Here is a 57,671-nt window from a genome sequence, read left to right as displayed (position 1 = left end):
TTTTAGGCGAATCGGATTTTTCATAGAAAATTTCTAAGTTTTTCTGCAAATCCTCTTCGTTGTTAACCATAATATGTTGAAAACCGAATTGCGCACCTAAATGGGCAGCGTTCATGTGATGGGAGGTCTCAAAAAATGTCTCAAAATTACCGGTTTCTTCCTTCCCGGGTAAGATTCTGAATATTCCCCCTCCACTATTGTTGACAAGGATTACCCTAAAATCCGGTTTAATATAATTGTTCCAAAGTCCATTACTGTCATAGAAAAAACTTAAGTCCCCTGTAATCAACAATGTGGGGTCTTGTTCACAAATGGACCCTCCTACGGCAGTAGAAGTACTTCCATCTATACCACTTGTTCCTCTATTACAATACACTTTCAAGGAAGGGTGCAACGGAAAAAGTTGTGCATACCTTACAGTAGAGCTATTGGAGAGGTGTACTTGACTTCCCCTTGGAATTGTTTCAATAATCTGTTTAAAGGCCGAAAAATCTGAAAAAGGTATTTGATTCAAATACTCCAATCTTTTTACTTCAAATCTGACTTTTCTTGTATTCCAGAACCCAAAATAATCACTATTCACGTTTTTTGATTCCGAAATAAAATTTCTAAGAAATTCATTTGCAGAAGCTCTAATGTGCTTGGTTAAAGCGAAAAAAGTATCGAAGGCCTTTACCTCGTCTACGTGCCAATGATGTTGGGGTTTATAGTCCCTTAGAAAGGCCTTAATTTTCTTGGAAACAACCAAGCCCCCAAACGTTAACAAAATATCAGGTTGTAATTTTTGAAATAATTCCGTTTTGTTGGCCGATTTCTCAATAGGTGCCAAAATACTATCGATACTTGAAAAAAACCTTGGGTGATGTAAATTACTGGTGGTTTCCGTTAATACAATAACCGATGGGTCCGCTGCAAGTTTGTCCAATAGTTGCTGTTCAACTGCATTGGGCGGATGAACGCCCACCAAAACCATTTTTCTCGAAGCTGCGTTCCAAGTATCCAACAAATCACCTGAAAGGAAATTTTCATCCTCTTTCGCTTCCGGTAACACTATTAGGGCGGTGGTTGAAGGACCCTCCAAACGGTCATACAGCGGTTCCTCAAAGGGCACGTTAATATGCACTGGCACCTTTACTTGAAGCGCTACATTTAAAGCCTTGTTCAATTCAGAATCGTTATACGCCTTTACCTTATCCTGATTTTCTTCAACCGTGCCATTCTCCAACCACTGAGGGGCATATTTCTCAACCCGAGAAACACAATGCGAAACATCTTGTTTCAGATTGGCAGAATAACCAATATGCCTATGAAAAACATGGTCTTGCCGTATGGTCTGTCCATCACCTACGTCTATTTTATACGGCGGCCTATCCGCAGAAATAATTACTAAGGGAATTCCGCTATAGTATGCTTCGGCAATGGCCGGATAATAATTAAGAAGGGCGCTACCGGAAGAACACAAAGTAGCAACAGGCACCTGTAATTGTTGCGCCATGCCCAGGGCAAAAAAAGCGGCACTTCTTTCGTCAACAATACTAAAACATTTAAAATAAGGGTCTTCGGTAAAACCTATAATCAAAGGAGCATTTCTAGAACCGGGAGAAATGACAATATTCTTAATTTTTTTGGCCTTGAAGTGTTGTACTACCAATTGTGCCGCGGGTATGCTGGAGTGTATCATCTTTTACAAAAATACAACACGTCTACCTAGCTTACCAACGTCCTCATAAAATACTTAAAATGGTTTTGCTTTTAGCTACGGTTTCTTCCCATTCCCTTTCCGGAACGGAATTTTTAGTAATTCCACCCCCTACATAAATCAAGGCTTTGGAATCTTTTAGCTGCATACACCTTAAATTAACAAAAAGGTTATTTTTTTTGGTAATGCAGCGGTATGCTTGGTTCTCTTGATTATTAGTTCTTGCACTACGCTGCCTAGAGGTTCTAAGATTAAGCTCACCCAAATATCCGGTGTAAAACTCCCGGTTGTAATTCTCTTGTTCCTGAATAAACCTAACGGCCGGTTCTTTTGGCAATCCCCCTACCGCAGGTGTGGGGTGCAATGCCTTCAAAACCTCCTTAAGATTATCTTTCAGCTTTCCTGTTATCTTGGTGCGCAAATGCATTAAATTACCTGCCTTAATTGTCTCCAAGTTTCCTTCCTCTAAGTAACCTACCTTTTCTTTTAGCGCTTCCAATATAAACTTTGTGACCAATTTTTGCTCATCAATCTCTTTATGGCCCCATTTGGGATTTAAATCACCTTTGAAGGTCTGTGTACCCGCTAAAGACATTGTGGTAAACCTATCGTTAATGGTCGAGAGCAAAATTTCTGGAGTGGCGCCCAACCATAAACCCACCTGAGGATGATACCACAAATAACAAAAAGCATTGGTGTAGGTTTTTAACAAACGTTTGAACCATTCTATAGGTGATGTACCAATTTCAATTTCTATGCTCCTGGAAAGTACTACTTTATGAAAACGATCATTGTCAATTTCTTTGATGGCCTTTCTTACCGACTGGAGATAGTTTTCTTTTACAGAAGGCATTTGAGGAACAGTAGAAGTACTTTCTCCTTTAAAAACTACTTGGTCCAAATCAAAATCAGGCAGATGAAAAAAGTCACCCGAAGGGATTAAAACTACCTCACCTTTGCTGGAAAAGGGGGCAAAAACAAAACCACTTTCCGTAAAATCACGAACCAAATGCAATTGATCATCATTCTGAGTTATGCAATTTACAATGGTCTCCTTTGGCTTACGATATGCCACCAAAGGTAATTTCCTTTCTAGGTGTTCTTCAATTTTAGAAAAAAAATTGGTAGTCGTCATTACTTCTTTTCCAAAGCTATGGTAGTCAATTTGCAAATGGAAACAAGATTACCTTCAGCATTGGTAATTCTAATATCCCAAACTTGCGTGGTCCTACCCTTGTGAAGTATGGTGGCTTTGGCAAATACCTCGCCGTCCCTCACACTTTTTACATGATTAGCGGATATCTCTATCCCCCTTATTGCAAATTTTTGGGCATCCAAGAATATATAAGAGGCCATGCTACCCACACTCTCGGCAAGTGCTACCATAGCTCCTCCATGCAAAACCCCATCTGGTTGATGCACCTCTGGAGTTACCGGCATTTTCGCAATAAGAAAATCCGCCCCTACATCCGTATACTCAATTTTCAAGGTCTCCATCAAGGTGTTTTTTGAAGAGTTATTACAAACTTTGAGGATTTTTTCTTTGTAGCCTTCCATAAATCATATTTTTGGTAAAATTAAGCAATAGGCTAGTTTTAGCATTCACCTAATCACACAGTTTTTAACTATGTCCCAAAAAGAACGCTTGGTTTCCTATACGAGCACCAATTCATATCTAACACTTAACGAACTTACTTCTGAAACCCAAAATATTTGGATCGTATTCCACGGATTGGGTTTTTTAAGCCGGTATTTCATCACGTATTTTAATGGACTGCCACCGGAGAAAAATTACATCATAGCGCCACAGGCACCGTCAAAATATTATCTCAACAATCAATATAAGCATGTGGGGGCTAGTTGGCTTACCAAAGAGGAAACTGTAAGGGAAACCCAAAATGTGTTACGTTATATAGACGCCGTTATGGAAGAAGAACATTTGCCCAGTAACAAAAATCTTATTGTTTTGGGCTTTTCCCAGGGGGTTTCCATCGCTACTAGATGGGTAGCGAGCAGAAAAATTAAATGCGAACAATTAATTTTATATGCTGGCGGCATACCCAATGAACTCACACCCACTAATTTTCATTTTCTTAAAAAGCATAAAACAAAAATAACGGCCCTCATTGGCAATGAGGACGAGTATTTAGATGAAGACCGACTTCAAAAGGAAAATGAAAAACTAAAAATGCTTTTTGGAGAACAGGCCCAGCAAATTATCTTTGACGGAAAGCACGAAGTAAAAAAAGAACTCATAAACAATCTGGTGATATGATAGCATCTTTTACCTTAGAGGATAGCCGTGTAAGACTTTCTCCCCTCACCTTGGAAAATTACCAAAAGCTCATTCCCATTGCCTCACAAGAAAAATTGGTACAATATTCTCCATCGGATATTGAACAACCAAGTTCCCTTAAAAAATATGTAGAAATAGCCCTGGAACAACAAAAGAACAAAACCAGTATCCCATTTATCGTTTTTGACAAAGAAACCAAAGAATTCGCCGGTGCAACAAGGTTTATGAACATAGACTGGAAAAATAAGGTACTGCACATTGGCTCTACTTGGATTGGCAGGGAGTATCAAGGAAAAGGATTGAACTCCCATATGAAATTCTTGATGATGAACCATGCGTACGATGAGATGGGTTTTGAAAAGGTGGAATACCGCATAGATGAACGAAATATGCGCTCTCGTAAAGCAGTTGAAAAATTAGGAGGTGTGCTTGAAGGTATTTTACGTGAAAATGTATATTTATTAGATGGATTTAAGCGAAACACTTGCTGTTATGGTATTTTGAAAGCCGAATGGGAGGAAGTAAAAAAAACACATTTTAAAGACTTTTAAATGTCCATTTTTCAAGTTACAGTTCTGGTAAAGGAATACGAAGAAGCAATTCATTTCTTTGTTGAAAAGCTAGGTTTTAGGCTGATGGAAGACATTGCTTTAGGCGAGTATAAACGATGGATAACCGTTGCTCCGGAAGCAAATAACGGTTTTAAACTTGTTTTGGCCAAGGCCGAAGGAGAAGAGCAATTGAAAACCATTGGAAAACAAGCCGGAAACAGGGTTTTCCTATTTCTGCAGAGCAAAGAATTTTGGAAGGACTACAATAGAATGACTAGCCAAGGCATAGAATTTACCGAAAATCCACGAACGGAAGATTATGGAACTGTCGTAGTTTTTAAAGACCTATACGGAAACCTCTGGGATTTAATACAACCGGCCTAAAATTTGCGGTCTGGGGAAAATGCGCCAATTTTCATAGCCGTTTTTTTTCCATCAATGATTTCTGAAACCAATTTTCCTGTAGCCGGCCCTAGACTCCAGCCCATCATAGCATGACCGGTAGCAAATACAACATTATCAACTTTTGAGGAGCGACCAATATAGGGTAATCCGTCAGGAGTTACTGGTCGCAATCCTGTGGTAGCAGAAGCGGTTTCCTCCTGTGATATTTTTAAATCAGGATAAAATTTTTGGGCCCCATTGGCTATCGCTCTCACCCTTTCTTTTCTTACCAAACTATTATTCCCGGAAAATTCCATAGTACCTGCAAACCTTGTAAAGCCAACCATTGGGGTTACCGCCATTTTTGCCTCCATAAGAATGGCCGGCATACCAATTCCCGTAGACCGCTCCACATTTATTCGGTATCCTTTACCGCCTTGCATGAGCAATTTAATCCCCATTTTTTTAGCAACCAAGCCGCTCCAAGCTCCTGCCGCCATTACTAATTCATCTGGTTCATAGCTGAACTTATTTGTGCGAACATGGCTTATTTTAGTTCCTAAAATTTCTAGGTCCTGTACGGTTTCTTTGGTCCTAATTTCAACTCCAACACTCTTTAAAAAAGAGACCAGCTTGGGCATAATTTGAGTAGGGGTTGTATGTCCGTCACATTCATAATTAATAGCTCCTTTTGCATCGATTTGTACGTTGGGTTCTATTTTTGAAAGTCCGCTTTTATCCAATTCAGATACCTCAAGACCTAAATCTGCCGCTCTCTTGGCCACTTTACGCTCCTTCTCATACGCTTCTGCGCTTTGATACAACATTAAGAGCCCTTTTCGCTCCAATTGAAATTCCCCCAAATCACCCGAGGATTTTATATCCTGGAATAGTTCCCTACTGATGATATTTATGTCTTTAATTACGGGAATAGCTTTTTCGACCTTTTTAGCAGTAGAAGATTTATGAAAACTCCATGCCCATTTAAAAAAGTCTATATCCCACCTAGGTTTCATATAAAAGGGACTAGCGGAATTGAACATCATTTTAATACCAGTTGCAATCATACCGGGGCTTGCCAAGGGAATTATGTGGCTTGGCGTTATGAAACCGGCATTAACAAAGGAAGCTCCGGAAGTAATATCGGACGCATCTATAACCGTAACCTGATGACCTTCCTTTTGTAAAAAATAAGCAGAACACAATCCGGATATTCCGCCACCAATAATTAAAATGTTCTTACTCAAACGCTTTTCTTTCTAAATTACCTGAAACCCAAACGCGTATGGGTCATCATCATCAATACTAATTTCATTGTAGCCATACACTCTTGCCCACCCCTGTATACTTGGGATTATGGCAGGTTGGCCCGCTATTGTTGTTTCCTCTTCTACCCTACCCACAAATTGAGACCCAATAAAACTCTCATGCACAAAATCTTCGCCCATTTTAAGGAGACCTTTGGCATGCCATTGCGCCATTCTTGCAGAAGTTCCGGTACCACAGGGCGACCTATCAATGGCCTTATCCCCGTAAAAAACGGCATTACGGGCTGTGGCATCTGGAGAAAGGGTTGTCCCCGTCCATAGCATATGGCTTACCCCATTTATAGTCTTATCTTCTGGATGAATGAACTTGTCGGGGTATTTTCGGTTGATTTTCTCCCGTATTTCTTGACTAAACCGTATCAATTCACTGGCGGAATATTGCTGAATACCTTCAAAATTCTCCTGTGGGTCTACAATAGCGTAAAAATTACCACCATAGGATACATCAAATTTTAAGCTTCCCAAAGCTTCGCAATCAATTTCCAGATTGGAAGCAGCCAAAAAGGATTTTACGTTTTTCAATCGGACCCAATCCACTTTATTTCCGGTCTGTTGGTATTCAATTTCCACCAATCCCGCCGGAGCTTCCATTTTAATAACCCCTGGAATTTTGGGTGTTATTAGTCCCTCTTCCAAGCCTATAGTTATGGAGCCTATGGTTCCGTGACCACACATAGGCAAGCAGCCACTGGTTTCCACAAATAAGATGGCCATATCATTTTTGGGATCGCTCGGTGGATAGAAAATACTACCGCTCATCATGTCATGACCTCGAGGCTCGAACATAAGACCCTTACGGATCCAATCAAATTCACGCAAAAAGTGCTGCCTTTTTTCGCTCATGTTACGCCCTTTTAGCTCAGGGCCACCTTTTGCAATAACTCTCACTGGATTACCGCAAGTATGGGCATCTATACAAGAAAAAACAGATTTGGCCATAGGCGTAACCTGATATCAGAATTTATGAAACTGTAGCATTGGTATGTTCTCCATTCAAAATTCGCATGATTTTTAGCGGATTATCGTCTTTTAAAGCTTCCGGTAAGAAATCTTGTGGCCAATTTTGGAAGGATACGGGCCGTACCCACCTTTTAATGGCAGAAGTACCTACGGAAGTAAACCTACTGTCACTGGTTGCCGGAAAAGGACCTCCATGATGCATGGATGGACAGACCTCCACGCCCGTTGGCACCCCGTTAAAAATGAGTCGGCCAACTTTAGATTGTAAGGTCGCTAGGGTTCTGGAAAAAGCTTCGAATTCCGAGGCACTACCCAAAATTGTACCGGTCAATTGTCCTTCCAAACGACCGATTACCGCAGTAAGTTCATTTTCATCCGTACATCTTACCACAATACTAAACGGCCCAAAAACTTCTTCATGTAGCTTGGGGTTATCCAAAAAATTGGAACCTGCAATAGTCAAAACCTTTTGCTTTCCAAAATTAGGATTCGTTTCCTTGGTAAACTCCGCTACGAGATCTACACCTCCTTGGTTGGAAAGTTCCTCTTTACCTTTTTCGTAATTTCTGTGAATGTTGGGGTGCAGCATACACGTAGGGTCCAACTTTTCAATAGAACTACCTAGCTCTTTGATAAAATAATTTAACTCTTCGCCTTCTATACCTAAAATAAGCCCTGGATTGGTACAAAATTGACCAGCACCCAAAGTAATGGAACCGGCGTACTTTTGGGCCCAATCACTACCATTTTCTTTCAAAGCGGACGGTAGTACTACCACTGGGTTAACACTCCCCATTTCTGCAAAAACCGGAATAGACTCATCACGTTGCTGAGCCAGATCGTAAAGTGCCATTCCCCCTTTGATGCTTCCGGTAAAACCTACACCCTTAATGGCGGGATGCAAAACCAATTTTTTTCCGACCTCTATACCGCTACTGTTCAAATTAGAAAAAACACCGTCTGGCATCCCTGTCGCCCGTGCCGCCTTAATAATGGCACTCGCCACTAATTCTCCTGTAGCTGCATGCATGGGGTGACTTTTAACGATTACGGGACAACCTGCAGCCAAGGCACTTGCGGTATCACCACCTGCTGTAGAAAATGCCAACGGAAAATTACTGGAACCAAAAACGGCAATAGGCCCCATAGGAACCAACATTTTACGAATATCCACCTTAGGAAGTGGCTGCCTATCCGGTTGGGCCGTATCTACCGTTGCCTCAACCCATGAACCTTCTTCCAAAAGTGTAGCGAATGCTCTTAATTGCCCCATGGTCCTTCCTCGTTCTCCTTTGGCCCTGCCCGCAGGCAAACCGGACTCCTTACAATAGGTATCTATAAGCTCATCTCCCAATGCTTCAATTTCATTGGCAATCGCTTTCAAAAACTCGGCTTTTTTGGCTCCAGAGAAGTTTTTGTACTCCAAAAAAGCATCGCTTGCTTTTTTGGCCGCATTATCAATCTCTTCTCCCGTGGCCTCCAGTAGCTCCCACTCCGTATCTATATTTTCCGCAGGATTAAAGGTCTTATAAGTAGATGTTCCTTGGCCCGAAAGCTCATTTCCCACATAGTTTTTTCCGGTGATCATGTTCTTTGTTTTGTAGTTCTAAGTAAAAGATTGAAAGCTACCATTAAAACATTAAGTTGTCAAGACCTGGCTCTATTAATATTTTATCAATTAACACCTTACTGTCGCTTTAAGCCATAGTGGTTAAGTTTTTATAATCCGGTAATTCAGGACGTGTTTTTAAACTATCCTCAATCACCTTTAAGACACGTTGTCTTTCATTTCCCTGCAATGGCAATCTGGGCTTTCTAACGTACTCCGTACCTATACCCGTAGCAACTTCGGCCAATTTTATATTCTGAACCAATTGCGGGCTAATATCCAATTCCAACAAAGGAAGGAACCATCGATAAATTTCCAGGGCCTCTTGCGCTCTTCCTGCTTTGGCCAATTTATAAATAGCGACCGTTTCCCTTGGGAAAGCGCAAACCAAGCCTGCAACCCATCCATCGACTCCTGCCAAAAGACTTTCCAAAGCCAAGGGATCTACACCGGTTAAAATTTTCAAATCATTACCAAATTGGTTTCGCAACCTTCCAATATTTATTATATCCCGTGTAGACTCCTTCACAGCACCAATATTCTCCATTTCCATGAGCTCTTGAAACATTTTTACCGTAACTTCAATTTTATAATCTACAGGGTTATTGTAAATCATAATTGGCAAATCTGTTTGGGAAGCTATGTCCTTAAAATAAGTGACCGTTTCCAAATCGGTTGATTTATATCTCATTGGAGGCAACACCATTAAACCATCTGCACCGGCCTCTTGTGATTCCCTCGCAACTTCAATAGCAGTAGCGGTTGTTTGTTCTGCAATGGTCATCACTACAGGAATCTTACCATTGGCAGCTCCTAAGGTTTCCCTGATCAACACCTTTTTTTCTTCCCTGGTAAGCGTACTGGCCTCTCCCAATGAACCTCCTAGAACAATACCACTTACACCTGCTTCTATCTGAGCCTCAATATTTTTTAGGAACATGGGCATGTCCAACGTATCCTTCTCGGTAAATTTGGTGGTAATTGCTGGCATTACACCTTTCCATTCAAATTTCATACAGCTTGTTTTTAGTTGTTATCCCACAAAATTAGACCATCCAAAAGAGGATACTTCTACTAAAGTTAGCCCAAATTGATACTATATTATCAACTTAATATCAATTTATCCAGTTTTTGAATAATCTAAGACACTTTCTAGAAACTCCTTCGCTAGATTTTTTACTCCACTCCAAATTTATACACGCAAGTAGATGTATAGGTCCTTCCCGGGTCTAGTCTTGTACTTGGAAAATTGGGTTGGTTGGGTGAGTCAGGAAAATGTTGTGTCTCCAAACAAAAAGAACCTCTAAAAACGTAGGGCTTTCCACTCTTACCAATATCGGCACCGGTTAAAAAGTTGCCTCCATAAAACTGAACCCCGGGTTCATCTGTATAAACCTCCATGGTACGCCCACTTTCCGGCTCCACTACCTTTGCAGCCAAAACCAATCCTTCAGAATTTTTTGGTTCCTCGTTCAACACAAAATTATGATCATAGCCGTTGGCAAATTTCAACTGTTCATGTTCCTCTTCAATATCCTTACCAATGGGCTTCGGCTGTGTAAAGTCAAAAGGTGTTCCTTCAACTTTTACAACTTCCCCGGTGGGAATAAGTCCGCTATTCACAGGCGTAAATCCATCAGCATTGATCATCATTATATGGTCTGTCACATTTCCGTTACCCTCTCCCTTTAAATTAAAAAATGAATGATGGGTAAGATTTATAAAGGTTGGTTTATCTGTCTCGGCCTTATAAAAGATTTTTAATTCGTTATCATTGGTAAGATCGTACCGTACGCTTACTTTCAAGTTACCGGGATATCCCTCTTCCATATCAGGCGATGTTCTGGAGAAAACAATATAGTCCTCCTTTGCCTCATCTACATTCCAAACAACACTTTCAAAACCTTTGATTCCTCCATGCAGGTGATTTTCATTATTGTTAATGGCCAAGTCGTAGGTGGTACCATCTATAGTAAATTTACCTTTGGCTATCCGGTTACCGTACCTCCCTATAGTTGCACCGTAATAATTTTTTTTAGCCCTGTAGTTATCCAAATGCGGAAAGCCCAATACCACATCTTTAAAATTTCCATTCTTGTCGGGTGCATGGAGTGAAATAAGTCTTTGACCATAGTTGGTAATGGTCACTTCCATTCCGTTATTATTTTTTAACGTGTACAACTTGACGGAATCCCCCTCTATGACCGTTTCAAAATTTTTGACGTTTAATTCATGTGATAATTTACTTTCTTCCATTTCTTCTTTTAGGGTTTCAATTGATTGTTCCTTTTTGGTTTCCTTACAGCTTAAAAGACAGATTCCCGAGATAAAAGTGGCGATTAATAACTTAGTAGCTTTCATGAAAATTTAAGGATTAGGTTGAATTTTTTGAACGAGGCTGAAGTTACCAAAAATTGTTAAAGAGCCTACATTTAAATTGAACGATGTACGAATAAAATCTAAAGGATTTACCTATTTTTGTGAAATTTTAGTTTGCTCTTATTTTATAGATAAACTAAGAAACAGGTAGGCTATCTAATGGAATTATTACCCAATCCTGCCCTATTTAACGGTAAACATTAAACCATGAAAAAATTGACTACGCTGGCCTTCGGACTCGTTATGGCCTGCAACTCTTCACAAACGACAATTTCAAGTACCACGGAAAACAAGACGGCAAATGCTGCTAAAGATGTTGAAGCATACGCTACAACCATTACCGAGGCAGAGCTAAAGGAAGATTTGTATATCTATGCCTCCGATGAGTTTGAAGGGCGCGAAACTGGAAAGGAAGGGCAAAAAAAGGCCATTGAATTTCTTAAGGAGAGATATGAAAGGTTAGGGATTCCAGCAGCTAAAGGTGATGGCGATTATTTTCAAAAAGTACCTTTAGAAGTTAGTCAATTACCAGTGGGTACCATTACTGCTAACGGAAAGGAATTTCACTTAGGCGAAGAATTCCTGACTTTTTCCAAAGCCCAAGGGGAGTTCAATAAGGTGGTTTATGCAGGTTTTGGTATTGAAACCGAGAACTATTCGGATTATAAAGATTTAGATATCAAGGGAAAGATCGTACTTATCAAATCTGGGGAACCCGTTGATTCCCAAGGAAATTATTTGGTAACGGGTACTTCTCAAAAATCTATATGGAGCAACATGTCAGAATCCATGGGAAAACGTATGGAACTGGCCACAAGTAAGGGAGCTAAAGGAGTTCTTTATTATGATCCGTTGAATTACCCTCGCTTTAAAAGTAGGTATGAATGGATGAAAGGCAATGAAAGCGGGCGGATGGATTTGGTAAGCAATGAAGCCGAACCTTTCTTCACTTTTCTTATAAATACGGGTCTAGCCAAAGCACTATTGCCCAAGATTGGTTCGGACAACAAACAGAGACAACTATCCATTCCCTTAGTACTAGACGTTGCCAGCAACAATGATTTAGTGGATTCTGAAAACGTAGTAGCAGTTCTTAAAGGTTCTGAAAAACCTAATGAATATGTAGTTATTTCATCTCATTTGGACCATATAGGGGTCACACCGGATGGGGAGATTAATAATGGAGCAGATGATGACGGCTCGGGCACTGTTTCATTACTTGAAATAGCCCAAGCTTTTAAAACTGCTGCGGATGAGGGTAATGGCCCAAAACGTTCCATTGTTTTCCTACATGTTACCGGTGAAGAAAAAGGATTGTTGGGATCAAGGTTTTATACGGATGAAGAACCTTTATTTCCCTTGGAACAAACCGTGGCCAACCTTAATATTGATATGATCGGAAGAATAGACCCAAAAAGGGTGGGTGAAAGAAATTATATCTATCTAATTGGTTCCGATAAATTGAGTACGGAACTTCACGAACTTTCCGAAGAAGTAAACAAAAAATATACACAGATAGAATTGGATTATACTTTTAATGATGAGAACGACCCCAATCGTTTTTACTATAGAAGCGACCATTACAATTTTGCCAAAAACAATATCCCAATCATCTTCTATTTTAATGGCACCCATGATGATTATCATAGGCCAAGTGATACTCCAGACAAAATCAATTATGATTTATTGGAAAATAGAACAAGGTTAATATTTCACACAGCTTGGGAAATAGCCAATAGGGAACAAAGGATAGTTGTGGACAAAGCAACCAAGTAAAAAATTAGCGCCTTAACAGAAAGCCTTGCCAAATTATGGCAGGGCTTTTTTAGTAACTAAAACCAAAAAAGTCCTGTTCTTCAACAGGACTTTTATAATGGGTGGAAGACCGGGTTCGAACCGGCGACCTCTTGAACCACAATCAAGCGCTCTAACCAGCTGAGCTACAACCACCATGTAATCTCAAGTGCTCCAAATATATCTTAAAGACTTGTGATTAAATATCAGAAGCCATCCATTATTTGCAAGCGGTGGCAAAGGTAATTTTTTTTAAACAATCTTTCAAAATAAAATCTATGTTATTTTATGGTAATCTCCATTACGTCCATTTTAACTTCTAACATGTTCATTTGGATTACATTAGTCTTACAAGACAATCAAAATGATCGATGAAATACACTTCCCAACCGACCAAACACACATTTTTTGACATTTCACAACATAAATTTAAAACCAGGTGCTTTCTAATACTACTTTAGTGATGAATTTAAGGCCAAATCATGCATCGTCAAAAGACGCTAAAAGAAAACAGCTTACTTCTGCGCAGAATAAAGGAATTTATTCTTGTGGTATTCTTGCTTTTTGGCGTATTGGGTACGGCACAGAATAACTCCATAGACAGTTTAGAAGACAAATTAAGCGAACTAAAACTCAAGCCTAATTTCTCCAAAACGGATACCATTTATATCAATTTGCTGAACAATTTGGCCAGTGCTCAACGTTTCTACAAATCAGATAGCTTACTTCTATTAGCGAACCAAGCCCTAAAGCTTAGTAAGGAAAGTAATTTTAAGTCGGGGGAAAGCAACGCACTCTTAGGTTTAGGAGACTATTATTCAGACAAGGGTCAGCATAACAAGGCTATCGAGTATTTTCAAAAAGCTTTAAAAACCAGCCAACTTACTGTCAACAATACATTAACATTGGAAGCCCAAAATAGTTTGGCTGTTGAGTACTCCTATAAAGGCGATTATACCAATTCCTTAAAATATTACCTTGCGGGAATTGATTTGGCCAAAGAAACCAATTCAGAAATTCAGCTTTCCGCCATGAGCGAAAATGTGGCCCATCTTTATATCAACCAGAAAGATTACGATCAAGCTTTAGAATTTTACGAAGATGTATTAGAGATCAACGAACGTATTGGTGATGATGTGGTATCTGCAGAAAGCATGAGTAATATTGCCTCATTATACGCCGATATTAACAAGCTAGACTATGCTATGTTTAATATTAACAGTAGTATTAGGGCCTTTGAAGAATTTAAGGTGATGGATTGGCTAGCTTACGCCTATGAGATAAAAGGAAAAATTTATCTAAAGGAAAAAAAATATAAATGGGCACTACACTGGTACAATCAGAGTGAAATGTTGCATCAAAACCTTGATGACCCGAGAGGAAAAATAGACCTCTTCAACGGAATGGCAGAAGCCTATCTTGGGCTTGAAAATGATACCTTAAGTGAAAAGTATGCACTTGAGGCAAACGCCATATCGCATAAGATAAAATTTATGGAGGGTAAGAAAAAGTGTGCTTTAACACTCTACAAGCTTCATAAGAACAAAAGCAATTTTGAAGAAGCTTTAAAATATCATGAAATATACCAGACCCTTCTAGATACCCTATCCCGAAACGAGAATAAAATCAGCCTAAACATGCTAAAAACCAAAATGGAGCATGATAGGCAAAAAATGGAATTAATTGAAAAAAATAAAAAAGAGTTAGCCTCACAAAAAACGTACGTTTATCTCTCTTTGGCCATTTTGGTCATCTTTTTAGCAGTTACCTTATTGATGCGTAGAGGTGAAAAAATTCAAAAAAGTCTGTACCAAGAATTACAAAACAAGACCAAGGACTTGGAAAAAAGAGAGCTGGAACTTAGAAAGATCAATGAAACCAAAGACCGTTTATTTTCTATCATCGGGCATGATTTAAGAGGCCCGATCGGTGCCTTTCAAAGTTTATTGAAATATCTTAAGGATGGTGATATTGGTCAAGCAGAGTTCATGGGATTCGTTCCAAAATTAAGGCACGATATAGACCATATCTCTTTTACCCTAAACAACCTCTTATCCTGGGGCCAAAGCCAAATGAACGGGCTCATAACAAAACCAACATCTGTAGACTTGCAAACTATTGTAAACGAAAATCTTCATTTACTATCAGAAACTGCAGACAATAAAAGCATACGATTAATTAGCCACTTGAACCCCAATACAACCGCTTGGACAGATGCCAATCAAATTGATATTGTCATTAGAAATTTAATTAGTAATGCTCTCAAGTTTACCCCGGAAAATGGAATGGTTACAATCTCTAGCATAGAGAAAAATGACCAATGGCAAATATCAATAAGGGATACAGGAGTGGGTATGAGTCAAGAAGTGATCAATAAACTTTTTAATAAAAGCTCCAACGTTACTACCTACGGTACCAATAACGAAAAAGGCACTGGATTAGGACTAAGTCTTTGCAAGGAAATGGTAGAGGAGAACAATGGAAAAATTTGGGTAAACAGTAAGGAAAGAAAAGGAAGTACCTTTCATTTCACTGTACCCAAATCCAAAACCACTTACAAGAAAACTGCTTAGATAAGGTCGTTAAGCTTATCTATTGCCACTACTCGTTCCACTGTAAACCCCTCTGCGTGTTCCGTATTAATCAAACGACCAAGATCGCGGGCACGATAATCAATACTATCCAAAAAGTTTTTACTGCTGATGGGTGTTTCGGGCTCTTTGCTATTTGGGTCATGAAATTGAGAGCTGTAGGCCAAAATAGCCTTCATTTTCACATCAATAAAACCGGAAACATCTACCACAAAATCGGGTTCAATATTTTGCCATTGAATATAGTGATAGACAACTTTAGGCCGCCATGGTTTTTGCACCTCTGACTCACCTTCTAACCGGGTCTCAATTTTTATCAATCCGCTTAAAAAACAGGCATCGCTCACCAAACTGCTTCCTCGACCATGGTCTATATGACGATCTCTAACGGAATTACAAAGTACAATTTCAGGTTGGTACTGTCTTATTTTTTTGATAATCTCCAGTTGATGCTCCTTGTCATTTTTAAAGAATCCGTCGGCAAAGGCTAAATTATCCCTCACAGAAACACCTAAAATTTCGGCACTTTTCTGGGCCTCCTTATCCCTGATTTCCGCACTGCCCCTAGTACCTAATTCCCCTCTCGTCAAATCGACAATACCTACTTTTTTACCGTTGGCGATTTCTTTTGCGATGGTAGCACCTGCACCCAGTTCTACATCATCAGGATGCGCGCCAAAAGCCAATATATCTAGTTTCATTAATTTATTGCTGTTTACCCTGAGCTATGCATCAAGATTGGTTCAAAATCACACTTCTTAAAAGAGCCTCCAAAAGATTAAATTTTCAGAAGCACAAATTTATTAAAATTATACCTGAACTTTTTTCCAATTGCCTTTTCGGAACCAGATGATTGAAATTATGGCCAAAAGCACCTCGGCCGTTGTTATGGCTATAAAAACGCCCAACGCTCCTATTTCAAACGTAATTGCGGTGAGATAAGCCAATGGTAATTGAAACAGCCAGAATGCTACCAGATTGATTTTTGTAGGTGTTCGGGTATCGCCAGAACCGTTAAATGCTTGGGTAACCACCATTCCGTAGGCGTAAAAAATATAGCCTGCCGCCATTATCTGCAAACAAAGCCCCCCGTTTTCTACCACAACAGGATTCTTATTGAACCATGCGGTGATATCATAAGCGAACAAAATATAAATAAGGGACACCGCCCCCATGAAATAGGCATTGTACTTACCCGTAATCCAAACGGAGCGTTCTGCTCTTTCAGGTTGGTTTGCTCCTAAATTTTGCCCTACCAAGGTAGCTGCAGCGTTGCTCATACCCCATGAAGGCATTAAGGTAAATAGCATCACCCTAATAGCAATGGTATAGCCTGCTAGCACTTCGCTACCAAATTCTGACATAATCCGCATTAGAAATACCCAACTGGAAGTTCCGATTAGAAATTGGGCTATTCCCCCAAGGGAGACTCTTATTAGATTAAACATAACCCCTAAGCGAACCGAAATATCCCTTAGACCTATTTTAATTCGGCTCCAACCCCAAAAAAGAACCGACAATTGAAAGAGAACGGCACTACCCCTACCAATATTTGTTGCAATCGCGGCACCTTTTACCCCATATTCGGGTATGGGCCCCCATCCAAAAATAAAAATAGGGTCTAAAATAATATTGACTCCGTTTGACAAAACCAAGGCCCACATGGCAATCGAAGCATCGCCGGCACCTCTAAAAATGGCATTGATCAAAAAAAGCATCAGAATGGTCAGATTGCCACCCAGCAACCATTGGGTGTAGCCATATCCCTCTTCTATCAGGTCTGCCTCAGCCCCCATTAAGGCAAGTATTTCTTTGGAATATAAGATTCCTATAATGCCAACAATAATGGAAACTAAAACTCCTAAAAGTATGGCTTGTACAGCCGATTCGCGCGCTCCATGTACATTTTTTTCACCAATTCTACGCGCCACTATCGCGGTTGCAGCCATACTCAGGCCAATTGCAACGGCATATACTAAAGTGACAACGCTCTCTGTTAAACCAATAGTTGCAACGGCGTTGACGCTAACTTTACTTACGTAAGCGATATCTACAATGGCAAAGATGGACTCCATCATCATCTCCAATATCATGGGGATGGAGAGCATAAAAATTGCTTTTCGGATACTGCCTGTCGTAAAATCCAAATCTTTACCAGTAATGGAAAGAATGAAATATTGATATAACTTTTTTAATGAAATGTTCTGATTTCCCATGATGTTGAATTATGATTTGGTATGAAGAATATGCCAACAAGCCGGTGAAGATTACCAACTTTTATCCGAGTACTTCCCGGTGACATCTATGGATTTCATAATTCTTATAACTTCATGATCTTACAAAGATGGCAAAAAAATCCATTTATATGAACACATATCCTTCAAAATCACACCAAAAACACCCAAAAGTTCGTTGCAACTAATACCAAATCTTTGTTCATGAAAAAGTTTACAGGACTTAAAACACGTGTTTTTTTGATAGCATTCGCTTTTGGCTTTTGGTTAGGATGCACCAAGGACAACAATAAAAGCGAAGAACTCAAGGAAATTGTCAACGAAGAAGGTGAAACGGAAACAGTTGACACCTCAGTCAATAAAAAATCGGTGGGTGATTCTGCTAATGATTTATTGAGTGATGCCAACTATAATGAATTAAAGCTGGAAGTTTTTTATGTGAAAGGGTTTGAACCCGAGAACGCAACCATTGAAAACTTCGAAAATTTCTTGAACAGTCGTCTGCACAAAAGCCAAGGCATATCCATTGAAATGAAACCAATGGCGTATCAAGGAAAGGAAACCTACACTACCCAAGAAATACGGGCGCTGGAAGATTCCATTAGAACATTATATAATGAAGATAAGTCTTTGGCCGTTTTTGGTATTTTTTTAGATGGGGAATATGCCGAAAACACAGAAAATGGTTCCGTTTTAGGAATCGCTTATAGAAACACGTCTTTCGTCATTTTTGAAGAAACCGTACAAAGCTTTAGTGGTCAAACTTTTGGTCCCAGCCTTGAGGTATTGGAAAGCACCGTATTAAACCATGAATTTGGACATTTATTGGGAATGGTCAATGCAGGTACACCTATGCAAACCTCCCACCAAGACGAAGAACACGGTAGACATTGCTCCGATGATAACTGTTTGATGTACTGGACGGCAGAAACAGGTGAAGGGCTCATCAACATGCTAAGCGGCGGAAGTATTCCTGAATTTGACAGTCAGTGTCTGGCCGACTTGCAAGCTAACGGAGGGAAATAAAAAAACGCCCCAAACAAACAAACAAGGTATCAACCTATTGTTCAGGGTATTGTTCTTTCAAAAACTATTTTACTTTAGCTCAAGCTCTTGCACATCGCCATTACCCTTGCCCCTAATTGCCTCAAAATCTTTGATCATTTGTTGCAACTTTTCAGGCTGGGCAGCAGCTAAATTATTTTGCTGGGCCATATCATCTTTCAGGTTGTATAGTTGGTATTCACTATCGTTACCCAATTCAATATTAACCTGCTTATTGATAGCGGCACCTTTATAAGGGGGAATCATAGCCCAATCTCCTTGCCTGAAGGCGGTTCTTGAAGTAGCTTCGATTACCAGTTCATTTCTGCCTTGTTTGCTTTCGCCCATAAACGCAGACAGAATGTCTTTACTATCTTCACCCTTTTGATCACTACCTACTAACTTGGCCAATGAAGTCAATAAGTCTACTTGACAGACCATGGCATCGGAAACACCTGGCTGGATCTTTCCTTTCCAATAGGTCATAAAAGGTACCCGTGTGCCGGCTTCAAAAAGGCTGTACTTGCCACCTCGTAAAACCCCTGCTGGGGTATGGTCGCCTAATTTTTCTTCGGCATCATCGTAATAACCATCGTTGACTACAGGCCCGTTATCACTGGAAAATACAATTAAGGTATTCTCTAAAATACCCTCTTTTTCAAGAGTTTTCATAAACTCGCCAATCACCCAATCGGCTTCCAAAATGACATCGCCTCTTGGCCCCATACCCGATTTACCTTTAAAACGTGGATGTGGGGTTCTAGGCACGTGTGGTTGTTGTAAGGCGTAATACAGAAAGAAAGGTTCTGTTTTATGACTACTCACATATTCTTGGGCCTTGGTCAAAAAATGATCTGCCATATCCACATCGCTCCACTTGGCAGCTTCACCCCCTTTCATGAATCCAATTCTAGGAATGCCGTTAACGATACTGTTATTATGCCCGTGATGCCATTTCATTGTGGTCAACTCAGGATTGTCCAAACCAGTGGGTTCCCCTTCAAAATTATTTTTATAATCTACCGAAATAGGATCATTAGGATCCAAGCCATCTACATAGCCGTCTTTAATATACACCGTAGGCACACGGTCTTGCGTTGCAGCCAGAATGTAAGAATAATCAAAGCCGACTTCATTGGGTCCCGGAGAAACCCTTTGGTTCCAATCAACATTCCCATTACCAAGCCCCAAATGCCATTTTCCCACAATACCCGTGGCATAGCCTTCGGCTTTCAGCATTTTAGGTACCGTCAATTGTTCTGTATCAATAATCAACGGTGCCGTACCCGGTAATATTTTGGCATCTTCATTACGCCAAGGATACCTCCCCGTAAGAATGGCATATCGGCTTGGTGTACAGGTCGCAGAAGTGGCATAGCCCTTGGTAAACTTGATTCCTCCTTCTGCCAAGGCATCCATATTTGGGGTAGAAATTTCGGTAGCACCGTAAGCACTCATGTCTCCGTAGCCTAAATCGTCCATATAAATAAAGACGATGTTGGGTTTTGGTTGGCTTTCCGCTTCGGCAACCGGTTTCTTTTCTTCAGATTTACATCCCGTTAGCACTAAAGCCAATAGGACAGCTTTTAAAAAATGATTCTTTAAGTTAGTCATTTATGGTTTGCTGTTAATTGATTTCTATTAAATCGGTAGGTGATAAAACTAAAGAAATTAGAATTAAAACGAACCCTCTAGCTAAAAGAAGCCTACCATAAATAGTTATTTATCAACAACAAATTGACTATTTAACGTAGTTAACCCTATATCGCCAAAAGCTTAGGGCTCCAATAAACAGGGCCCCCAAGGCAATATACCATACGTAATCGGGGGTTATGGCGGCTGAACCACTTTGGCCGTAACTGTGAAGACCTACCAAATAATAATTAACCCCAAAATAGGTCATCATGATACTTCCGATAGAAATCAGACTTAAAAAATTGAAGGTCCATTTCCCTCTTAAACCTGGCACTAACCTCATATGTATGACAAAGGCGTAGACCATTATTGAAATCAGGGCCCAGGTTTCTTTGGGATCCCAGCCCCAGTAACGTCCCCAGCTTTCGTTGGCCCATTGCCCCCCTAAAAAGTTACCAATAGTGAGCATTACCAAACCAACAGTCAGTGCCAACTCATTTATAATTGTCAACTCCTTAATACTATGGTCCATTCGTATTTTGTTCTTTTTGGTAGTAAGAATCATTAACAATAAACTCACAAATCCCAGAATAGCTCCTACAAAGAGTGGTCCGTAGCTGGCAACAATCACGGCTACATGTATCATGAGCCAATAACTGTCCAATACAGGCACTAAATTGCCAATGGCAGGATCAACCCAGTTTTGGTGTGCTATCCACAATAACATACCGGTAACAAAAGCGGAGGCCGCTAAAGTCATATCACTTTTTCGAGCGAACAATAAACCCATGCCCATGGTTGCCCAAGAAACATAAAGTATACTCTCATAAGCATTGGTCCAAGGGGCATGACCAGAAATATACCAACGCAGTATCAACCCGGCGGTATGCCATAAAAACAGAATGAAAATAGTTCCTTTAAAAAAATACACGGCTGCTCGCCATATGGACCTATCCTTAAAAATCTGAAAAATCAGAACAAAAAAGAACAGCAAACCAATCAAGGGATATAACCTCCACAACTGGTTAAAAATACCGAGTTTATTGTAGACTACTTCCGTTTCAATTTTAGTATCCGAGGGCAATACCTCGCTTCCATGATTTTTTTGATTTTGCTTAAATGCTTCCAGTAACTTATCGGCACCGGAATAATCTTCTGTATCAATCGCCTTTCTCAAAGTCATTAAGTAGTAGGGAAGGGAATTTTTGATGAAATTACCGTAAAGACTATCACCCACTTGGTATTGCCCTCCTCGGTATTCTACTGCTGAAATCCATTTGTTGTTTTCATCGTTCAGCAAAGGAAATATTTTCACAATTCTTCCGCTCAATGCTTGATCTAACAGACTTAACCTGATATTGGCATCCTTAAAATCCTGCTCGAATTTATCCGGTATGTTCGTTGCCGTGGCTTCCCTCAAATAAGGTTCCAATTTATAGTTCCCTCGCTGATCAAAAAAATCGGTAGCTTTAGCATATTTCTGTCCTTCGGGCACCCCAATTACGTGCCGAATACTATCATTTTTCCCTTTTTTGTCAATTGCTAAAAATTCCGCATTATACCAAGCTGGCGGATTCAACATCATGGACAAGAACACCTGATCGGCATTCATATCCTTGAACTTATCTTTAAGGCTAAGCTTTCTCAGCAATTCTGAAGAAAATGTATGAATGGGCTTCATACGGCCCGCATCATCCTGTACCACCAACTTTCCAAACTTTTCCGCGTGTTCCTTTGAAACAATGGTAGTATTGATCAATGAGTCTATTTGCAACTGAGTTGGAGTTACTTGGGTATGGTCATGACCGTCATCTACAGTATGCTCCTGCGCTCCCAAACCTAGGGAAAAAGCCATAAATAAGGCCGAAATCACCTTCTTTTTCTTGGACTCCAATTTTACCAAAGATTTTCCTAAATCCTTGAACCGGGTCTTTCCAAAAAACATAATTCCCATAAGTCCGGCATACAATAAAAAATAACCCAGATACGTAATCCAAGTACCCCACTGATCATGGTTTACGGATAAAATGGTTCCTTTTTCATCTGGGTGAAAACTGGATTGAAAAAAACGATAGCCATGGTGATCAAGAATGTTGTTCATAAATATATCATAATCGAACGGACGCTCATCCTGAACCGTGACTTTACTCATAAAGCTCGAATACCCTTTTTCGGTACCGGGATATTTTTCGGCAATGAAATCATTGAGCTTGATACTAAAAGGAAGTTCATACACTTTAGATCCATAGCTCAACATAAAGTCCAATCCCCCCACAGTTATTTTTTGTGAAAAATCCGCAGTGCCCTTACCTCCCAATAATTTCTTTTGCACTGTTTCCCCATTGGAGGAAATTTCCACGACCAAAGCATCTAATGTTGCCTCGGTCATTTTTTCCTTAGGAACTTTCACTACCCCATATTCTCCCTTAACAATGGGGTCAGGAATTACAAATTGCATACCTGCCATGTTATACAAAGAGCGTAATTGTAAGGTCTGAAGGCTATCTTGAACCACTGTGCCCTGAAACTGGTCGGCCATGCGCATAAAGTTACCTTCAAAGGGTGTTTTAATACCGTATTCTCCGTTCTTATAAAAAATATTGATAGCTCCCTCCGTCTCCTTGTTCAATGAAAAAAGTACGTTGTGAATATTGGACACTTCCCCATCTTCAAGAAAGTGCTCATGACGTTGCCCATCGCCTGCTTCCACAATTTTAAGGTATTCATTTCCTGATTCGTTGGGAATCAAGCCCTCTTCTGCCCCATCGATAAAATCTACATAGGATATGGTAAATGGCTGACCATTAAAATCTGAATCCCATGGAAGATTGGACTTAATATCCTCTGCTGTAACAATAAGGTCTTCTTGAAGCGTTTTTCTTCTAGGTTGCCCATCAATCTGTCCATCAACCAAAGCCGTTAAATAGGTCTTATCAGAATAAAAAACCTTTTCTGACTGGCCTTCCCTAATGGGCATCATTCCTTCAAAACTTATATATCTTGTTACGAATGCACCAACTATAATTAAGATCCAACTCAGGTGTAGCAGTAAAACAGGCCATTTCTCAAGACGAAGCAATCGGTATCTCTTTATATTACCAACAAAATTGATAACAAAGAAAACCATGATCACTTCAAACCACCATGCATTATATATCCAAATCCTTGCAGTTTCTGTGCTGTATTTGCTTTCAATAAAAGTACCAAAGGCCATTGCCACCGCAAAAACCAGAAACAATATGGACATTAAACGTGTAGAAAACAGTAAACTTTTGAGCTTTTGCATTATAAAAGTGGCTAAAATTGGTTTTCAGCATGCAAAAATACGCCCTTTTTATCATTTCAATGCGTTGAGATGGGCTTTATAAGGTCCAGTATTTGTTAATTGTTTTTTAAAAGTAATTTCTAAATCTTAATGAAGTTTTAGGATTAATGAGCTTATCTCTATAAATTTCAGTCAAAAGCAATTCCCGCCAAAGTCATACCATCCTTTTGTTGTAACCGGAAATATCTGCGTATTTTCGCCCTATGATAACAGTTAATATCATTGGCGCCGGAAATGTAGCGTATCATCTGTACAGAGCTTTATCGCTATCCCCAGAAGTAAAGGTACTACAGGTTACCGCCAGAGATCAAAGGAAACTGGAAGATTTCGTTAACCCAGAACTAATAAATACCGATTTTTCAAAAATCAAGGATTGCGATGTTCACCTTATTTGTGTTTCGGATTCAGCTATTGCTGAAATTGCAAAGGCTATGTTCGGGCTAAACGGATTGGTGGTACACACTTCGGGGGCTACCTCTATAAATCTACTACATCAGCTGAAACGTTACGGTGTTTTTTATCCCCTACAAACATTTAGTAAGCAGCGTGATGTTAGTTTTAGCGAAATTCCCATTTGTATAGAAGCTGAACAAAAGAATGATCTTGCGCTTTTAAAAATCCTAGCATTGAAAATTTCCAACGATGTTAGGGAAATAACATCCGCCCAAAGAAAGACATTGCACCTAAGCGCTATTTTTGTAAACAATTTCACCAATCACCTCCTACACTTAGGAAATGAAATAGTGAAACAAAACAATCTGGATTTCAACATTTTAAAACCCTTATTAAAAGAAACGGTGATGAAGCTGGAAGATATGCCCCCTTTTGAAGCGCAAACCGGTCCGGCAAGACGTGGAGACCAAATTACCATGAAGGAGCATTTGGCCCAATTATCAGAAGAAAATCAGAAAAAAATATATACTGAACTTAGCGAATCGATTCAAAAAACCTATGGAAAAGAGCTATAAAGAGTACCTTAAGAATATTGACACCTTTGTTTTTGATGTAGACGGAGTTTTTACAGATAGCACCCTTATTATCACTACAGATGGCGAAATGCTACGTAAAATGAGCGTAAAAGATGGGTATGCCCTTAAAACCGCTCTACAGAAAGGGTACCGTATCTGTATTATTTCCGGAGGCACCAATGAAGGGGTACGTAGCAGACTAAGAGAGCTTGGAGTAACCGATATTTATTTGGGCGCACACCACAAAATGGACGCTCTTGAAGAATACATGGACATATACGAAGTACAACCCGAAACTATGCTCTATATGGGTGACGATATACCGGATATTCCTCCCATGCAAACCGTGGCCCTTGCTACTTGCCCTCAAAATGCGGTCCCTGAAGTTAAAGCTATCAGCCACTATGTTTCGCATAAAAACGGTGGCGAAGGTTGTGTTAGGGATGTTATAGAACAGGTTCTTAAAGTTAGAGGGGATTGGATGTCTAACTACAGTGCCGCAAACGACTAACAAATGCTACTTAATAAATTAAAGGACTACAAAATTGTTTTAGGTTCCGGTTCTCCAAGAAGACAGCAATTTTTAATGGAACTTGGGCTTGATTTTGAAATTAGAGTTAAAAGCGTTGAGGAAACTTATCCTTTGGAATTAAAGGCCGGGGAAATCTCTGCTTATCTAGCGGAATTAAAAGCTACGGCACTTATTGACACTTTAAACCCTAACGAAATTCTGATTACTTCCGATACTGTTGTCTGGCACCAAAATACCTCTTTGGCCAAGGCTAAAGATGCCTCCGAAGCCACCAAAATGCTCAAAGCGTTATCCAATGATTGGCATGAAGTTATTACCTCTGTTTGTTTTAGTACAACGGAAGACCAAAAAACGGTAAGCCAGACAACGCAAGTGAAATTTAAAAAGATAACCAAAAAGGAAATTGCGTATTATATAGATAACTTTAAGCCCTATGATAAGGCGGGTGCTTACGGCATTCAAGAGTGGATTGGACTCATTGGAATAGAAGAAATAAAGGGATCCTATCCCAATGTAGTTGGGTTGCCCACCCACCTGGTTTATAGTACCCTTTTGGCCATGGTAAAATAAAGGTTTTTCGTTATTTTTGAGGGTAAGGTCCATGAGAGGGTTTTATTGAAACTAAAAGAAGTTACCCATGAAAACTTGGCTAAAATTTGAGTTGTACACTTTGTTATTTTTTTCGCTTATCTGTATTCTTGAAAGCTGTAACGAAAAGCCAAAAGTAACAGAAGAGCAAGTACCTACAACTAAAAATGAGAAACCTGCCAAGAAGAATTTAAATGCCGAGTTCAAAGAATATTGGTATGCTGGTGATGCTGAAATATCTTCCTACAGTCTTCAACAAGCGCGATACGGAGAAACAAGGGATGGGAAAGCCGTACTTATTTATGTAACCGAACCTTTTTTATTGGATAAACAAGTAAAGGCAGACCAACAAAACCCTTCCAATATATCGGTCCTAAAACTAAACACTACCAAGAACTATTTAACGGGTATTTACCCCTACTACATTATGAGCAGCTCCTTTTATCCTGTCTTTAATAATGACCATGCAATTAAGATTTCCTTTTCTTCCCAAGAATGGTGCGGACAGGTCTACGCCCAAATTAATAATAGGGATGCCTTTGAGGTAATGTCCCACTCCTATTTTGAGAAAGAGGCCGACCAAAGTTTTAACCTGGAAAAAACCGTCCTAGAGAATGAAATATGGAACAAAATAAGAATAGCTCCAGAAGATCTGCCTCAAGGGGAATTACAAATAATTCCCTCTTTGGAATACATTAGGCTATCCCATAAAGAACTAAAAGCCTACGCAGCAACCGCCAGTCTTAGTGAAGATACGGAAACCAGGACCTATTCCATTAATTATCCGGAATTGGAGAGAACGCTCGAAATAACATTTGAAAAGAACTTCCCTTATAGCATTCAAGGGTGGACAGAAACCTCCAAGAGTGGATTTGGCCCCAATGCAAAACAGATGACTTCTACAGCTACCAAAATGGAAACTTTAAAAACCCCTTATTGGCAACAAAACGGAAATAAGGATTTATCTTTGCGCGATAGTTTAGGACTGTAGTTTATGGAGGAATTTTTTGGGAGTTACAAAAATCAGATATTGGCCACCGTCATTACCTTGGCGGTCATTTTTTTCTTAAAATATTTATTGGATAAGACCATAAGAAAGATTGGCTCTATCAGTAATATTGTAGAAGCACGTACCATACTGATAACCAAGTATGTTTCCTTTCTTTTCTTTTTAATTAGCTTAGGCATTATTGCTTTTATTTGGGGAATTAACTTTCAGGAAGTAGGATTGGTATTCTCCTCCATTTTTGCGGTAATAGGCGTGGCCCTATTTGCTAGTTGGTCCATTTTAAGCAACGTAACGGCCGGCGTAATTTTATTCTTTTCGTTTCCTTTTAAAATTGGGGATCGCGTAAAAATTTTAGATAAGGATATTGAAGCGGAAGAACCCTATCTAATTGAGGATATTAAGGCCTTTCACATAAGCCTTAGAAAAGAAAATGGTGAATTACTGGTATATCCCAACAATTTATTGATGCAAAAGGCGGTAACCTTAGTTTATGAAACTGAAGAAACCCCAGATGGCAGTGAGGAAACTTAATCCTTTTGTAGGTTGTTAATTTATGCCGATTTGCATATGTTAAAGAAGTTCTAAAAAGCCTTCCCAGCCCTTTAAACTTTCTATCTTTGAAGGAGTGGCTTCATTGCCAAAGCGTCCAAACAGACCCTCAAAAACCAACATTATGCGTCATCTTTTGGTGTTTCTTGTCGGATTGTTCTTTATCCGAAATATCGCCACAGCACAAGCCCCTGTTCAATATTCCTCAGCAGAAATATACCATTCATTACAAAAGTTGAATTTTTTGGGTTCTGCTTTATATGTGGCCGCCCATCCAGATGACGAGAATACCCGTTTAATTTCCTACCTATCCAACAAGGTAAAGGCGCGTACCGCCTACCTTTCTTTGACCCGGGGTGATGGCGGACAAAACCTAATTGGTCCTGAGCTACGCGAATTATTAGGCGTATTAAGAACCCAAGAATTACTTGCTGCAAGGCGTGTGGATGGAGGGGAACAACTTTTTTCCAGGGCCAATGATTTCGGTTTTTCCAAACACCCTGATGAAACCTTGGAAATATGGAACAAAGAGGAAGTTTTGGGAGATATGGTGTGGGCCATAAGAAAATTTAAACCAGACGTTATTATCAACAGGTTTGACCATAGAAGTCCAGGTACCACGCACGGGCACCATACAGCATCCGCAATGTTGAGCTTTGAAGCTTTTGACCTTACCAATGATTCAAATTCCTATCCCAACCAGTTAAAAAATACGGAAGTTTGGCAACCGAAAAGACTTTTTTTCAATACCTCATGGTGGTTTTATGGTAGTCAGGAAAAATTTGAAAAAGCGGATAAAACCAATTTACTGCAGTTAGATATTGGAGCTTATTACCCTGTTTTAGGTAAATCTAACAATGAAATTGCAGCCTTATCCCGGAGCCAACATCTATGCCAAGGGTTTGGCACCCTAACCAATAGAGGGAGCGAAGGAGATTACATTGAACTATTGAAAGGAGACCTCCCAAAAAACAATGACATTTTTGATGGCATAGATACTTCGTGGTCAAGAATTGAAGGTGGAGAAGGAATTGGAAAAATTCTCTATGCTGTAGAGTCCAATTTTAATTTTAAGAATCCGGCTGAACATATTTCAGAATTGGTAAAGGCCTATGCTTTACTTCAAACTATGAAGGATGAACATTGGAAAGAAGTAAAATCAAAAGAACTAAGAAACCTTATACTGCAAGTTAGTGGACTTTATATGGAGGCGACAGCAAACGCCACTTCCAGCAACCCAGGTTCTACCGTTGAAATTGGAATGGAAGTCGTCAACCGAAGCAAATCAAACTTCCTATTAAAAAATATAAGAATACAACCCACTAATACTATTTTAAAACCTACGGAAAAACTGGGTTTCAATGTTAAGAAAACCTATGAAACTTCTTTAATCCTTCCTGAAAACACCGCGTACACAAGCCCCTATTGGTTAAAAGAAAAAGGGAGCCTAGGCATGTATCGTGTAGACGACCCGTTGTTGATTGGATTACCGGAGACACCGGCTGCACTACAGGTTCAGTTTGAAATAGATATAAATGGCACCCCAATAACTTTTGAAAAACCAGTTAAATTCAGATATGCCCAACCGGACAAAGGCGAGATTTTTGAGCCTTTTGATATTCTTCCCAAGGCCACCGCAAGCATTACGGACAAGGTGATTATTTTTGCCGATGGGGATACCAAGGAAATTCCGGTGACCGTAACTGCCCATGAGAACAACGTTAGCGGACAGTTAAATTTAAATGCTTCCGAAGGTTGGGGTATTAAAACAAAGGAGGTAGATTTTAAAATCTTGAAAAAAGGGGATTCTCAAACTGTATTTTTTGAAGTCACTCCGCCTAATAACGAGAACGAAGGTATACTTACGCCTAGCTTACATATTAATGGAGAAACGGTCTCAAAGGAATTGGTGACCATTGATTATGACCATATTCCAAAGCAATCTATTTTACTGCCCTCAGACGTTAAGGTTGTACGACTAAACATTCATAAAAGCGGTCAACACATTGGCTATATTGTAGGTGCCGGGGATAATGTTCCAGAGAGTCTAAAACAAATAGGCTATATTGTACACACAATCACTCCAAGCATGATTTCCTCAGGCTCATTGGATAAATATGATGCCGTAGTAGTGGGGATAAGAGCCTATAATGTGGTAAATGAACTCAACTTTAAACAAAAACATCTATTTGATTACGTGGAGAATGGCGGTAACTTAATTGTACAGTATAATACTGCCGGTAGATGGAGCAAACAATTTGATAATATTGCCCCCTACCCTCTTTCCATTTCCAGGGATAGGGTTACGGATGAAAATTCGGAAGTTACCATTATCGAGAAGAACCATCCGGTAATTAATTCACCCAATAAAATTTCATCCTCCGATTTTGAAGGATGGGTACAGGAAAGAGGCTTATATTTTCCCAATAAATGGTCCAAAGAGTTTACGCCCATCCTTTCAATGAAGGATAAAGGCGAATCTTCCAAGAAGGGCAGTCTCCTAATAGCTCCATACGGTAAAGGAAACTATATTTATACAGGATTAAGCTTTTTTAGGGAATTACCTGCCGGGGTGCCAGGGGCGTATAAATTGTTCGCCAATTTAATTTCACTGGGTAAAAATGCACCCAACCACCAAAAAGTAAAAGGATAAGAATGCTAGACAATTCTAATTGGAAGAAAGAATACTCCATTGTACTTATACTTAATGTAATTTATGTATTGGTATTCTGCTTCATAATGATATCCTTTAAGTAAAATGGGAATACTTGATTGGATCATATTATCTGGAACACTTCTTTTTATTGTTGCCTATGGGGTCTGGAAAACAAGAGGAAGCAACAACGTTAGTGACTATGTAGGAGGGGGTAAAGATGCCAAATGGTGGACTATAGGTTTGTCCGTCATGGCAACCCAAGCAAGCGCCATCACTTTTTTATCCACACCGGGTCAAGCATTTCATTCGGGCATGGGGTTTGTTCAATTCTACTTAGGACTGCCCTTGGCAATGATTATCATTTGCTTGGTCTTTGTTCCTATTTATCACAATTTAAAGGTTTATACTGCCTATGAATTTTTAGAAAATAGGTTTGACTTAAAAACACGGTCTCTTGCTGCTATTCTTTTTTTAATTCAAAGGGGACTGGCCGCAGGTATTACGATTTATGCTCCGGCCATTATACTAAGCGCCGTATTGGGCTGGGATTTAAGAACGCTCAACATAATTATTGGTATCCTTGTCATTATTTACACCGTTTCCGGAGGAACCAAAGCTGTAAGTGTTACACAGAAACAGCAGATGTTCATAATCATGACCGGTATGTTCATCACCTTCTTTTTTATTTTAGGGCATTTACCCGCGGATATCAATTTAACCAAGGCAATGAAAATTGCCGGCGCCACGGATAAATTGGATATTATAGATTTCAGTTTTGACCCTAAAAGCAGGTATACCTTTTGGAGCGGCATTACCGGCGGGTTATTTTTGGCTTTGGCCTATTTTGGAACGGACCAAAGCCAAGTTCAGCGCTACCTATCAGGAAAGTCCATTAGGGAAAGTCAATTAGGATTGGTTTTTAACGGTATTTTTAAGATACCTATGCAATTTTTTATTCTTCTAGTAGGGGTTATGGTATTCGTTTTTTATCAGTACAACCCATCACCACTTAACTTTAATCCTGCCGCAACTGCTGCGGTAATGCAATCTGATCAATCAAAGGATTACGAGATACTTCAAGAAGGTCAAATAGAGTTGGAAGAAGCCAAAAAAATTGCTTTGAACAAATTTTCCACAGCCTTGGAACTTAAGGAGTATGCCGCTGTTGAAGATGCCAAACAACAGATTATTAACCTGAATGTCAAGGATAGCACCAATAGAGCTGCCGCAAAAGCTCTAATTTCAGAGGCTGACGAAACTATAGAAACCAATGACAAAGATTATGTCTTTATACATTTTATCCTGAACAATTTACCCAAAGGCCTCATAGGTTTGTTACTTGCAGTAATTCTTTCAGCGGCCATGTCTTCTACGGCTTCAGAATTAAATGCATTGGGAACCATTACCGCACTGGACCTCTATAAAAGAAACAACAAAAAGGAACTAAGCGAGCAAGAGTACGTAAAGTCTACCAAGATTTTTACATTAATCTGGGGAATATTGGCCATTCTGATAGCGAGTTTCGCCAATCTTTTTGATAACCTGATTCAATTAGTAAATATAATTGGCTCCATATTTTATGGGAATGTACTAGGTATTTTTCTACTGGCATTCTTCTTTAAGTTTGTAAAGGGTAATGCCGTTTTTTTCGCAGCAATCCTAACTCAATTGATTGTTTTCGTTCTCTTCTACAGCTTGATTTTCATCTACCCTTCAGGGGAAGAAAAACTTGGATATTTGTGGCTCAACTTCATTGGATCCGCCTTGGTAATTGTCATTGCTATGGCTTTTGAGCTTTTTGATAGATTTCTAAAAAAACCACCTATCAATAATTAAAATCGATTCTAGACTTCCTATAATTTTGACGATTTGTTAAATAAGCATTGTTGTAAGAGCAATAATTAGCATTTATTAACAAAAAAATTATCTTTGAGAAGACAATTGCTAAAACGTTTTAGCAGAAAATAGCTAACCACTTCCTTCCTAAATGTCCAAAAAACAACACACCATTAAAGACATCGCTCGCCTAGCCGGTGTCTCCAAAGGAACCGTAGACCGAGTTCTTCACAAAAGAGGCAAAGTATCTCAAAAGGCCCATGATAAGGTAAAAAAAGTATTAAGTGAAATAGATTATCAACCCAATCCCATAGCACGTAATCTCAAAAGAAACAAACTCTACAGAATTTGCGTTCTAATGCCAGATTGGAAAATAGATCCCTATTGGAAACCGGCGGAGCTGGGAATTAAGGAAGCCATAAAGGAATTTAAACCGTTTGGCGTTATAGTAGACCAATTTTTGTACCATCCCCATTATGTAGAATCCTTTACAACTAAATCAAAGGAAATATTAGCGTCCAAACCAGATGTAATACTTATGGCTCCCTTATTTCAGGAAGAATCCATCAGTATTCTAAAGGAATGTAGAGAAGCAAAAATTTGGGCGGCCCTTTTCAACAACTATATCAATACCCTTAATGGGGAAATTTTTGTTGGACAGGACTTGATTCAGAGTGGTAAGGTAGCAGCCGGCCTAGTAGATAAGATTGTAAAAAATGACAGTAAAATTGCCGTTGTCCATATCAATAAGGAAGCCCATATGGAATTGAAGGAGGATGGTTTCAAATCCTTTTTTAAGGAGAAAAATAATTCTTCCCATCAGATACTATGTGAAAACTTTAATACAGAAGAGGAAGAAGAGTTTGACGAACAAGTTTCAATTTTCCTAAAAAAGAATGAAGATCTAAAAGCCATTTTCATTACCAATTCCAAAGCGCATAGAATTGCAGATCTAGTAGCGAACATCAAAGGTTTTGAACAAATGGTGATTATAGGATACGATTTACTGGATGAAAATATCTCTTATTTAAAGCAGGGTAAAATTGAATTTTTGATTCATCAAAAACCTAAAAGGCAAGCGTATTTGAGCATCAATTATTTTGCAGAACATTTTTTATTTGGTAAAGATGTTCCCTCTAGAATGCTTTTACCAATTGATATAATAACCTCAGAGAACGTTGGGTACTATTTGGAATAATATATTAACAAGAAAACTTCCTTAACAATCTGCCAGATAATCAAGTATTTTTTTGCAAAATGTTGTGTTCGAACACATTTTAGTCAAAATCTTCTTGCCTCTTAAGAATTTTAGTTTAAATTCACAGAACCTTAATAAAATGTTAAACTAACTTCACACTAAAACAAACATTATGATTAAAAGACTTGTTATGTGTTTTGTGCTTTTTATGGGAACTCTCCCAATACTGGCGCAAAGTAAAACAGTGACCGGAACGGTTACAGACGCAAACGACGGTTCACCGTTGCCTGGCGTAAATGTTTTGGTTCAAGGAACCACTACAGGAACGCAAACAGATTTTGATGGAAATTACACCATTGAAGCTGCAGAAGGAGACATCTTGGTTTTTTCCTACTTAGGTATGAAAAGCCAAAGTACCGAGGTAGGTACCTCCTCAACTATTAACATGGCACTTGAAGAAGATGCTAGTCAACTGGATGAGGTTGTAGTGACGGCCTTAGGTATTAAAAGACAGGAAAAAACTCTTACCTATGCTCAACAGACCGTAAAATCTGATGAATTAACCAAAACTAGGGACCCTAACTTTATGAATGCGCTATCCGGTAAAACAGCGGGGGTAGAGATCAAGAAAAGTAGCTCAGGTGCCGGTGGATCTACCAAAATACTTTTAAGGGGAAACAAGTCACTTAGTGGTGATAGCTCTCCTCTTTTCGTAATTGATGGTATTCCAATGGCCAACAATAAAGGAGGTCAACCAGGTATGTGGGGAGGAACTGATAGCGGAGATGGGCTTTCTGCCCTAAACCCTGACGACATTGAAAGTATTAGTATTCTAAGAGGTGCTAATGCAGCAGTTCTTTATGGTAGTCAAGGTGCTAACGGTGTCGTTTTAATTACCACAAAAAGTGGTGCGGAAGGAAAAGCAACTGTTACCGTAAATAGTAGCTACACATTTGAGCATTATTTAGAACTCCCCGATCTTCAATATAAATATGGTGCAGTTGGTACTGCAAAAGAAAGTTGGGATACAACTCCCGGTGACTATCAAAATGACTACGTTGAAGATTTTTTCCAAACTGGTCATAACTTTTTTAATTCCGTAAGTATAAGTGGGGGAACCGAGAAAACACAAGCATATTTTTCGTACGGTAACATTAGTGCTACGGGTATAACTCCTATGAACAAATACTTAAAAAACAACTTTACGTTTAAACAGTCTACTAAGTTGTTCAACGATAAGGTTACTGTTACTTCCAATGTTATTGGCGCCTTTGAAAGTAGTAGAAATAGATTACCTTCTGGTTATTATCTAAACCCATTGACCGGGCTTTATTTCTTTCCAAGGAATAGAAACTTTTATAACTATAAAAACAATTATGAGGTTTTTGATGAAACTCGTAACATCATGTCACAAAATTGGTTTGTTTCTGATCACCATCAGTCTAACCCCTATTGGATAATTAACAATGAACCTCTAAAAGATAAAAGAGACCGTTTTATAGGTAACTTAAGTCTCCGTTATGATATTGCAGATAACTTGAATATACAAGTTAGAGGTAATTACGATTATGCAACGGTTTTAAAGGAACAACAACATGCTGCTACATCTAATTCAACCAATGTGCATCCAAATGGAGCATGGGATTATCAAAAATATGAGGATAAATTGTTGTATACGGATGCCATTTTGAATTACAATACTGATTTAAGCGAAAACTTTAGCCTAAATACATCATTGGGAGCTAGTTACCAAAAAACGGAATACGGAATTGGTGTACAGACAAACACCGGTACTCTAGGTCTACTATATCCTAATGAATTTTACTTTCAAAATCTGCCTACCAATGTTCAGGTAAGATCAATTTCAAGTGGAACTGTTATTAAAGAAGGTGTATTCCTTAATGCGCAATTGGGTTATAAAGAAATGTTATTTCTAGATGTTTCCGGTAGAAATGATTGGGCCTCAACATTGGCACTTACCGGTAACGATTCTTACTTCTATCCTTCCATCGGTGTGACCGCTTTATTGAACGAGATGATTGATATGCCAGAAGCTGTTAGTTTTGCCAAATTAAGAGGATCTTGGACCCAGGTTGGTAATGAAGTACCTTTTAACCGTATAAATCCACAAAATACCATTACGGCAAATGGTGGTGTTCAAAGAAATACAACTAGACCATTCTTGGATGCCAAGCCTGAAATCATTACAAGTTCTGAAGTTGGTTTCGACCTTCGTTTCTTTCAAAATAGACTCGGATTGGATTTTACTTACTACAATATCAAAAGTGAAGACCAATACATAGCAGTTCCAACAACATCTGGTGAAGGAGGGTTTACTCAAGAGTATATAAACGCTGGAGAAATTCAAAATAAAGGTGTCGAAATCACTTTAAACACAATTCCTGTTCAAAACGAAAATTTTGAATGGAGTTCTTCCCTTAACTTTACGTTAAACAGGAATGAGGTAATAGATATAGGTCCTGATGATGAAAGAATATTTAACCTAGGTTCTTCAGAAGGTTACTATTCCCGTCTGGTTGAAGGTGGTAGATTCAATGACCTATATGTATTTAAATTCTTGAGAGATGACCAAGGACGAATTCTATTTAGTGAAGGAGCTCCAAGAAAAACAGATTTACCAGAACTTATCGGTAATCTAGATCCGAAAGCTAGTTTAGGTTGGAACAACAGCCTCAGTTATAAGAGATTTACCTTTGGTGCACTTATAAATGCCAAATTTGGAGGTAAAGTATTCAGCCAGACACAGTCTATGTTAGATGGGTACGGCGTGTCTCAAGTATCAGCAGATGCCAGAGACGCAGGTTCTGTAACCGTAAACGGATTTGATGAAGAAACCGGTACCGCCGTTACAAGTGTTGATCCAGAAACCTGGTATAGAGCTATTGGTGACAGAAACGGTGTTGGAGAAGCCTATGTTTATGATAGGACTAACGTGAAGCTAAGCCAGCTTTCAATAGGATATAATTTTGATATGTCTAAAATAAACTTACCTATAAAAGCGGCCAGTCTTTCCTTTATTGGTAACAACTTGTTTTTCTTTTATAAAGACGCTCCATTTGATCCAGAACTTGCCATTAGTACCAACCAAAATGCCCAAGGTTTAGACAATTTCAACTTGCCATCCACAGGTACTTATGGATTTAACCTTAAACTAACTTTCTAAAAAAAATAATATGAAAAAGTTTCTATATATATCACTACTTCTCCTAGGAGTAAGTGCCTGTACGGACGACTTTGAGGAAACGAATACCAATCCGTACGAAATATCCACAGAATCCTTAAAGCAAGATTTTAATCACGTTGGGGCATTTTATCCCAATATGTTAAGCGGTCTTTTTGGTATACAGATTGATCACAACTTAGCGGTTACATCTTTTGCACAACATTTAGCACAGCCAACGCCATTTGTTGGCAACGTAAATAACACTACGTATTATATTAGATGGAATAGATTATGGGATCTTCAGTATGACAATATCATGGCTCCTGCAAAACAGGTTATTGAAATTGCAGAAGCAGATGGTTATAACATTTTTGTAGAGTGGGCTAACCTTATCAAAGTGGTTTCAATTTCTAGGGCTACAACTTATTATGGTCCAATGATTTATTCTAATTTTGGAGATGAAGGCGGTGCCCTTTATGATAGCGAACCTGAATTATATGCTGCCTTCTTTAGCGATCTAGATAGAATTATCAGTGTATTTAGCGAAAATACCGATTATACTGGATTATCTGACTTTGACGCTAGTTACGGCGGTGATGTTGCCCAATGGGCCAGGTTTGCAAACTCATTGAGATTGCAATTGGCAATGAGAATTTCCAAGGTAGATCCCGCATTGGCAAAGGCCGAAGGAGAAAAAGCTCTTGCAGATCCTGTTGGTCTAATGGAGTCCAACGGTGACAACTTTAATCTTTCCCTTTACGGGAATAAATTTCACCCAGCTCAAATTTGTTTTGAGTGGAATGATACTCGTATGAGTGCCACCATGGAATCAATTTTGATAGGTTATCAAGATAATAGAATCCACTCATTCTTTGATCCTGTAGACGATATGTCCCTGGTATCTGATCACCCAGAATGGCCTTATAAGGGAATCAGAAATGGTGGTGAGTTAATCGCAAAAGATGATCATATTCCATTCTCAACCATAGACATTAGTTTTAATGACCCGGGTAAGGTTACGACTAGAAAAGTGATGAGTGTAGACGAAGTATTTTTCTTAAAGGCCGAAGCCGCTTTAAGAGGATGGGAAGGTGCAGGAGATGCACAAGCAAATTATGAAGCCGGTGTGAAGGCCTCCTTTGAACTATGGGGAGCTGCTGGGGCTGATGCGTACCTAGCTGACAATACAAGTTTACCAATAGACTATGATGACCCAGTTTACGAAGGTGCTGTGAATGATTTTACCAATAGAATAACTAACACTGTTGCATGGGATGAAGGTGCGGATAACGAAACAAAACTGGAAAAAATAATTACCCAAAAATGGATTGCCGCATACACAAACGAGATGGAGGCATGGGTAGATTTCAGACGAACTGGCTATCCAAAACTACCACTGGTATACTTTAATGCAAGTAATGCTGACTGGGGTATTGTACCTGATGACGAATGGATAAAAAGAATGCCATTCCCTAATTCAGAAAGAGAAAATAATCCTGCATCGGTTGCAGATGGAACTTCTAAGTTAGGTGGGCCAGATGAAATTAACACCAGACTTTGGTGGGATACCGGCGGGCCAAACTTTTAAGATAGATTTTAATTTATTTGTTTATTAATATTAAAACCTGTAGGCCCTAAAATCCTACAGGTTTTTTATTTCTTAACAAGACAGGAATGTCTAAAATTCAATTTTCGCTAACTTCAGAAAATAAATCAATATATATGTCTTCACCTCTTTTAAAACGTTTGTTCCCAATTGCCGCACTTATAATTATATCAGTAGGCTGCGAAAAAGACGATCAGTCAAAAATGTTTACGTTAATGTCAGAGAACAAAACCAATATCAGCTTTAAAAACATTTTAAAGGAAACGGAAGAGTTCAATATTCTTACTTACGGTTATATATATAATGGCGGTGGCGTTGCTATCGGTGATATTAATAATGATGGCCTACAAGACATTTATTTTACTGGTAGTATGGTGGGCAGTCATCTCTATTTGAATAAAGGAAATTTTGAGTTCGAGGAAATCGCAAAAGAAGCAGGTGTATTTGCAGAAGGTTTATGGAATACGGGAACAACCATGGTGGATATAAATGCAGATGGCTATTTAGACATATACGTTTGTAGATCTGCGGCCAAAGATGAATTCAAAAGAAAAAATCTACTTTTTGTTAATAATGGAAACTTAACATTTACTGAAAAGGCGGCCGAATATGGTATTGATGATCCAGGATATTCTTCTCAAGGTACTTTTTTTGATTATGATAAAGATGGCGATTTAGACCTCTATGTCGTCAATCATTCCATTCAAGAATATGCAAGTTTCAGAAACTTATCCAAAAGCTTAAAAACAAAAAGGAACCCCTATTTTGAAGATCATTTCTACATTAATAAGAATGGAGAGTTTCTAATTTCCAACGACGAGGTAGGTCTTGTTTCCAACGTGCTTGGCTTTGGCTTATCTGCATCTGTTTCAGATGTTAATAATGATTCTTGGCCAGATATATACATATCCAACGACTTCAATGAACAAGACTATCTGTACATAAATAATCAGGACGGAACTTTTACCGAAAGCCTTTCAGACTTTATAGGCCATACATCCCATTTTTCAATGGGATCTGATATTGCGGATATCAACAATGATGGATACCCTGAAATTATGACTTTAGATATGTTGCCCGAAAGCAATTACAGACAGAAAATGGTATCAGGACCTGATAACTATGATAAGTTTCAATTTTTGGTTAATTCTGGCTTTCATCACCAATCTATGAGAAACATGATGCACCTTAATAACCAGGGTCAATCATTTTCTGAAATAGGGCAATTATCCGGTATTCATTCAACCGATTGGAGTTGGGCACCGCTATGGGCAGATTTGGATAATGACGGATATAAAGATTTATTTATCTCCAATGGCGTGAAACGAGATTACACGAATATGGATTTTATGAATTATGCAGTTCAACAAAAAATGGAGGAAAGTAAAGTTGGGGCCGAGACTGCCATTAATAACCTCCTGCAAAATATACCCTCAAGTATTGAGGAAAATTATACCTATAAAAACTTGGATGGATTCTCTTTTATGAAAGTAAACAAGCAATGGGGACTTGATCAAGAAACCTTGTCCAACGGCGCTGCTTACGCTGATTTGGACAATGACGGAGACCTAGACCTTATCGTTAACAATACGGATGAAAGAGCCTTTATTTACAGAAACAATGGTGAACTTTTAGCAAAGAATAACTTCCTTAAGGTCTCTTTAAAAGGTATAGGGAATAATTCCTATGGAATCGGGGCAAAGGTAACGGTAGAGACTGAGCATAAATCCCTTTCTCAAGAAATGATGCCAACAAGAGGCTTTCAGTCATCCGTAGATTATAATTTATTATTTGGTTTGGGTCAGGAAACACAGATAAAAAGTGTCTCTGTCCTTTGGCCTAACAACCAAAACCAAACACTCCTAAACGTCGGCATCAATCAAAAGATTTTAATTGATCAAAATAAAGCTCATGATTCCGTCACAATCGAAAAAGGAGCGAGCAAAACCTTATTCTCCAATATTGATGCCGATAGCATTATAACTTTTCAGCATTCTGAAAACAACTACATAGATTTTAAAAGAGAGCAGTTACTTCCCCATAAATTATCAACTGAGGGGCCGGCTTTATCGGTAGCCGATGTCAATTCAGATGGACTGGAAGACTTTTATATTGGCGGAGCCAAGGGGCAACTAGGTAAACTTTTCCTGCAAAATAAAAATGGGGCTTTTTCAGGTGTTTCCATTGAAAGCGATGATGAATTTGAAGATGTAGATGCGCTTTTCTTTGACGCCGATAATGACGGAGACAAAGATTTATATGTGGTAAGCGGTGGGCATGAAAACGAAATTGAATCAGTTCATCTAAAAGACAGGTTGTTTCTGAATGACGGCAAAGGGCATTTTAGACTTAGTCAGAACGCACTCCCCAGAATATCTGCAAACGGTTCTTGTGTAAAAGCCGCCGATTATGATGGTGACGGAGATATAGATTTGTTCATAGGAAGCCGTTCCGTACCAGGAAAGTATCCTACAGGGCCACAAAGCTTTTTACTAGAAAATAACGGAAAGGGGCAATTTTCTGTTGTTACCACAACACTTGCCAAAAGTTTACAAACCATTGGCATGGTTACCGATGCTCAATGGTTTGATTTAAATGAAGATGGCAAACAAGATTTAATAGTTGTTGGAGAATTTATGTCCGTAAAAATCTTGATGAATGTCAACGGAGTATTTGTCGACGAAAGTCAGAACTCCGGATTGGAGAATACAGAGGGCTGGTACAATACTATAGAAAAAGGAGATTTTGATAATGACGGGGATGAGGATTTTATAGTAGGAAACTTTGGTCTAAACTCCCAGTTGAAGGCCTCTTTGGAGGAGCCTGTTCAACTTTATTCAAAAGATTTTGATTCCAATGGATCTCTTGACCCTATTCTAACTTCATATAATATGGGAGAGAGTTATCCGATATATTCAAAAGATGATTTGGTAGGCCAGCTAAGTGCCCTCAAAAACAGATATGTAAATTATTCCGACTATGCGGACCAGAAAATAACGGATATTTTCTCTAGTGAAGAGCTATCTGATGCTACGATTCTAAATGCCTACAATTTTGCTAGTTCTTACATTGAGAATTTAGGCGATGGCAAATTTAAAATTGTTCCCCTACCCTTACCTGCTCAATTCGCTCCTGTATATGCCGTTCAAATAGAAGATTTTAATAATGATGGTAATCTAGATGCCCTTTTGGCCGGTAACTTTTTTGGAACTCGCGTTAAGTACGGTAGGTATGATGCTAATAAAGGGGCGCTGTTTTATGGCGACGGCAAGGGCAATTTTGAATATGTTACCAATGATATTAGCGGTCTCAACATTAATGGGGAGGTCAGGGCACTAAACTCCATTAAGAGAGCTAACGACCAACATCTTCTATTAATAGCTAGAAACAATAATAACGTATCAACCTACCATTACCATTCTAACTAAAAATAATTATGCATCTTACCACCAAACAACTATTATTTTTTCTAGGCCTTAATTTACTATTCTCAAAGATAGGAGCTCAAAATGTTACCATTAGGGAAGAAACTATCCCATTAGAAACCTATGATTACGGTAAACCTAATCCGGTACCAATTTTAAGTGAGAACCCCAAGATATACCCCTACTTCAAATTTGAAGAATACGAGCATCAATCATCAAAAAAAGAATGGAAGGTAGTTACCCTAGAAAACGATTATATAAAAGTGTTGGTACTACCTGAAATTGGTGGTAAGGTTTGGGGAGCCATTGAAAAAAGTACAGGAGAAGAATTTCTTTACAAAAATGACGTGGTAAAGTTCCGAAATATAGCTATGCGAGGCCCTTGGACCTCTGGTGGGATTGAATTTAACTTTGGAATTATTGGCCATCATCCCGGTACGGCAACACCTGTAAATTATCTCACCAAAAAAAATGACGACGGTAGTGTAAGTTGTTTTGTGGGTACCACGGATTTACCTTCCAATACAACTTGGCAGGTAGAAATACGATTGGAAGAAGACAAAACTTATTTTGAGACCAATGTAAACTGGTACAATGCTTCCCCTTTATCCCAATCTTACTATAATTGGATGACGGGCGCAGCAAAAGCTTCCGATGACCTTCAGTTTTTTATTCCCGGTACCGCCCATTTAGAGCATGGAGGAAAAGCGCATTCATGGCCAATTGATGACGAAGGAAGGGACTTGTCGTTTTATAAAAACAATAATTTCGGCTCTTCTAAATCCTATCATATTGTTGGGACCTATCAAAATTTCTTCGGCGGATATTATCACGATACGGATTTTGGCTTTGGACAATGGGCTCCCTATGAAGAAATGCCAGGACAAAAATTATGGTTATGGGCGCTTTCAAGATCCGGGGGCATTTGGGAAGACCTTTTAACTGACAAAAAAGGCCAATACATTGAATTTCAAGCAGGAAGGTTGTTCAATCAATATTCGCCCGGTGAGACCAATCCCATCAGTCAAGTAGGCTTTGACCCCTATTCAATGGATAGCTGGAGTGAAATTTGGTTTCCGTTTAAAAAAATTAAAGGTATGGTAGATGCCTCGCCCTATGGTGTTTTAAATGTCACCAAAGTAAATGGGCAAATAGTAGTGGGACTTAATGCCCTTCAACCATTGAATCATAAGCTAAAAGTTTATAAAAACGGAACTCAACTTTATAGTGAGATGTTGGTATTAAAGCCTATGGAAATTTATCAAAAATCCCTTGACCTCGATGAAAACGATGAAATTGAAATAATTGTTGAAGGCGCTGACCTCAATTACAGCTTAGATTCTAAAAAATTAGAGTTAAAAAGACCTTTTGCTCCTAAAGAAAATGTTGTTCTTAACGGAAACGACCAATTGCTGTTTGAAGGAGAAGAAGCCCTTGAGTTTCGAGATTTTGCTCTGGCCGAAGAAAAATTTAATGAAGTCTTGGCAATGAATCCTTCTCATATGCAAGCTTTGACAAATCTCGCCGATATTGAAATAAGAAAGGCCAACTACGATAAAGCATTGAAACTTTTAAACAAGGTCTTGTCACTTGACACCTATCATACAAAAGCGAATTATCTAGCTGGTCTTGCTTACAGGAAGAAGAACGATTTTGTTAACTCACTAGAATCTTTTGGTTGGGCGGCGAGAGATATAAAATTTAGGTCGGTTGCTTTTGCCCAAATGGCAGAACTATATCTATTAAATCAAAACTTAAAAAAAGCAACACTGTATTCCAAAAAGGCTTTGGATTTCAATACATATAACTTAAATGCCAGAAGAGTACAAATAATAGTTTCACGCTTAACTGGTGATGTTAAAGAATTTGAGCAAAAACTATTTGAATATAGAAAATTGTTTCCTCTGGATCCTTTTGTACAGGCAGAAAGCCATTTTAATAAAGAAACTAGCCTAGAGCTTAGTTTAGATGCGGAATTAAGCGATGATATTATACTTGGGCTCGCACTAGATTACGTAAGTGTTGGTTTGAATAATGAGGCTAATGGGCTTCTAAGCTACAGTTCTGAAACCGTAAAAAACAGATTATGGCTTGCCTTCATCAACGCCCACAAGAAACAAGAAAGACCTTCAAACATTTTGCATGATATAAGCAAAGAACCTGTTGACTTCGTACACCCCTTTCGCCCAGAAACACTTGATATATTAAATTGGGCTACTACCGAGAATGACCATTGGAAATACCAATATTACTTGGCACAAAACCTATATGCGGTGGGAAGAAAAAAGGAAGCGGATAACATTCTTGAAAATCTTAAAATGCTACCAACTTCTGATGTTTTTTACCGATTTAGAGCTCAAATGCTTTCTGAAAGGAATATAGATTTAATCAATCAAGATTTTGAAAAAGCCTTAAGCTTAAATAAGTTCGACTGGAAAATTTGGGAGGAGTACATCCATTTTTGCTTGGACAACAAACTGTATGATCAAGCCTATTCCCTCTCTAAAAAAGCCTATAAAAGTTTTAAAAATAATTACAACATTGGCTTGGCACATGCAAAAAGCTTATTGGTAAAGGAAGAGTACGGTGAAGTAGTTAAGTTACTCAAGGCAATTAAGGTATTACCATATGAACATGCTAGCGAGAGCAGAACTATTTATGAGCGTGCCCATTTAGCCTTGGCCGTTAACTTGTTAGAAAAGAAAAAATTTAGTAAAGCTATCGACATTTTGAGAAAAGCGAAAGAGTGGCCTGAATACATCGGAGTAGGTAAACCATTCGACCCAGATCAAAGAGCTCAAAATTTTTTATTGGCGAAAGCTTATCAGAAAACAGGTGATCCAATTCAGGCAAAGGAACTTTATAATTCTATTGCAACTTACTCCACAGGGCATCCTGACCGAAACACCATTAATCATATATATGGTCTATTGGCTTTTAAAGAGTTAAAAGAACATCAACAATTAGAGGAATTTAAAAATATAATAGCCAATAATTCAGAAAAACAAGTACATACCAGGGTAGCGTTAGAAATATATGGTAATCCTAATGACATTGTAATTCCTGATAATATTCCTTCCGATATTTTGGATGTAATCAAATACGCTTATGAACAATAAAAAATGCCCCTCTTCAGGGGCATTTTTTATTGTTTCAAGCACTTAAATTACTTAGCTCCCCACTCTTTTAGAGAATCGGTATTCATTTTGATGTAATCATCATTACCCGCTTCCTTCGCTTTGGCCAATGAAGCTTTTGCAGCCTTAATTGCCGCCTTTTTATCTCCTACCTTAGCCTTGATCAAGGATTGCTGACGTAATTGCCAAAAGGCAGGCTCATCGGTCATTTCTATGGCCTTGTCCATCCACTTATCGGCTTGAGCTATGTCCTTATCTTCTGAAGCGTAATAAACCGCAGCGCCAAAATAGTCATTGGCCGTAGGGCTTCCGGCCATTACGCTTTCAATACTTTTAGACACCTTTTTATCTGTAGGAAATTCCAATGGTATTCCAACATAGGTACGCTCCCACATTAAACCTAACAAGGCAGAACTATTGGTCAAATCATCTAAAGTGATGGTAAAAGTTTCAATATCTACCGGTAATTGGTAAGCATCCACAGTTGTTTTAGCAGCTACTTTAGAATCGTCCCATTCCTGTGGGTATCCTCCGCCATCGGCTTCGGTGTAAAAATAAATTTCCCAAGATTGTTGGCCTGGCTTGGTATATAGCGCGTAAGAACCTGCGGCTAAAGTCTGCCCCGCAACCTTAACGTCATCACTAAATGTAATCTTGGTTCTGGCATTGGCACCGGTACGCCAAAGTTCCCCATAGGACTCTAATTCACCAAAGATTTTTCTCCCACGCATAGAAGGGCGGGAATACTCTACGGTAACATCTGTCAAACCTACTTTTTGTTCCAGTTTGGAAAAGGGACTTGGTGCAGGTGTGGCTATTTGTGCTTCCGCTGCCAGGGAAAGTAAAAAAGCAAAGGTTAAAAGGAATAATTTTTTCATTTGAATTGATTTTATAGTTTCTCAAAACTAGTTATAAACTAAAATTGAGTTTGTTAAGAAATACTTAAATTAAAAATACTCAATCAACCACAAATGATTTGGAAATCAACTTTTTACCTCCTTTAATCGTCATAAAATATACCCCAACTGGAAAATCAGAAACATCAACGTAGTAAGGGTTGGCATCCGGTAAAAGAATTTCTTTTATCCTTCTGCCTGTAACATCAAAAATATGTAGGTACTCTATTGTTCCAAACTCAATGTCCGCCTCAATGGTAAGAACAGAGTCCGTTGGACTATTCTTTATTCTAATGTGCTCCTGCAATGGAATATCTGTAGAATCCTTGGGAGTTTCCTGAGGAGAATTTTCAACATCCGGAGAATCATCTAAGCCATTTGCTACAAACCTTGCCTTATACAGTCGAGATTTGAAATTGAGCGATAAATTACTGTTCTCATAATTCTCACTACTAATAAAAAATTCAGTTTCCCCCGCAAAAGTGACAGCTTCTACTTGAGATATTCCAATTTTCAACCGTTCCTGTTCTATTTGACCACCAAAAATGCTTCGCTTATCAAGTCCCTTAATTTTTGTAATGAAAGGATTTAATAAATTAGAATATCCCACTAAAATTAAATTCTCCTTTTGAAAAGTTGCCCCGGTAACCAATCCGTTTATTTGATAACCATCCAGTTTTTGGGCCGTATGGGTACCGCTAGTCTTAGGTAAAGAGTAGGCTACAGTTCCATTGGTCTTCCATTGTTTCGTAAGTATTATGATTTCATCTTGGTAAACAAACAAAGCTTCAGCATCCCAGTCAGAATTTCCACTATCTACAAATTCCAATTGGTCTTCATACGTAAATTGTATCTTTTCAGCGGCTACCTCCTCCAACGAAAAAAAATCTTCCTTTAAAATCTTTAGAATACTTAAATCTCTTCGTACCCCCCTATTGTTACCAATATCCCCTATATAAAAATGTTGGTCATCTTGAGCTATGTCTTCCCAATCCACATTTTCTGCATTGGTAATTACCACTCGTCTATTAACAGTCAAGTTGATAGTATCCAATTCATATAAAATAGGTTCATTGCCCGAATCATTATGCGTTATTAATCTACCGGAATCATAAATAAGCCCTGATGTTTCCCATACTTCTTCTGGAAGTTCTCCCATAATTGTTGCCTCCACTTGGGCATTTGATACAAAATGTACCATTGGTAAGAGAAAAATGTATAGAAAGTGTTTCATATCATTTCGGGTGATGAAAATACAAATTCGACAGAAATAGAACTCAATCCATGAAAAAACTAATTGTTTAACTATTATAGTTTATTATTAAACAAAATGAATATATCTTTGAACAAAAGTAGTTATGAAACTATATCAATTGTACTCTAAACAAGACCTCCCTATTTCAAAAGGACAAGCATGGGAATTTCTATCAGACCCCAAAAACTTAAAAGTTATTACTCCAGACCACATGGGGTTCCATATACTATCTGGAGCGGACAGGCCTATGTTTCAGGGACAAATTATTCAGTACAAAGTTTCTCCTTTTCCTGCGGTCAATACGCGTTGGGTAACAGAAATTACCCATGTCAAGGAGGGTGAATATTTTGTAGATGAACAACGTTTTGGCCCCTATGCACTATGGCACCATAAGCACTTCATAAAAGAGATAGAAGGAGGGGTTGAAATGGAAGATATAATTGATTATAAGCTTCCAATGGGCATTTTAGGGCAGTTAGCCCATCCTCTATTGGTCAAGAAGCAACTGAGACAAATATTTTCCTTTAGAGAACAAAAACTTATTGAGCTATTTGGTATTATGCCCAACGGTAATCGAGAATTTTACATGAAAGCGATTTAAATCGATAAACACATGAAAAAAAATATTGTATTGATAGGAGGTTCTCATGGAATTGGATTTTCATTGGCAAAAATACTTTCGGAACATCACAACGTTTATGTCGCTTCGCGTACTGTTGATAAGCTGGAATCATTAAATGTAACCCACATTCCTTTTGACGTTACCAAAGACACCTTGGATACTACATACTTACCAGAAGAAATTAACGGGTTTGTGTACTGCCCCGGCAGTATTAATCTAAAACCCTTTAAAATGATGGGGGTTGACACATTTGAGCAGGATTTAAACTTAAATTTTATAGGTCTTGTAAAAGTTATTAAAAAACTTATGAATCGATTTACACAAAACAGTTCCCTAGTTTTCTTCAGTACCGTCGCTGTAGGAACGGGTATGCCCTACCACACGAGTATTGCTGCGGCAAAAGGAGCGATAGAAGGCTTTGCAAAATCGTTAGCTGCGGAATATGCCCCAAAAATAAGAGTGAACGTAATCGCTCCTTCATTAGTAGATACTCCGTTAGCAAGTAAACTTTTGAGCAACGAGAAAAAACAAGAGCAAATGGCGGAGCGGCATCCGCTGAAAAAGGTAGGCAACCCAGAAGAAATAGCGAAAATGGCTAAATTCCTTTTACTGGATGATAGCAGTTGGATAACAGGACAAGTTTTGCATTTAGATGGTGGCCTATCTACATTGAATATTCATTAAAGAAGATAAATAATAAGTTGTATGTCTGATAAGATTTCAGTTTTTTGGTTTCGAAGAGATTTACGCCTAGATGATAATGTAGGTTTTTTGGCGGCATTAAAAGGAGAACATCCTGTGATGCCTATTTTTATTTTCGATTCTGAAATACTTGACAAATTACCAGAAGACGATGCTCGGGTAACCTTTATTCATGAAACACTTCAGAATATGAGGAAAGAACTTCAAGAAGAATACGGAAGTTCAATAGGGATGTATCATGGTACTCCAAAGCAAATTTACAAAGAACTCATTTCTGACTACCAAATTGATTGCGTATATACTAACCACGATTACGAACCCTATGCGAAAGAAAGAGATGAAGAAATAAAAAAGCTCCTAAATGACAACGATATTGAGTTTAAAACCTGTAAGGACCAAGTTATTTTTGAAAAAGATGAGGTAGTCAAAGATGATGGCGACCCCTATATAGTGTACACTCCTTATAAAAATAAATGGAAGGAGCATTTTAATGCTGATGAACACTTGAACATTCATTACACTAGTCAACATCTCGATAACCTTGTTAAAAATAGCCGACTTCCGAACCTCTCACTGAGTGATATTGGCTTTAAAACCTCATCTGTTAAAGTTCCCGATTATTCGGTTACTCCTACCCTAATCGAGAATTATGAGAAAACAAGAAACTTTCCTGCCAAAGACCAAGGTACCTCGCGTTTAGGTCCGCATTTGCGCTTTGGAACCGTTTCTGTTCGTAAGATGGTCAAAAAGGCTATCGCAGAAAAAAATGAAGTTTTTTGGAGTGAACTTATCTGGAGGGAATTCTTCATGCAGATTCTCTACCATTATCCAAAAACGGTCAACGAGGCTTTTAAGAAAAAATACGATAGGATTGATTGGAGAAACAATGAAGAGGAGTTTGAAAAATGGAAAAACGGTGATACGGGATTTAAGTTGGTAGATGCAGGAATGCGCGAACTCAATGAAACCGGATACATGCATAATCGCGTTCGCATGTTGGTGGCCAGTTTTCTATGTAAGCATTTGCTAATTGATTGGCGTTGGGGCGAAGCCTATTTTGCCGAAAAATTACTGGATTATGAAATGAGCAGTAACGTAGGCAATTGGCAATGGGCCGCGGGTAGCGGTGTGGATGCAGCTCCTTATTTCAGAATTTTTAATCCGATGACGCAAGTCGATAAATTTGATAAGGATAGAAAATATATTTCAGAATGGGTTCCGGAACATGACTCGGATTCCTATCCCGATAAAATGGTCGATCATAAAGAGGCTCGGGAACGCTGCTTGAAAGTCTATAAGGAAGCCGTGAGCTAAATTTATCTTGCCAATTGCTTGTCGAGTATTCGCTGCTCTGACATTCGATGTTTTAAGATATTCACATACCTAAGGGCGTTACTAATTTCATAATCAGCATACGACCTTGAGGCCCACTCCATGGCCTTGTTCAGGTCTCCATTAATTTCGTTAATAATGGCCATATTGTAACAAGCACGGCCGGCTATTTTCATATCAGGGTTTTGAACTTCACGCTCCCATAAGTCTGCAGCACCATCCCAGTCTCCCGTTTGAGCTCTTCTTTGGGCGATTTTAAAATTATCCGTTCCCCTAACAAAATACTCCCTAGTCACCCTTCTACGTAAAGGCCTTAAATCCGAAGCGTACGCGCTACCTAAATTAGTACTTGTCTGTATTACAGCTTCCTTTCTTCCAATTATAGCTTCCACGGCCTTCATGGGATTAATTCCTTCGCCGTGACTAACAACTTGGTGATTTTCGACAATTTCATCCAAGACAATTTTGTGGTCGGGATTGTAAACACGCCATCCGTTTTTAATGGTAGTAAACAAGGTCACCTTGTGTCCGGGTACATTCGCCTTTATTCCCAGGTTATTGGGAATGTTTATCATTTTGGTTTCAAAATCTACCTTGGTATCGGTATCGTACATTTCTAAGGATAGTAACGCGTCTACCCCATTTTCTTCACATATTTTTTCAACATCTTGCCAATTTAACGCTGCAGGAAAAACTCCTAATCCCTTCTTTTGAACTTCAATGTCATTTAAAACCTTAACAGATTCAAATCTTTTGAGGGCCGTAAGTTCATCGTACAATCCTGAGACCGCTGCCTCCGCTCCTTCTTTATCAAGGTTGAGGCCTTCCAATGATAGAATTTTGTCAATTTTATCCACAGTCTTGTTTCCCTCAGAAGGTAAACTTCTGTTGATCAAGCCAACCTTTACAACATCGTTGGGCACATTGATTCGTGCAGGTTCTAGAACCCCCATGGTCAATGTACTGGTAGAACTACAGCTAGTGAAAAAAATGGTCAGAAAAGCAGTCGTGATTATAAAACGGAAAACTCTCATATCGGTTAAGTTTGGTTTAGGTCTTGATTTGGAACAAAGACTTACTTAATAACTGCCAACCACCTAATTACATTGCCTAAACAGACCTAATGCCCCATGTACATGATTGGATTCCAATACTTTCTTCCTTAATTTGAATTATTGTCCCTATAAGCGAAAAAAATACTTTGAATTCAAAATCGACTATTTTAGTTTGAAAATTAAACTTGTTTCCATTTAGACGTAGTAAATCAATAAATCTTTTATTCTACAAGCTGAAAAGACTCAATAAAAACTCGACCCTTTAAATTAAACTGTAATGACCTTAAAGATTTGTCAACTGCTTTTCGATTTTGGATTAGTGGTACTTATTTGGGTAGTGCAACTTATCATTTATCCAAGTTTTAAAAATTACGCCAAGTCTGATCTGAATCAGTGGCACCCAATTTATGTGCATAGAATTGCTCTGGTGGTCATTCCCCTGATGTTCGGGCAGTTAGGTTTAATACTTGTTGAAGTTGTAAAACGATTTTCTTGGTATTCCTCAGTGAACCTAATATTGATCCTTTCTGTATGGGCATTTACTTTTCGTTTTTTTGCTCCCGCACACAAAAGAATTTCAGAAGACAATTATACGCCTGAACTCATTCGAAAGTTGATACAAAAAAATTGGGCCCGCACCGTAGTGTGGACCCTTGTATTCATATGGAACCTTCTGCGGTTTCCTTGGTGAACTTAAACTCTGGTAATTTTGGCACCAATGGCCTGTAAACGGGTGTCTATGTCTTCATACCCTCTATCAATCTGCTCTATATTGTGAATGGTAGAAGTACCTTTTGCAGATAAAGCGGCAATAAGCAAAGAAACCCCTGCCCTAATATCGGGCGATGTCATTGTTGTAGCCTTTAAGGTCGATTTGAAATTGTGACCTATGACGGTAGCCCTATGTGGATCGCAAAGGATGATTTTAGCACCCATGTCCAATAACTTATCCACAAAGAACAAGCGGCTTTCAAACATTTTCTGATGAATTAGGACTTCCCCTTTTGCTTGGGTGGCCACCACCAATATAATACTTAACAAATCAGGCGTCAATCCAGGCCAAGGAGCATCTGCAATGGTCAAAATAGACCCATCTATATAATTCTGTATTTCATACCCATTTTTATGCTCAGGGATGTAAATATCATCGCCTTTTTGCTCCAGTTGAATTCCCAGTTTTCTAAAAACGGTAGGTATTTGTCCTAAATCTTCCCAACTAACATTTTTGATGGTCAGCTCACTTCGGGTCATGGCAGCCAAACCTATCCAGCTACCAATCTCGATCATATCTGGAAGCATGGTATGTTCCGTACCTCCCAGTTCTTTTACCCCTTCAATCTCCAATAAGTTAGAGCCAACTCCTGAAATCTTGGCGCCCATACGATTCAACATTTTACAAAGTTGCTGTAAGTAAGGCTCACAAGCGGCATTGTATATAGTCGTTTTTCCTTCTGCCAAAACAGCTGCCATAAGAATATTGGCCGTACCGGTTACGGAGGCTTCGTCTAAAAGCATGTAGGTGCCCTGAAGTTTATCGGCCTCTACCCCATAAAAATACTCTTCCTTATTGTATCTGAATTTGGCCCCTAGATTGATAAAACCTTCAAAGTGGGTGTCCAATCTTCGGCGACCGATTTTATCGCCACCGGGCTTGGGAATATATCCCTTACCGAACCTTGCCAATAACGGACCAACCAACATAATGGATCCACGAAGTCCGCGCCCATCTTGTTTAAATTGTTCGGATTGTAGGTAATCCAAATTAACATCATCCGCTTTAAAAGTGTAGGAACCTTTGCTTTTTTTCTGGATTTTCACGCCCAAATCTTCTAATATAGAAATGAGCTTGTTAACGTCTACAATGTTGGGAATGTTATGAATGGTAACTTCTTCTGCTGTTAAAAGTACAGCACAAAGTATTTGCAGGGCCTCATTCTTAGCCCCTTGCGGCGTAATTTCACCGGATAACCGGTGGCCGCCTTCAATTTTAAAGGTGCCCATGTAAGATGTTGGATATTAGTATCGCTTTTTACCGCGATTATTGTTTCTTGAATTCTTTTTGCTGGAACTACGATTGGACTTTGACACTTTATTTTTCAAAAATTGTCCGCTATCCGTTAGGTTCTCCCCAGAAAGGTCTATTTGTCCATCACTCAATTCATACAAGTGATCAAAAATTGCCTTATCATCTACCGTATCCTTGTTCCAGTTCAGATAGCATTTTTTCATATGATTGGCAATGGTATACTCCAAGCCATCTCGCATATCCCCTTTTTCCCATTTAACGGCCACATCGATCATTCTTTTGATATTGTTACCGTAAAACCTGTATTTTGGATGATTTTGAGGATACTCCAAAGGCTCAGGGCGTTTTTGTAATGTTTCCTTACTGGTAATGGGAAAGGGAGATTTTACATCCAGTTTAAAATCGGACATAATAAAAAGCTGGTCCCAAAGTTTATGCTGAAAATCGGGTACATCACGTAAATGGGGCTGGATATTGCCCATTACGCTAATAATTGCCTGCGCTATTCTATTGCGCTCCTCTTCGTCTTCTATAGATACGGCATAGTCTACCATTTTTTGAAAATGACGGCCATATTCCGGTATAATGAGCTTTGAACGCTCCGTATTATATTCTAGGGTCTCTACTGGTGGATTCAAACTAAAACTATTTTGCTTAAAAATAAGTGGAAGTAAACTAATAACGCCTGCAAATTAAGAAAATTATAGGTCAAAAGCTATTTACAGGGAAATTACACCTTCTACTTTGCCTACTTCCTTATATTTTGCGATCACCTCCTCCGGGCTTTTGAGATTCACAGTTACGGAAACGCTCGTGTACTTCCCTTTTTTGGATTTTTTTGACTCTATAACAGCCCCCGTATTATCAAATATTTTTTGGATTTGATCAATTTTCTCCGGATCACTAAGCACAATGAATTTATATAGGTAATTAGATGGCCATGTGGTACTTTCCTTTAATTGGTCTAATAACCTGGCGTAAAACTCTTCAGATTTATTCTGGTCCATACAAATGTTTTTACAAAGGTAGTCCTTCCCCCTAGCATTTTAAAATAGTTGGGGATTGATTACTTTTGCGGTTATAACGCTTTTCTATTGAATCCATTAAAAGTAGTAATAACAGGCGGCCCTAGCACCGGAAAGACTTCCGTTATAGACCTTTTGGAAAAAAAAGGGTATTTCTGCGTCCATGAGTTGATACGAAGTATGACATCGGCAGAAAAAAAAGAGGGCAATGAAGATGAATTTGTAACCAACCCTATAGTCTCTGTCAAAGACCCCGAAAAATTTAATAAGGCCTTGTTAGATGGGCGCGTGGGCCAATACCAAAATGCACTCAAAAAAAATACGAATGTAGTTTTTTTTGATAGGGGAATACCAGATGTTCATGCCTACATGCATTGTTTCGATCAAAATTATGATCAGGATTTTGCCCAACCCAATTATGATTATAGGTACAATCATATTTTACTTATGCCTCCATGGGAAGAAATTTACGCTGTTGACAATGAACGGTTTGAAACCTACGAGGAATCCTTAAGGATATTCGACAGCCTGCGGAGTACTTATATAAAATTTGGCTATGATGTTACCTTGATTCCCAAGGACTCTGTAGAAAAGCGCACAGATTTTATCCTAGACCACCTTAACTTAATTTGATGATAACAGACCCCAGAGATACATTACAACGGTATTGGGGCTTTTCAGATTTTAGAGGCTCCCAAGAAAAGATAATCAAAGCCGCCCTTAATGGTGAGGATGTCTTGGCACTCCTTCCTACCGGAGGCGGAAAATCTATCTGTTTTCAAGTTCCGGCCATGTGCCAAGAAGGAATTTGCATTGTTGTCTCCCCTTTGGTGGCCTTGATACATGACCAAGTTACCAATTTAAAAAACCGTGGAATCAAAGCAATTGCCCTAACCGGCGGAATATCTTTTGAAGAACTTGTACAACAATTGGACAACTGCCTGTATGGCGGCTATAAGTTTCTTTACCTATCTCCGGAACGATTACAACAAAATTTGGTAATAGAGCGCATACAACAGATGAACGTGAATCTTATTGCCATTGATGAAGCGCATTGCATATCTCAATGGGGACATGATTTTAGACCGGCTTATTTAGATTGTGGCCAATTGAGGGACCTGCTCCCCACTACTCCTATAATGGCCTTGACCGCGACCGCCACCAAGGAAGTTGCCAAAGATATTGTTACACACCTGAACTTAAAAGCCCCTCTAAGTGTTAAGGATTCCTTTCTAAGGGAAAATATAGCATTTAAAGTGAAAACTACGGAAGATAAACTTTACCAACTTAAACAACTTTTTGGTCGCAACAAGAGCAGTGGTATTGTGTATACCAGCTCTAGGAAAATGACGGTGAAACTTGCACAGTATTTGAATTCCAATCAAATAAGTGCCACTTTCTTTCATGGAGGATTGACCAAAAAGGAAAAACAGGACAAACTTCAACAATGGCTCAACAACGATATTTTGATTATGGTTGCCACCAACGCCTTTGGTATGGGGGTAGATAAACCAGATGTTGGCCTTGTTGTGCATTATCAAATTCCGGATAGTCTTGAGAATTACTTTCAAGAAGCAGGTAGGGCCGGTAGAAACGGCCAAGCCTCCCAGGCAATATTACTCACAAACGACGAGGATGAAGGTTTATTGAAAAAACAGTTTTTAGGATCCCTGCCAGATAGCCCATTCCTGAAGAAACTGTATAACAAACTCAATAATTATTTTCAGATTTCCTTTGGGGAAGGACATAATGAAAGTTTCCAATTTAACTTTAATGAGTTTGTTTCTGTCTATAATTTAAATCCGTATTTGGCATATAACTCCCTAAAAGTATTGGATCAGTATTCTGTCATTTCCTTATCGGAGTCATTTTCCAAACGTACAAGCATACAATTTATAGCGCGCAAAGAGAAAATATTCGATTATTTAGAGGTTTACCCTAGAGCTGCATTAGCCGTTAAAACCATACTGAGAACCTATGGAGGTATTTTTGATTTTGAAACCAAGATCAACACCCATCTTGTTGCCCAAAAGACCGGTGTTCCAGAAGCACAGATTCTTTCTATTTTAGAGCAACTGGAAAGGGATGAAATCATTGCTTACAAGAGTAAACACAATGATTTAGACCTTACATTTTTAGTTCCCAGGGAAGATGACCGCACCATCAATGTTTTTGCGCATAAGGTAAAGGAACTTAATCTCAAAAAAGCTGAAAAGCTAAGAGCAATGATGAAGTACGTTCATACGACCAAGATGTGCCGTAGCAAACAATTACTGGCCTATTTTGGAGAGCAACTATCGGATGATTGTAAAAGATGTGATGTTTGCCAAGAAAAGTATGGGAGCAACATTTCAACTAAAAGGGTACAGGAATCAATTACACATTTTTTACGAGAGGGTAGTAAGAGTTCCCGTAAACTGAGCGAACACTTAAACATAGAAGAACCAATATTGATAAAGGCGTTAAGGAGCCTTCTCGAACAGGAAAAAATAAAAATCAACACAAAAAATGAATATGAGCTACGATAAGTGTAGCCAAAATTTAGGGTATGAAAGACGTACGAATAGTTTTTATGGGCACTCCAGAATTTGCCGCCGCCACACTTAAAACGTTAGTTAAAGCTAATTATAATGTAGTGGGTGTAATAACAGCACCGGACAGGCCGGCAGGCAGAGGCAGGAAAGTACAGATGAGCGATGTTAAAAAATATGCGCTCGAAGCTGGGTTAAAAGTGCTGCAACCAACCAATCTTAAAAATGAAGATTTTTTAACCGAGTTAAAAAGTCTCAATGCAAACCTACAAATAGTAGTAGCCTTTAGAATGCTACCAAAGGCTGTATGGTCCATGCCTGAGTTTGGCACTTTCAACCTACATGCATCCCTATTGCCGGACTATAGAGGTGCAGCTCCTATAAACTGGGCTATAATGAATGGGGAAACGGAAACAGGCGTAACTACATTCTTTATTGATGAAAAGATAGACACCGGTGAAATAATCCTTCAAGAAAAGACCGCCATCGAACCCAATGACAACGCCGGTGTTTTACATGACAAATTGATGAACCTTGGAGCAGACCTTGTACTTAAGACAGTAAAAGAAATAGAAAAGGGGCCCATTCTTACTACTCAACAACCGCAAAAAACAAAGTTTAAAGAGGCATTTAAAATTCATAAGGACACCTGTAAAATCGATTGGAGCAATTCCCTTGACAGCCTTCATAACCATATTAGAGGTTTGAGCCCCTACCCTGCCGCGTGGACAAAAATGATGAATGGAGAGGATGATTTAACTATAAAAATTTATGTTTCCGAATGTGAAAAAGAAAAACATCACCTAGAGGTGGGAACAATTGTGAGCTCAAAAAAGGAATTAAAAGTGGCTGTAAAAGATGGATTTCTTAAAATAATGGAGATGCAATTACCTGGCAAAAGAAGAATGAGTACCAAAGACGTGCTTAACGGCCTTCAATTGGAGCAAAATGCACGAATGTTGTAAAGCCCCGTGGTTATTGGCCTGCGAGAGAAGGTAAAAAAAGCCCTACTTTATTAACAAACCCCCTGAGTTATCAACAAAAACCCCGATTTACCCCCATTTTACTTGCGTTGAAGGCAAATCCGTATAAATTTGTTAGACGATTTAAATTATTATAACAACAATTAATTTAATTACATTATGAACAAAACAGAATTGATTGATGCTATGGCAGCTGATGCCGGCATCACAAAAGCGGCAGCTAAAAAAGCATTGGAATCTTTCTTGGGTAACGTTGAGGGTTCTCTTAAAAAAGGTGATCGTGTATCATTGGTAGGATTCGGTTCTTGGTCAGTTTCTAAAAGAAACGCTAGAGAAGGTAGAAACCCATCAACAGGTAAAACTATTAAAATCGCAGCTAAGAATGTTGTAAAGTTCAAAGCTGGATCAGACTTAGCAAACTCTGTAAACTAATTAGTCCTACAGATTATAATATAAAAGCGCTTCAGTTGAAGCGCTTTTTTTATGCCCTTATGTGGATTTTTATAAGAAATATCTTATTTTAGATAATATATGACCTAGAATGCCAGCTTATGACCGAATTTAAACCACATAAAGGTAAGCTACTTATTGCAGAACCAGCCCTTACGGGAGATGTTTCCTTTAACCGGTCCGTTGTTTTATTGGCCGAACATAATGAAGAGGGCTCCGTTGGCTTCATCCTAAATAAGCCTTTGGAATATTTTATCAATGATTTAATAAATGAGAT

Annotated in this window: 45 protein-coding genes and 1 tRNA gene (2 of these 46 running past the window's edge); 27 read left to right on the top strand and 19 right to left on the bottom strand. The window is 38.8% G+C overall.

The genetic code is table 11. The features are described from left to right. The 3 genes in view from menD to IL355_RS15500 are tightly spaced (at most 43 nt apart) and all read right to left on the bottom strand, a layout consistent with a single transcriptional unit that may run on beyond the window. On the bottom strand, window positions 1-1,681 hold the 5' portion of the coding sequence (gene menD, locus IL355_RS15510) for a 2-succinyl-5-enolpyruvyl-6-hydroxy-3-cyclohexene-1-carboxylate synthase (RefSeq protein ID WP_192463024.1). The gene continues 71 nt to the left of window position 1, outside the view; 1,681 of the gene's 1,752 nt are visible here — the first part of the coding sequence; the start codon lies at window positions 1,679-1,681; the stop codon falls past the left edge of the window. Between the two features lie 43 nt (window positions 1,682-1,724). Then, window positions 1,725-2,834 carry a chorismate-binding protein gene (locus IL355_RS15505; protein WP_192463023.1) on the bottom strand — a complete coding sequence of 370 codons (1,110 nt, stop codon included), beginning with the start codon at window positions 2,832-2,834 and terminating at the stop codon, window positions 1,725-1,727. Further along, window positions 2,834-3,256 (bottom strand): PaaI family thioesterase, encoded by a 423-nt coding sequence (locus IL355_RS15500; RefSeq protein WP_192463022.1) that lies wholly within the window; start codon window positions 3,254-3,256, stop codon window positions 2,834-2,836. The genes IL355_RS15505 and IL355_RS15500 overlap by 1 nt, the downstream gene beginning before the upstream one ends. 70 nt (window positions 3,257-3,326) lie before the next feature. On the opposite strand from IL355_RS15500, the gene IL355_RS15495 reads away from it, so the two are divergent. Genes IL355_RS15495 through IL355_RS15485 form a run of 3 tightly spaced genes read left to right on the top strand, consistent with a single transcriptional unit; the run spans window position 3,327 to window position 4,930 of the window. After that, the gene (locus tag IL355_RS15495; RefSeq protein ID WP_192463021.1) at window positions 3,327-3,974 is read left to right on the top strand and encodes an alpha/beta hydrolase; all 648 of its coding nucleotides are present in this window, start codon (window positions 3,327-3,329) and stop codon (window positions 3,972-3,974) included. After that, window positions 3,971-4,546, top strand: coding sequence for a GNAT family N-acetyltransferase (locus tag IL355_RS15490; protein ID WP_192463020.1), 576 nt, complete (start codon window positions 3,971-3,973; stop codon window positions 4,544-4,546). Before IL355_RS15495 ends, IL355_RS15490 begins: the two co-directional genes overlap by 4 nt. Then, on the top strand, window positions 4,547-4,930 hold the full coding sequence (locus IL355_RS15485) for a VOC family protein (RefSeq protein ID WP_192463019.1): 384 nt from the start codon (window positions 4,547-4,549) through the stop codon (window positions 4,928-4,930). Here the strand turns inward: IL355_RS15485 and IL355_RS15480 are convergent. The 5 genes from IL355_RS15480 to IL355_RS15460 all read right to left on the bottom strand — a co-directional run bounded on the left by IL355_RS15480 (window position 4,927) and on the right by IL355_RS15460 (window position 11,188). Next, window positions 4,927-6,177 (bottom strand): NAD(P)/FAD-dependent oxidoreductase, encoded by a 1,251-nt coding sequence (locus tag IL355_RS15480; RefSeq protein ID WP_192463018.1) that lies wholly within the window; start codon window positions 6,175-6,177, stop codon window positions 4,927-4,929. The genes IL355_RS15485 and IL355_RS15480 overlap by 4 nt on opposite strands. A gap of 12 nt (window positions 6,178-6,189) precedes the next feature. Beyond that, window positions 6,190-7,197 (bottom strand): 4-hydroxyproline epimerase, encoded by a 1,008-nt coding sequence (locus tag IL355_RS15475; protein WP_192463017.1) that lies wholly within the window; start codon window positions 7,195-7,197, stop codon window positions 6,190-6,192. Between the two features lie 22 nt (window positions 7,198-7,219). Next, the gene (locus tag IL355_RS15470) at window positions 7,220-8,806 is read right to left on the bottom strand and encodes an aldehyde dehydrogenase (NADP(+)) (RefSeq protein ID WP_192463016.1); all 1,587 of its coding nucleotides are present in this window, start codon (window positions 8,804-8,806) and stop codon (window positions 7,220-7,222) included. A 109-nt stretch (window positions 8,807-8,915) separates the two neighbouring features. Then, complete coding sequence (locus IL355_RS15465; RefSeq protein ID WP_192463015.1) at window positions 8,916-9,842, bottom strand: dihydrodipicolinate synthase family protein; 927 nt, start codon at window positions 9,840-9,842, stop codon at window positions 8,916-8,918. A 161-nt stretch (window positions 9,843-10,003) separates the two neighbouring features. Further along, window positions 10,004-11,188 (bottom strand): aldose epimerase family protein, encoded by a 1,185-nt coding sequence (locus IL355_RS15460; protein WP_192463014.1) that lies wholly within the window; start codon window positions 11,186-11,188, stop codon window positions 10,004-10,006. 225 nt (window positions 11,189-11,413) lie between these two features. Here IL355_RS15460 and IL355_RS15455 point away from each other — a divergent pair, with 225 nt between their 5' ends. Then, window positions 11,414-12,982 carry a M28 family metallopeptidase gene (locus IL355_RS15455; RefSeq protein WP_192463013.1) on the top strand — a complete coding sequence of 523 codons (1,569 nt, stop codon included), beginning with the start codon at window positions 11,414-11,416 and terminating at the stop codon, window positions 12,980-12,982. Between the two features lie 99 nt (window positions 12,983-13,081). Here the strand turns inward: IL355_RS15455 and IL355_RS15450 are convergent. Further along, window positions 13,082-13,157: transfer RNA gene (locus tag IL355_RS15450), tRNA-His, on the bottom strand. A gap of 325 nt (window positions 13,158-13,482) precedes the next feature. On the opposite strand from IL355_RS15450, the gene IL355_RS15445 reads away from it, so the two are divergent. After that, window positions 13,483-15,573 carry a tetratricopeptide repeat-containing sensor histidine kinase gene (locus IL355_RS15445; RefSeq protein WP_192463012.1) on the top strand — a complete coding sequence of 697 codons (2,091 nt, stop codon included), beginning with the start codon at window positions 13,483-13,485 and terminating at the stop codon, window positions 15,571-15,573. Here IL355_RS15445 and bshB1 read toward each other — a convergent pair. After that, window positions 15,570-16,292 (bottom strand): bacillithiol biosynthesis deacetylase BshB1, encoded by a 723-nt coding sequence (bshB1, locus tag IL355_RS15440; protein WP_192463011.1) that lies wholly within the window; start codon window positions 16,290-16,292, stop codon window positions 15,570-15,572. The genes IL355_RS15445 and bshB1 overlap by 4 nt on opposite strands. Before the next feature lie 108 nt (window positions 16,293-16,400). Beyond that, window positions 16,401-17,807: an MATE family efflux transporter gene (locus tag IL355_RS15435; RefSeq protein ID WP_192463010.1), complete on the bottom strand. Its 1,407-nt coding sequence runs from the start codon at window positions 17,805-17,807 to the stop codon at window positions 16,401-16,403. Between the two features lie 222 nt (window positions 17,808-18,029). Here IL355_RS15435 and IL355_RS15430 point away from each other — a divergent pair, with 222 nt between their 5' ends. Further along, on the top strand, window positions 18,030-18,851 hold the full coding sequence (locus IL355_RS15430; RefSeq protein ID WP_225621276.1) for a membrane metalloprotease: 822 nt from the start codon (window positions 18,030-18,032) through the stop codon (window positions 18,849-18,851). Between the two features lie 69 nt (window positions 18,852-18,920). Here the strand turns inward: IL355_RS15430 and IL355_RS15425 are convergent, their stop codons facing one another. After that, entirely contained in the window at window positions 18,921-20,483 is a 1,563-nt protein-coding gene (locus tag IL355_RS15425) for a sulfatase family protein (protein ID WP_192463009.1), read from the bottom strand. A gap of 127 nt (window positions 20,484-20,610) precedes the next feature. Further along, window positions 20,611-23,790 (bottom strand): cytochrome c biogenesis protein CcsA, encoded by a 3,180-nt coding sequence (gene ccsA / locus IL355_RS15420; protein ID WP_225621275.1) that lies wholly within the window; start codon window positions 23,788-23,790, stop codon window positions 20,611-20,613. A gap of 242 nt (window positions 23,791-24,032) precedes the next feature. Here ccsA and IL355_RS15415 point away from each other — a divergent pair, with 242 nt between their 5' ends. The 12 genes from IL355_RS15415 (at window position 24,033) to IL355_RS15360 (ending at window position 44,499) form a co-directional block, all read left to right on the top strand. Continuing rightward, a complete protein-coding gene (locus IL355_RS15415) occupies window positions 24,033-24,797 on the top strand; it encodes a Rossmann-like and DUF2520 domain-containing protein (RefSeq protein WP_192463008.1) in 765 nt (254 codons plus the stop codon). Then, complete coding sequence (locus IL355_RS15410; RefSeq protein WP_187458119.1) at window positions 24,781-25,308, top strand: KdsC family phosphatase; 528 nt, start codon at window positions 24,781-24,783, stop codon at window positions 25,306-25,308. The genes IL355_RS15415 and IL355_RS15410 overlap by 17 nt, the downstream gene beginning before the upstream one ends. A 3-nt stretch (window positions 25,309-25,311) precedes the next feature. Continuing rightward, entirely contained in the window at window positions 25,312-25,899 is a 588-nt protein-coding gene (locus tag IL355_RS15405) for a Maf family nucleotide pyrophosphatase (RefSeq protein WP_192463007.1), read from the top strand. 67 nt (window positions 25,900-25,966) lie between these two features. Then, the gene (locus tag IL355_RS15400) at window positions 25,967-26,908 is read left to right on the top strand and encodes a septum formation inhibitor Maf (RefSeq protein ID WP_192463006.1); all 942 of its coding nucleotides are present in this window, start codon (window positions 25,967-25,969) and stop codon (window positions 26,906-26,908) included. Between the two features lie 3 nt (window positions 26,909-26,911). Beyond that, complete coding sequence (locus tag IL355_RS15395; RefSeq protein ID WP_192463005.1) at window positions 26,912-27,457, top strand: mechanosensitive ion channel domain-containing protein; 546 nt, start codon at window positions 26,912-26,914, stop codon at window positions 27,455-27,457. Between the two features lie 142 nt (window positions 27,458-27,599). Continuing rightward, window positions 27,600-30,128: a PIG-L family deacetylase gene (locus IL355_RS15390; protein ID WP_192463004.1), complete on the top strand. Its 2,529-nt coding sequence runs from the start codon at window positions 27,600-27,602 to the stop codon at window positions 30,126-30,128. 105 nt (window positions 30,129-30,233) lie between these two features. Then, window positions 30,234-31,967, top strand: coding sequence for a sodium:solute symporter (locus IL355_RS15385; RefSeq protein ID WP_192463003.1), 1,734 nt, complete (start codon window positions 30,234-30,236; stop codon window positions 31,965-31,967). Window positions 31,968-32,118: 151 nt separating this feature from the next. Continuing rightward, complete coding sequence (locus tag IL355_RS15380) at window positions 32,119-33,165, top strand: LacI family DNA-binding transcriptional regulator (RefSeq protein ID WP_192463002.1); 1,047 nt, start codon at window positions 32,119-32,121, stop codon at window positions 33,163-33,165. 172 nt (window positions 33,166-33,337) lie between these two features. After that, a complete protein-coding gene (locus tag IL355_RS15375) occupies window positions 33,338-36,349 on the top strand; it encodes a SusC/RagA family TonB-linked outer membrane protein (protein ID WP_192463001.1) in 3,012 nt (1,003 codons plus the stop codon). Between the two features lie 10 nt (window positions 36,350-36,359). After that, a complete protein-coding gene (locus tag IL355_RS15370) occupies window positions 36,360-37,937 on the top strand; it encodes a SusD/RagB family nutrient-binding outer membrane lipoprotein (protein WP_192463000.1) in 1,578 nt (525 codons plus the stop codon). Window positions 37,938-38,170: 233 nt separating this feature from the next. After that, window positions 38,171-41,383, top strand: a complete 3,213-nt coding sequence (locus IL355_RS15365) for a VCBS repeat-containing protein (RefSeq protein ID WP_225621274.1) — start codon at window positions 38,171-38,173, stop codon at window positions 41,381-41,383. An 8-nt stretch (window positions 41,384-41,391) separates the two neighbouring features. Next, a complete protein-coding gene (locus IL355_RS15360; RefSeq protein ID WP_192462998.1) occupies window positions 41,392-44,499 on the top strand; it encodes a DUF5107 domain-containing protein in 3,108 nt (1,035 codons plus the stop codon). A gap of 47 nt (window positions 44,500-44,546) precedes the next feature. Here IL355_RS15360 and IL355_RS15355 read toward each other — a convergent pair whose 3' ends face one another. Beyond that, the gene (locus IL355_RS15355) at window positions 44,547-45,395 is read right to left on the bottom strand and encodes a DUF2911 domain-containing protein (RefSeq protein WP_192462997.1); all 849 of its coding nucleotides are present in this window, start codon (window positions 45,393-45,395) and stop codon (window positions 44,547-44,549) included. A 79-nt stretch (window positions 45,396-45,474) separates the two neighbouring features. Then, complete coding sequence (locus IL355_RS15350) at window positions 45,475-46,647, bottom strand: T9SS type A sorting domain-containing protein (protein ID WP_192462996.1); 1,173 nt, start codon at window positions 46,645-46,647, stop codon at window positions 45,475-45,477. A 124-nt stretch (window positions 46,648-46,771) separates the two neighbouring features. Here IL355_RS15350 and IL355_RS15345 point away from each other — a divergent pair, with 124 nt between their 5' ends. Genes IL355_RS15345 through IL355_RS15335 form a run of 3 tightly spaced genes read left to right on the top strand, consistent with a single transcriptional unit; the run spans window position 46,772 to window position 49,306 of the window. After that, a complete protein-coding gene (locus IL355_RS15345) occupies window positions 46,772-47,269 on the top strand; it encodes an SRPBCC family protein (protein WP_192462995.1) in 498 nt (165 codons plus the stop codon). A 12-nt stretch (window positions 47,270-47,281) separates the two neighbouring features. Then, window positions 47,282-47,974, top strand: a complete 693-nt coding sequence (locus tag IL355_RS15340) for an SDR family NAD(P)-dependent oxidoreductase (protein WP_192462994.1) — start codon at window positions 47,282-47,284, stop codon at window positions 47,972-47,974. A gap of 21 nt (window positions 47,975-47,995) precedes the next feature. After that, entirely contained in the window at window positions 47,996-49,306 is a 1,311-nt protein-coding gene (locus IL355_RS15335) for a cryptochrome/photolyase family protein (protein ID WP_192462993.1), read from the top strand. A 2-nt stretch (window positions 49,307-49,308) separates the two neighbouring features. Here IL355_RS15335 and IL355_RS15330 read toward each other — a convergent pair whose 3' ends face one another. Further along, window positions 49,309-50,358 carry a DUF6340 family protein gene (locus IL355_RS15330; protein WP_192462992.1) on the bottom strand — a complete coding sequence of 350 codons (1,050 nt, stop codon included), beginning with the start codon at window positions 50,356-50,358 and terminating at the stop codon, window positions 49,309-49,311. Window positions 50,359-50,656: 298 nt separating this feature from the next. Between IL355_RS15330 and IL355_RS15325 the strand changes: the two genes are divergently transcribed. Then, complete coding sequence (locus IL355_RS15325; RefSeq protein ID WP_192462991.1) at window positions 50,657-51,070, top strand: hypothetical protein; 414 nt, start codon at window positions 50,657-50,659, stop codon at window positions 51,068-51,070. A gap of 2 nt (window positions 51,071-51,072) precedes the next feature. Here the strand turns inward: IL355_RS15325 and murA are convergent, their stop codons facing one another. The 3 genes from murA to IL355_RS15310 all read right to left on the bottom strand — a co-directional run bounded on the left by murA (window position 51,073) and on the right by IL355_RS15310 (window position 53,412). Then, window positions 51,073-52,380 (bottom strand): UDP-N-acetylglucosamine 1-carboxyvinyltransferase, encoded by a 1,308-nt coding sequence (gene murA / locus IL355_RS15320; RefSeq protein ID WP_192462990.1) that lies wholly within the window; start codon window positions 52,378-52,380, stop codon window positions 51,073-51,075. 15 nt (window positions 52,381-52,395) lie between these two features. Then, window positions 52,396-53,043 (bottom strand): DUF4290 domain-containing protein, encoded by a 648-nt coding sequence (locus IL355_RS15315; RefSeq protein WP_192462989.1) that lies wholly within the window; start codon window positions 53,041-53,043, stop codon window positions 52,396-52,398. 81 nt (window positions 53,044-53,124) lie between these two features. Further along, the gene (locus IL355_RS15310; RefSeq protein WP_192462988.1) at window positions 53,125-53,412 is read right to left on the bottom strand and encodes a DUF493 family protein; all 288 of its coding nucleotides are present in this window, start codon (window positions 53,410-53,412) and stop codon (window positions 53,125-53,127) included. Between the two features lie 87 nt (window positions 53,413-53,499). Here IL355_RS15310 and IL355_RS15305 point away from each other — a divergent pair, with 87 nt between their 5' ends. The 5 genes from IL355_RS15305 to IL355_RS15285 form a co-directional block, all read left to right on the top strand. After that, a complete protein-coding gene (locus IL355_RS15305) occupies window positions 53,500-54,063 on the top strand; it encodes an AAA family ATPase (protein WP_192462987.1) in 564 nt (187 codons plus the stop codon). Further along, window positions 54,063-55,958 carry a RecQ family ATP-dependent DNA helicase gene (locus tag IL355_RS15300; RefSeq protein ID WP_192462986.1) on the top strand — a complete coding sequence of 632 codons (1,896 nt, stop codon included), beginning with the start codon at window positions 54,063-54,065 and terminating at the stop codon, window positions 55,956-55,958. Before IL355_RS15305 ends, IL355_RS15300 begins: the two co-directional genes overlap by 1 nt. Before the next feature lie 20 nt (window positions 55,959-55,978). After that, window positions 55,979-56,926, top strand: coding sequence for a methionyl-tRNA formyltransferase (fmt, locus tag IL355_RS15295; RefSeq protein WP_192462985.1), 948 nt, complete (start codon window positions 55,979-55,981; stop codon window positions 56,924-56,926). Between the two features lie 177 nt (window positions 56,927-57,103). Beyond that, window positions 57,104-57,376, top strand: coding sequence for an HU family DNA-binding protein (locus tag IL355_RS15290; RefSeq protein ID WP_072994911.1), 273 nt, complete (start codon window positions 57,104-57,106; stop codon window positions 57,374-57,376). Window positions 57,377-57,495: 119 nt separating this feature from the next. Further along, window positions 57,496-57,671, top strand: the beginning of a protein-coding gene (locus IL355_RS15285) for a YqgE/AlgH family protein (protein WP_192462984.1). Its footprint extends 385 nt past the window's final position; the window shows 176 of its 561 coding nt (coding positions 1-176); the start codon lies at window positions 57,496-57,498; the stop codon falls past the right edge of the window.

Source organism: Euzebyella saccharophila, from assembly GCF_014855495.1.
GTDB classification, from domain to species: domain Bacteria; phylum Bacteroidota; class Bacteroidia; order Flavobacteriales; family Flavobacteriaceae; genus Euzebyella; species Euzebyella saccharophila.
This window is presented reverse-complemented; position numbering and strand designations above follow the sequence as displayed.

Bases quoted from the DNA above. Each gene is read 5' to 3' on its own strand.
- IL355_RS15360 (WP_192462998.1), top strand. From the start codon at position 41,392: ATGCATCTTACCACCAAACAACTATTATTTTTTCTAGGCCTTAATTTA.
- IL355_RS15385 (WP_192463003.1), top strand. From the start codon at position 30,234: ATGGGAATACTTGATTGGATCATATTATCTGGAACACTTCTTTTTATT.
- IL355_RS15395 (WP_192463005.1), top strand. From the start codon at position 26,912: ATGGAGGAATTTTTTGGGAGTTACAAAAATCAGATATTGGCCACCGTC.
- IL355_RS15465 (WP_192463015.1), bottom strand. From the start codon at position 9,842: ATGAAATTTGAATGGAAAGGTGTAATGCCAGCAATTACCACCAAATTT.
- IL355_RS15425 (WP_192463009.1), bottom strand. From the start codon at position 20,483: ATGACTAACTTAAAGAATCATTTTTTAAAAGCTGTCCTATTGGCTTTA.
- IL355_RS15355 (WP_192462997.1), bottom strand. From the start codon at position 45,395: ATGAAAAAATTATTCCTTTTAACCTTTGCTTTTTTACTTTCCCTGGCA.
- murA (WP_192462990.1), bottom strand. From the start codon at position 52,380: ATGGGCACCTTTAAAATTGAAGGCGGCCACCGGTTATCCGGTGAAATT.
- IL355_RS15400 (WP_192463006.1), top strand. From the start codon at position 25,967: ATGAAAACTTGGCTAAAATTTGAGTTGTACACTTTGTTATTTTTTTCG.
- IL355_RS15475 (WP_192463017.1), bottom strand. From the start codon at position 7,197: ATGGCCAAATCTGTTTTTTCTTGTATAGATGCCCATACTTGCGGTAAT.
- IL355_RS15345 (WP_192462995.1), top strand. From the start codon at position 46,772: ATGAAACTATATCAATTGTACTCTAAACAAGACCTCCCTATTTCAAAA.
- IL355_RS15410 (WP_187458119.1), top strand. From the start codon at position 24,781: ATGGAAAAGAGCTATAAAGAGTACCTTAAGAATATTGACACCTTTGTT.
- bshB1 (WP_192463011.1), bottom strand. From the start codon at position 16,292: ATGAAACTAGATATATTGGCTTTTGGCGCGCATCCTGATGATGTAGAA.
- IL355_RS15495 (WP_192463021.1), top strand. From the start codon at position 3,327: ATGTCCCAAAAAGAACGCTTGGTTTCCTATACGAGCACCAATTCATAT.
- IL355_RS15490 (WP_192463020.1), top strand. From the start codon at position 3,971: ATGATAGCATCTTTTACCTTAGAGGATAGCCGTGTAAGACTTTCTCCC.
- IL355_RS15310 (WP_192462988.1), bottom strand. From the start codon at position 53,412: ATGGACCAGAATAAATCTGAAGAGTTTTACGCCAGGTTATTAGACCAA.
- IL355_RS15485 (WP_192463019.1), top strand. From the start codon at position 4,547: ATGTCCATTTTTCAAGTTACAGTTCTGGTAAAGGAATACGAAGAAGCA.
- IL355_RS15335 (WP_192462993.1), top strand. From the start codon at position 47,996: ATGTCTGATAAGATTTCAGTTTTTTGGTTTCGAAGAGATTTACGCCTA.
- IL355_RS15325 (WP_192462991.1), top strand. From the start codon at position 50,657: ATGACCTTAAAGATTTGTCAACTGCTTTTCGATTTTGGATTAGTGGTA.
- IL355_RS15390 (WP_192463004.1), top strand. From the start codon at position 27,600: ATGCGTCATCTTTTGGTGTTTCTTGTCGGATTGTTCTTTATCCGAAAT.
- IL355_RS15330 (WP_192462992.1), bottom strand. From the start codon at position 50,358: ATGAGAGTTTTCCGTTTTATAATCACGACTGCTTTTCTGACCATTTTT.
- IL355_RS15455 (WP_192463013.1), top strand. From the start codon at position 11,414: ATGAAAAAATTGACTACGCTGGCCTTCGGACTCGTTATGGCCTGCAAC.
- IL355_RS15460 (WP_192463014.1), bottom strand. From the start codon at position 11,188: ATGAAAGCTACTAAGTTATTAATCGCCACTTTTATCTCGGGAATCTGT.
- IL355_RS15500 (WP_192463022.1), bottom strand. From the start codon at position 3,256: ATGGAAGGCTACAAAGAAAAAATCCTCAAAGTTTGTAATAACTCTTCA.
- IL355_RS15505 (WP_192463023.1), bottom strand. From the start codon at position 2,834: ATGACGACTACCAATTTTTTTTCTAAAATTGAAGAACACCTAGAAAGG.
- IL355_RS15415 (WP_192463008.1), top strand. From the start codon at position 24,033: ATGATAACAGTTAATATCATTGGCGCCGGAAATGTAGCGTATCATCTG.
- IL355_RS15405 (WP_192463007.1), top strand. From the start codon at position 25,312: ATGCTACTTAATAAATTAAAGGACTACAAAATTGTTTTAGGTTCCGGT.
- IL355_RS15445 (WP_192463012.1), top strand. From the start codon at position 13,483: ATGCATCGTCAAAAGACGCTAAAAGAAAACAGCTTACTTCTGCGCAGA.
- IL355_RS15350 (WP_192462996.1), bottom strand. From the start codon at position 46,647: ATGAAACACTTTCTATACATTTTTCTCTTACCAATGGTACATTTTGTA.
- IL355_RS15300 (WP_192462986.1), top strand. From the start codon at position 54,063: ATGATAACAGACCCCAGAGATACATTACAACGGTATTGGGGCTTTTCA.
- IL355_RS15435 (WP_192463010.1), bottom strand. From the start codon at position 17,807: ATGGGAAATCAGAACATTTCATTAAAAAAGTTATATCAATATTTCATT.
- ccsA (WP_225621275.1), bottom strand. From the start codon at position 23,790: ATGCAAAAGCTCAAAAGTTTACTGTTTTCTACACGTTTAATGTCCATA.
- fmt (WP_192462985.1), top strand. From the start codon at position 55,979: ATGAAAGACGTACGAATAGTTTTTATGGGCACTCCAGAATTTGCCGCC.
- IL355_RS15430 (WP_225621276.1), top strand. From the start codon at position 18,030: ATGAAAAAGTTTACAGGACTTAAAACACGTGTTTTTTTGATAGCATTC.
- IL355_RS15365 (WP_225621274.1), top strand. From the start codon at position 38,171: ATGTCAGAGAACAAAACCAATATCAGCTTTAAAAACATTTTAAAGGAA.
- IL355_RS15340 (WP_192462994.1), top strand. From the start codon at position 47,282: ATGAAAAAAAATATTGTATTGATAGGAGGTTCTCATGGAATTGGATTT.
- IL355_RS15375 (WP_192463001.1), top strand. From the start codon at position 33,338: ATGATTAAAAGACTTGTTATGTGTTTTGTGCTTTTTATGGGAACTCTC.
- IL355_RS15380 (WP_192463002.1), top strand. From the start codon at position 32,119: ATGTCCAAAAAACAACACACCATTAAAGACATCGCTCGCCTAGCCGGT.
- IL355_RS15470 (WP_192463016.1), bottom strand. From the start codon at position 8,806: ATGATCACCGGAAAAAACTATGTGGGAAATGAGCTTTCGGGCCAAGGA.
- IL355_RS15370 (WP_192463000.1), top strand. From the start codon at position 36,360: ATGAAAAAGTTTCTATATATATCACTACTTCTCCTAGGAGTAAGTGCC.
- IL355_RS15290 (WP_072994911.1), top strand. From the start codon at position 57,104: ATGAACAAAACAGAATTGATTGATGCTATGGCAGCTGATGCCGGCATC.